The 45,196-nt window shown below is 64.9% G+C and carries 47 protein-coding genes and 2 pseudogenes; 22 read left to right on the top strand and 27 right to left on the bottom strand.

Features of this window, described 5'->3' with window-relative positions; translation table 11 throughout:
* A pseudogene (locus VFH65_RS02330) lies at positions 1-385 on the bottom strand (alpha/beta hydrolase); the annotation flags it as partial.
* Between the two features lie 85 nt (positions 386-470).
* Between VFH65_RS02330 and VFH65_RS02325 the strand changes: the two are divergent.
* Entirely contained in the window at positions 471-974 is a 504-nt protein-coding gene (locus tag VFH65_RS02325) for a nuclear transport factor 2 family protein (protein WP_353319516.1), read from the top strand.
* Here VFH65_RS02325 and VFH65_RS02320 read toward each other — a convergent pair.
* A complete protein-coding gene (locus tag VFH65_RS02320) occupies positions 971-2,887 on the bottom strand; it encodes a flavin-containing monooxygenase (RefSeq protein ID WP_353319515.1) in 1,917 nt (638 codons plus the stop codon). The genes VFH65_RS02325 and VFH65_RS02320 overlap by 4 nt on opposite strands.
* 134 nt (positions 2,888-3,021) lie before the next feature.
* Here VFH65_RS02320 and VFH65_RS02315 point away from each other — a divergent pair, with 134 nt between their 5' ends.
* On the top strand, positions 3,022-4,305 hold the full coding sequence (locus VFH65_RS02315; RefSeq protein ID WP_353319514.1) for a cytochrome P450: 1,284 nt from the start codon (positions 3,022-3,024) through the stop codon (positions 4,303-4,305).
* Here the strand turns inward: VFH65_RS02315 and VFH65_RS02310 are convergent.
* The gene (locus tag VFH65_RS02310) at positions 4,268-5,587 is read right to left on the bottom strand and encodes an FAD-dependent oxidoreductase (RefSeq protein WP_353319513.1); all 1,320 of its coding nucleotides are present in this window, start codon (positions 5,585-5,587) and stop codon (positions 4,268-4,270) included. The genes VFH65_RS02315 and VFH65_RS02310 overlap by 38 nt on opposite strands.
* 57 nt (positions 5,588-5,644) lie before the next feature.
* On the opposite strand from VFH65_RS02310, the gene VFH65_RS02305 reads away from it, so the two are divergent.
* Both VFH65_RS02305 and VFH65_RS02300 read left to right on the top strand, forming a co-directional pair.
* Entirely contained in the window at positions 5,645-6,289 is a 645-nt protein-coding gene (locus VFH65_RS02305; protein ID WP_353319512.1) for a TetR/AcrR family transcriptional regulator, read from the top strand.
* 49 nt (positions 6,290-6,338) lie between these two features.
* Positions 6,339-6,908, top strand: a pseudogene (locus VFH65_RS02300) (hypothetical protein); the annotation flags it as partial.
* Here the strand turns inward: VFH65_RS02300 and VFH65_RS02295 are convergent.
* Positions 6,909-7,604 (bottom strand): HAD family hydrolase, encoded by a 696-nt coding sequence (locus VFH65_RS02295; RefSeq protein WP_353319511.1) that lies wholly within the window; start codon positions 7,602-7,604, stop codon positions 6,909-6,911.
* Complete coding sequence (locus VFH65_RS02290) at positions 7,601-8,038, bottom strand: hypothetical protein (protein WP_353319510.1); 438 nt, start codon at positions 8,036-8,038, stop codon at positions 7,601-7,603. Before VFH65_RS02290 ends, VFH65_RS02295 begins: the two co-directional genes overlap by 4 nt.
* Before the next feature lie 141 nt (positions 8,039-8,179).
* Between VFH65_RS02290 and VFH65_RS02285 the strand changes: the two genes are divergently transcribed.
* On the top strand, positions 8,180-8,536 hold the full coding sequence (locus tag VFH65_RS02285; protein WP_353319509.1) for a ClpX C4-type zinc finger protein: 357 nt from the start codon (positions 8,180-8,182) through the stop codon (positions 8,534-8,536).
* Here the strand turns inward: VFH65_RS02285 and VFH65_RS02280 are convergent.
* The 4 genes from VFH65_RS02280 to VFH65_RS02265 all read right to left on the bottom strand — a co-directional run bounded on the left by VFH65_RS02280 (position 8,529) and on the right by VFH65_RS02265 (position 11,325).
* On the bottom strand, positions 8,529-8,951 hold the full coding sequence (locus tag VFH65_RS02280) for a cupredoxin domain-containing protein (RefSeq protein ID WP_353319508.1): 423 nt from the start codon (positions 8,949-8,951) through the stop codon (positions 8,529-8,531). The genes VFH65_RS02285 and VFH65_RS02280 overlap by 8 nt on opposite strands.
* A gap of 143 nt (positions 8,952-9,094) precedes the next feature.
* Positions 9,095-9,490, bottom strand: coding sequence for a hypothetical protein (locus VFH65_RS02275; protein WP_353319507.1), 396 nt, complete (start codon positions 9,488-9,490; stop codon positions 9,095-9,097).
* A 14-nt stretch (positions 9,491-9,504) separates the two neighbouring features.
* The gene (locus VFH65_RS02270) at positions 9,505-10,194 is read right to left on the bottom strand and encodes a YoaK family protein (RefSeq protein ID WP_353319506.1); all 690 of its coding nucleotides are present in this window, start codon (positions 10,192-10,194) and stop codon (positions 9,505-9,507) included.
* A gap of 24 nt (positions 10,195-10,218) precedes the next feature.
* Positions 10,219-11,325, bottom strand: a complete 1,107-nt coding sequence (locus VFH65_RS02265) for a glycosyltransferase (RefSeq protein WP_353319505.1) — start codon at positions 11,323-11,325, stop codon at positions 10,219-10,221.
* Between the two features lie 91 nt (positions 11,326-11,416).
* Here VFH65_RS02265 and VFH65_RS02260 point away from each other — a divergent pair, with 91 nt between their 5' ends.
* Complete coding sequence (locus VFH65_RS02260) at positions 11,417-12,136, top strand: VOC family protein (protein WP_353319504.1); 720 nt, start codon at positions 11,417-11,419, stop codon at positions 12,134-12,136.
* On the opposite strand, the gene VFH65_RS02255 is transcribed toward VFH65_RS02260, so the two are convergent.
* Positions 12,117-13,028, bottom strand: a complete 912-nt coding sequence (locus VFH65_RS02255; RefSeq protein ID WP_353319503.1) for a dienelactone hydrolase family protein — start codon at positions 13,026-13,028, stop codon at positions 12,117-12,119. The genes VFH65_RS02260 and VFH65_RS02255 overlap by 20 nt on opposite strands.
* A 68-nt stretch (positions 13,029-13,096) precedes the next feature.
* Between VFH65_RS02255 and VFH65_RS02250 the strand changes: the two genes are divergently transcribed.
* From VFH65_RS02250 to VFH65_RS02240, 3 genes are all read left to right on the top strand, one after another.
* On the top strand, positions 13,097-14,014 hold the full coding sequence (locus VFH65_RS02250) for an SDR family oxidoreductase (RefSeq protein ID WP_353319502.1): 918 nt from the start codon (positions 13,097-13,099) through the stop codon (positions 14,012-14,014).
* A gap of 94 nt (positions 14,015-14,108) precedes the next feature.
* Complete coding sequence (locus tag VFH65_RS02245; RefSeq protein WP_353319501.1) at positions 14,109-15,899, top strand: N-acyl-D-amino-acid deacylase family protein; 1,791 nt, start codon at positions 14,109-14,111, stop codon at positions 15,897-15,899.
* Between the two features lie 16 nt (positions 15,900-15,915).
* Positions 15,916-16,332 carry a nuclear transport factor 2 family protein gene (locus tag VFH65_RS02240; protein ID WP_353319519.1) on the top strand — a complete coding sequence of 139 codons (417 nt, stop codon included), beginning with the start codon at positions 15,916-15,918 and terminating at the stop codon, positions 16,330-16,332.
* Here VFH65_RS02240 and VFH65_RS02235 read toward each other — a convergent pair.
* The 5 genes from VFH65_RS02235 to bfr all read right to left on the bottom strand — a co-directional run bounded on the left by VFH65_RS02235 (position 16,329) and on the right by bfr (position 22,169).
* Positions 16,329-17,258: an esterase family protein gene (locus tag VFH65_RS02235; protein ID WP_353319518.1), complete on the bottom strand. Its 930-nt coding sequence runs from the start codon at positions 17,256-17,258 to the stop codon at positions 16,329-16,331. The two genes, VFH65_RS02240 and VFH65_RS02235, sit on opposite strands and share 4 nt — an antisense overlap.
* A 311-nt stretch (positions 17,259-17,569) precedes the next feature.
* Positions 17,570-18,940: a glutamine synthetase family protein gene (locus VFH65_RS02230; protein ID WP_353319500.1), complete on the bottom strand. Its 1,371-nt coding sequence runs from the start codon at positions 18,938-18,940 to the stop codon at positions 17,570-17,572.
* A gap of 21 nt (positions 18,941-18,961) precedes the next feature.
* A complete protein-coding gene (locus tag VFH65_RS02225) occupies positions 18,962-19,444 on the bottom strand; it encodes a carboxymuconolactone decarboxylase family protein (RefSeq protein WP_353319499.1) in 483 nt (160 codons plus the stop codon).
* Positions 19,445-19,510: 66 nt separating this feature from the next.
* Positions 19,511-21,568: an MDR family MFS transporter gene (locus tag VFH65_RS02220; protein ID WP_353319498.1), complete on the bottom strand. Its 2,058-nt coding sequence runs from the start codon at positions 21,566-21,568 to the stop codon at positions 19,511-19,513.
* 115 nt (positions 21,569-21,683) lie between these two features.
* Positions 21,684-22,169, bottom strand: coding sequence for a bacterioferritin (gene bfr, locus VFH65_RS02215; RefSeq protein WP_353319497.1), 486 nt, complete (start codon positions 22,167-22,169; stop codon positions 21,684-21,686).
* 241 nt (positions 22,170-22,410) lie between these two features.
* Between bfr and VFH65_RS02210 the strand changes: the two genes are divergently transcribed.
* Together VFH65_RS02210 and VFH65_RS02205 are read left to right on the top strand one after the other, a co-directional pair.
* Positions 22,411-23,043, top strand: coding sequence for a fatty-acid--CoA ligase (locus VFH65_RS02210; protein ID WP_353319496.1), 633 nt, complete (start codon positions 22,411-22,413; stop codon positions 23,041-23,043).
* Positions 23,044-23,053: 10 nt separating this feature from the next.
* Positions 23,054-23,251, top strand: coding sequence for a (2Fe-2S)-binding protein (locus VFH65_RS02205; protein WP_353319495.1), 198 nt, complete (start codon positions 23,054-23,056; stop codon positions 23,249-23,251).
* On the opposite strand, the gene VFH65_RS02200 is transcribed toward VFH65_RS02205, so the two are convergent.
* The 7 genes from VFH65_RS02200 to VFH65_RS02170 form a co-directional block, all read right to left on the bottom strand.
* Positions 23,248-24,297, bottom strand: coding sequence for a phosphotransferase family protein (locus VFH65_RS02200; RefSeq protein WP_353319494.1), 1,050 nt, complete (start codon positions 24,295-24,297; stop codon positions 23,248-23,250). The two genes, VFH65_RS02205 and VFH65_RS02200, sit on opposite strands and share 4 nt — an antisense overlap.
* A gap of 71 nt (positions 24,298-24,368) precedes the next feature.
* Complete coding sequence (locus tag VFH65_RS02195) at positions 24,369-25,376, bottom strand: acyltransferase family protein (protein ID WP_353319493.1); 1,008 nt, start codon at positions 25,374-25,376, stop codon at positions 24,369-24,371.
* A 36-nt stretch (positions 25,377-25,412) separates the two neighbouring features.
* Positions 25,413-26,177 carry an enoyl-CoA hydratase/isomerase family protein gene (locus VFH65_RS02190; RefSeq protein ID WP_353319517.1) on the bottom strand — a complete coding sequence of 255 codons (765 nt, stop codon included), beginning with the start codon at positions 26,175-26,177 and terminating at the stop codon, positions 25,413-25,415.
* A gap of 10 nt (positions 26,178-26,187) precedes the next feature.
* A complete protein-coding gene (locus VFH65_RS02185; protein WP_353319492.1) occupies positions 26,188-26,892 on the bottom strand; it encodes a hypothetical protein in 705 nt (234 codons plus the stop codon).
* A 23-nt stretch (positions 26,893-26,915) separates the two neighbouring features.
* On the bottom strand, positions 26,916-27,257 hold the full coding sequence (locus tag VFH65_RS02180; RefSeq protein ID WP_353319491.1) for a thiocyanate hydrolase: 342 nt from the start codon (positions 27,255-27,257) through the stop codon (positions 26,916-26,918).
* Complete coding sequence (gene scnC, locus VFH65_RS02175) at positions 27,254-27,961, bottom strand: thiocyanate hydrolase subunit gamma (RefSeq protein WP_353319489.1); 708 nt, start codon at positions 27,959-27,961, stop codon at positions 27,254-27,256. The genes VFH65_RS02180 and scnC overlap by 4 nt, the downstream gene beginning before the upstream one ends.
* A 21-nt stretch (positions 27,962-27,982) precedes the next feature.
* On the bottom strand, positions 27,983-28,819 hold the full coding sequence (locus VFH65_RS02170; protein ID WP_353319487.1) for an SH3-like domain-containing protein: 837 nt from the start codon (positions 28,817-28,819) through the stop codon (positions 27,983-27,985).
* Between the two features lie 514 nt (positions 28,820-29,333).
* On the opposite strand from VFH65_RS02170, the gene VFH65_RS02165 reads away from it, so the two are divergent.
* Positions 29,334-31,316: an FUSC family protein gene (locus VFH65_RS02165; RefSeq protein ID WP_353319486.1), complete on the top strand. Its 1,983-nt coding sequence runs from the start codon at positions 29,334-29,336 to the stop codon at positions 31,314-31,316.
* Here the strand turns inward: VFH65_RS02165 and VFH65_RS02160 are convergent.
* Together VFH65_RS02160 and VFH65_RS02155 are read right to left on the bottom strand one after the other, a co-directional pair.
* Positions 31,288-31,914: a PaaI family thioesterase gene (locus VFH65_RS02160; protein ID WP_353319485.1), complete on the bottom strand. Its 627-nt coding sequence runs from the start codon at positions 31,912-31,914 to the stop codon at positions 31,288-31,290. The genes VFH65_RS02165 and VFH65_RS02160 overlap by 29 nt on opposite strands.
* 37 nt (positions 31,915-31,951) lie before the next feature.
* A complete protein-coding gene (locus VFH65_RS02155; protein ID WP_353319484.1) occupies positions 31,952-32,506 on the bottom strand; it encodes a TetR/AcrR family transcriptional regulator in 555 nt (184 codons plus the stop codon).
* A gap of 49 nt (positions 32,507-32,555) precedes the next feature.
* Between VFH65_RS02155 and VFH65_RS02150 the strand changes: the two genes are divergently transcribed.
* Together VFH65_RS02150 and VFH65_RS02145 are read left to right on the top strand one after the other, a co-directional pair.
* Positions 32,556-33,374 (top strand): alpha/beta fold hydrolase, encoded by an 819-nt coding sequence (locus VFH65_RS02150; protein ID WP_353319483.1) that lies wholly within the window; start codon positions 32,556-32,558, stop codon positions 33,372-33,374.
* Between the two features lie 100 nt (positions 33,375-33,474).
* Positions 33,475-34,737 (top strand): cytochrome P450, encoded by a 1,263-nt coding sequence (locus VFH65_RS02145; RefSeq protein ID WP_353319482.1) that lies wholly within the window; start codon positions 33,475-33,477, stop codon positions 34,735-34,737.
* On the opposite strand, the gene VFH65_RS02140 is transcribed toward VFH65_RS02145, so the two are convergent.
* The gene (locus VFH65_RS02140; protein ID WP_353319481.1) at positions 34,721-35,359 is read right to left on the bottom strand and encodes a DUF5701 family protein; all 639 of its coding nucleotides are present in this window, start codon (positions 35,357-35,359) and stop codon (positions 34,721-34,723) included. The two genes, VFH65_RS02145 and VFH65_RS02140, sit on opposite strands and share 17 nt — an antisense overlap.
* 49 nt (positions 35,360-35,408) lie before the next feature.
* On the opposite strand from VFH65_RS02140, the gene VFH65_RS02135 reads away from it, so the two are divergent.
* Genes VFH65_RS02135 through VFH65_RS02120 form a run of 4 tightly spaced genes read left to right on the top strand, consistent with a single transcriptional unit; the run spans position 35,409 to position 39,841 of the window.
* Positions 35,409-36,080: a GntR family transcriptional regulator gene (locus VFH65_RS02135; RefSeq protein WP_353319480.1), complete on the top strand. Its 672-nt coding sequence runs from the start codon at positions 35,409-35,411 to the stop codon at positions 36,078-36,080.
* 56 nt (positions 36,081-36,136) lie between these two features.
* Positions 36,137-37,540, top strand: a complete 1,404-nt coding sequence (locus tag VFH65_RS02130; protein ID WP_353319479.1) for an allophanate hydrolase — start codon at positions 36,137-36,139, stop codon at positions 37,538-37,540.
* Complete coding sequence (locus tag VFH65_RS02125) at positions 37,537-38,229, top strand: cysteine hydrolase family protein (protein WP_353319478.1); 693 nt, start codon at positions 37,537-37,539, stop codon at positions 38,227-38,229. The genes VFH65_RS02130 and VFH65_RS02125 overlap by 4 nt, the downstream gene beginning before the upstream one ends.
* A 13-nt stretch (positions 38,230-38,242) precedes the next feature.
* Positions 38,243-39,841 carry a regulator gene (locus tag VFH65_RS02120; protein WP_353319477.1) on the top strand — a complete coding sequence of 533 codons (1,599 nt, stop codon included), beginning with the start codon at positions 38,243-38,245 and terminating at the stop codon, positions 39,839-39,841.
* A gap of 288 nt (positions 39,842-40,129) precedes the next feature.
* Here VFH65_RS02120 and VFH65_RS02115 read toward each other — a convergent pair whose 3' ends face one another.
* Both VFH65_RS02115 and VFH65_RS02110 read right to left on the bottom strand, forming a co-directional pair.
* A complete protein-coding gene (locus VFH65_RS02115) occupies positions 40,130-41,203 on the bottom strand; it encodes a MerR family transcriptional regulator (protein ID WP_353319476.1) in 1,074 nt (357 codons plus the stop codon).
* Positions 41,204-41,328: 125 nt separating this feature from the next.
* Positions 41,329-41,949, bottom strand: coding sequence for a trimeric intracellular cation channel family protein (locus VFH65_RS02110; protein WP_353319475.1), 621 nt, complete (start codon positions 41,947-41,949; stop codon positions 41,329-41,331).
* 67 nt (positions 41,950-42,016) lie between these two features.
* On the opposite strand from VFH65_RS02110, the gene VFH65_RS02105 reads away from it, so the two are divergent.
* From VFH65_RS02105 to VFH65_RS02090, 4 genes are all read left to right on the top strand, one after another.
* Positions 42,017-42,364, top strand: coding sequence for a DoxX family protein (locus VFH65_RS02105; protein WP_353319474.1), 348 nt, complete (start codon positions 42,017-42,019; stop codon positions 42,362-42,364).
* A gap of 90 nt (positions 42,365-42,454) precedes the next feature.
* A complete protein-coding gene (locus tag VFH65_RS02100; RefSeq protein WP_353319473.1) occupies positions 42,455-43,045 on the top strand; it encodes a TetR/AcrR family transcriptional regulator in 591 nt (196 codons plus the stop codon).
* A complete protein-coding gene (locus tag VFH65_RS02095) occupies positions 43,038-44,111 on the top strand; it encodes a hypothetical protein (RefSeq protein WP_353319472.1) in 1,074 nt (357 codons plus the stop codon). Before VFH65_RS02100 ends, VFH65_RS02095 begins: the two co-directional genes overlap by 8 nt.
* Positions 44,035-45,196, top strand: a 1,162-nt coding sequence (locus tag VFH65_RS02090; protein WP_353319471.1) for a tetratricopeptide repeat protein, incomplete at its 3' end; no start/stop codon positions are given. The genes VFH65_RS02095 and VFH65_RS02090, both read left to right, overlap by 77 nt.

Genomic DNA, 45,196 nt, shown 5'->3' with positions numbered 1-45,196 from the left:
CCACCCGGTAGTCGACGACCAGCATCGGCACGCCAGTGGCGGCGACGTACTCGCGCACGGCCACGTCGTACATCTCACCGATGTGCTCGAGCGCGAAGATCATGCCGCCGCCGTGCAAATACAGCACCGCGCTGCCCGGCTGATTAGTCTCCTGCCGGTAATACCAACCGGCGTTGAGCATTGTGCCGTCGCCGGCCGGCACCCGATATCGCTCCACCTCGACACCCGGCGCCGGCGTCCGCTGGGCTGCCACATGGTCGAACAGGCGGTGGCCGTTGAGGCGGCGGGTCTCGACGTCGCCGATCGGTGGTGCCTCGACTTCGCCGACGGCCGCAAACAGTGGGGCCAGCTCCGCCATCACTTCAGGGTCAGGGACGAGCGCCATGAGCCGACAGTAATGCCTTCACTGTGCCGCGTTGCCTGGTAGAACAAGTTCTAGTTCTGCCGGGCGAGCCGAAGGAGTACTTCCGATGGGTAAGTGGTCACGCGAAGAACTCGAGGATGCGTTCCGGGCTTACCAGCAGGACGTGATCGACGTCGGGAAGACGTGGGACTGGTCGAGCTACGCCGATCATTTCACCGAGGATGCGAAGTATGTCGAGCACGCCTTGGGGAACATGGAAGGCCGGGAAAACATCCGCGAGTGGATCGTCTCGACGATGAACATGTTCCCCGGCAGTGAGATGCCCGTGTACCCCGTGGAGTGGTACTCGATCGACGTCGACAAGGGCTGGGTCATCTTCAAGAACATCAACACGATGAAGAATCCGGGCGACGGAAGTGTGCACGGGGCAGCGGTGATCACCGTGCTCGAGTACGCGGGCGATGGCAAGTGGAGCTACGAAGAGGATGCCTACAACCCGATGAACTTCCTGGTGATGGTGCAGGGTTACGTGCAGCGCTGCCACGAGTTGGGCACGCTTTCCGACGACGGCCGCACGTTCGCCAAGAACATGAATTGGCAACTGGCCTAACGGAATACGAAGTCATCCGGATTCGGCTCGCGCGTCCACGTCCAGTAGTCGACAAGCCGCCACGGGGACAGGCCGTATACCTCACCGAACTTGTTCTTGTAGAACGAGTGCTTGATCGAAGGTTGTGACCACACCATCTTGCGCATCTCGGCCTGGGTGCGGTCGAGCCAGTCCGCGGTTGTCTCCTCCGTCGGCTCCATCGACTTGTGCTCGCCTGCGATGAGGAGCTCCAAACACTGTGTGATGTAACGCATTTGGCACTCCGAATGGAAGATTAAACTACCCCCGCTTGCCAAGTTCGTGCCAGGGCCGTACATGCAGAAGAAGTTCGGGTAGCCAGGCACGGTGATGCCCAGGTACGCCGACGGCCGCTCTCCCCAACGCTCGGACAGTATTTCGTTGTCACGGCCGCGAATCGTCATCGGCCACAGCATCTTGGTGGCCTGAAAGCCGGTGGCGTACACGATGATGTCGGCAGGGTAGCGTTCACCGTCCTCGGTGACCACCGCATCGGATTCGATGTGGTCGATACCGGTGCGCACCAACTCGACGTTGTCGCGGGTCAGCGTCCGCAGCCAGCTGCCGTTGTCTTGCAGGGTGCGCTTGCCCGTCGCGGGATAGTCAGGCACCACCTTGGCCAGCAGCTCGGCGTCGTCGCCGACGTGGCTGCTGATCCACTCGGTGAACATGATCCGCGTGATCTCGTTGATCTCGCTTACGGCCTTCTGCTGGTCCGGATAGTCCGGGTCGACGTAAGCGGCGGCAAGGCCCTTGTCGCAGCCGGGCCAAAACAGCAGGAAGCGGTACCACCGGCCGTAGAACGGCAGATGCCGCAGCGCCCATTGCACACCGGGCCCGACCTTTTCGTGATAGTTGGGGTTCGGGAACATCCACTGGGCGGTCCGCTGAAAGACGGTGAGGCGCTCGACGTCCGGTGCGATTGTCGGCGCGATCTGAAAGCCGCTGGCACCCGCGCCGATCATCGCAACCCGCTTACCGCGCAGGTCAACCGAGTGGTCCCACTCGGCGGAGTGAAATGCCGGTCCAGTGAAGGTTTCCCGTCCCTCGATCGTCGGCAGATTGGGCCGGTTGAGTTGTCCGACGGCGCTGATCACCGCCCGCGCGGTCAGATTCGTCAGCTCGCCGTCGCGGTCACGAGCCCGAATGGTCCAGGTGGCACTGGCGTCATCCCAGACGGCCTCGGTGACTTCGGTTTCCCACAGCACATGCCTGCCGATGTCGTGGCGGTCCAGCACACCTTGGAAGTAGGACTGCAGCTCGGGTTGCTCGGCGAAATAGTGCGTCCACTGATCGGTCGGCTCAAAGCTGTAGCAGTAGAAGTGATTGCCCACGTCGACCCGCGCCCCGGGATAGGTGTTCTGCCACCACGTCCCGCCCACGCCGGCGTTCTTCTCGACGATCGTGAACGGTATGCCTGCTTCCTTCAGTCGGATGCCGGCCAGTAGTCCCGACTCCCCGCAGCCGATGACCACCACCGGGAGTTCGTCGGCCGGGGTGCCGCGCACTGCCCTGGCATCTCGGCCGTCGAGTTCCATCTCCTCGAGAAGCATCGGCACGTATTCGGGCGGGACCGGCTCGCAGACCAGCCACTGCATCATCTCCTGCAACAGCTCCGCCCCGATCGGCTCCGGCTCAGGACAGCCACGGTCGCGGTAGTCCGCGATCACCTCGAGGGCGATCTTGCGGACCGCCGCCTTGTCCTCTTCGGACATGTAGCCCTGCACCTCGTTGAGGAACAGGCCGGCGGGCTTGAGGTCACCGCGGATGAGGCTTGGATCCCCCGACATGTGGACCAGCGACAACATCAACGTCGGGATGCTGACGTCGAGCAATGCCTGCGCGATCTCGTCGTCCGACGTTGTAAACGGTTGTCCGGCATGTGGGTTACGCACCTTAAGGTGCTACCACGCTTGCCCGGCCAGCTGGGCCCACATCGCCAGATTGGGGAACGCAAAAGCACCTGAAATGCCGGGCTTTTGGGGACTTTTGCGTCTGCTCGGCACGCTGGCGGCCTACCCTCGGCAGCGTGGGTATCGCGACGCGAGTCAATGGAGCTACTCCCCCGGACGTGCCGCTGTCCGACGTCGACCTGGGTTCTTGGAAATTCTGGAACCTCGACGACGACCTGCGCGACGGGGCCTTCGCCGCGCTGCGCCGCGAGGCACCGATCTCGTTTCACCCTGCGCTGGAATCGCCAGCCACCGACGACCACGTCGGCCATTGGGCGCTGACCCGCCATGATGACGTCTTCTATGCCAGCCGCCATCCACACCTGTTCAGTTCGAGTCCCAGCATTGTCATCAACGACTCCAACCCGGAGCTGTCGGAGTACTTCGGGTCGATGATCGTGATGGATGATCCGCGACACCTGCGGTTGCGCAACATCGTCAGCAGGGCGTTCACGCCCAAGGTGGTGGCGCGCGCGGAGGCATCCGTGCGAGAGCGCGCCCGCCGCAACGTCGAAGAGATGATCGCCAAGCATCCGGACGGCAAGGGCGAGGCGGTCACCGAGCTGGCAGGCCTGCTACCGCTACAGGTGATCTGCGACATGATGGGCATCCCGGAGGACGACCATCAGCGCATTTTTCACTGGACCAACGTGATCCTCGGCTTCGGCGACCAGGACATCGCCACCGACTACGAAGAATTCGTGAAGATAGCGATGGACATCGGTGCGTACGCGACGGCGCTGGCCGAGGACCGTCGGATCAACCCGAGCGACGACCTGACCACCGCGCTGGTCCAGGCCGAGGTCGACGGTGAACGGCTCACATCGGCCGAAATCGCGTCGTTCTTCATCCTGTTGGTGGTCGCAGGCAACGAGACCACCCGCAACGCGATCAGCCACGGGCTGCTGGCACTCACGCGGTATCCCGACGAACGCGCAAAGTGGTGGGCCAACTACGACGAGTTGGCGCCTACCGCGGTGGAAGAGATCGTGCGGTGGGCGTCACCCGTGATCTACATGCGGCGCCGGGTCACCGAGGACCTCGAGCTGAGCGGAACGAAGATGGCCGCCGGCGACAAGGCGACGCTGTGGTACGTCTCGGCCAACCGCGACGAGGACAAATTTCCCAACCCGTGGATGTTCGACGTCGGCCGCGCACCTAACCCGCATGTGGGTTTCGGGGGCGGCGGCGCGCATTTCTGCCTCGGCGCCAACCTGGCCCGCCGCGAGATCAGCGTCGCCTTCGAGGAACTGCACCGACAGATACCTGACATCGAGGCCACCGAAGAGCCGTCGCGACTGCTTTCGGCTTTCATCCACGGCATCAAGCGGCTGCCCGTGTCCTGGACACCACCGCGCTGAGTTCGTCGCGCGTTGGCCCGTCCGGAACCGGAGGCCGCCAGCCCTCGGCGAACAATGCGCGAGCACGGGTTTCGGCTGGAGCCAGGGTGGCGGGCAGTGCGTCCATCGTCGCGTACGGACCGACAATATTCTTCAGCGCCGGGTCGGCCTCGGCCGCGGCGACGATGAGGTCAGAGGGCAGCCGGCGGCTCAGGTCGACGTCCCCACCGGACCACCGGCGCATCCGATCGGCGTCGGTGTAGCGGTGGTCTTCGAACCACGGCCGAATGTTGGCTTCGCACCACGCGTCGAATTGCGTTGTCGCTGAATCGATATCGCTCGAATTCTGATCGAGCAGGCGGACGAGCTCGCGGGCCTGCATCAACCCCAGCGCCACACCGCGCCCGGCCAGCGGCGTGGTGGTGCACACCGCGTCACCAACCGCGACCAAACCGGGCATCGCAGGCCCGCCGTCCGGACTTCGGTAGGAGTTGTACAGCCTGCCGCCCGGCAGCGCCGCCGAAATCGGTTGCGACCGTGACGGTTCGATCCATTCGACCAGCCGCGGAATTGCGCGAACAGCATCGTCGAACACATCGTGATGCCGGAGCAGGCGAAGCCGCTTGTCGCTGCCGTCGTGCGTGAATGTGATCGAGAAGGCGCCGCCGTCATGGATGAACGCAATGGCGAAGTAGCCGGCGAATCCTAAAGACAGCCCGATCGGCGAATTGACCGGCCCCACTGTCGCGCCGTCGTGCAGCCGGTATTGCCGCGTGACATAGACGGCGCCACAGTCACCGCCTTCCGCCGGCGGGCGATCGTCACCAGTGAATCTGCTGGCCCGGCCTGATGCGTCGATGACGACGTCGCCAACGACCGTGTGGCCACCGACCGTGACGCCGGCCGTCCGGCCCCGGTCCTGCACGAACCCGTCGACGTGACCGGTGACGAGCGTGACACCGTGCTGCGCCTTCGCCGTATCGCGAAGCGCGCGCTCGACGACCTCCCGTCGGCACAACAACGCGACGGGCCCATTCTCGGGCGTCGATGCGACGACCGCTCCCCCGGTGGTCAGATCGTCCAGCACATCGGGCATTTCGGCTCTCAGCGCATCGACGACCTGCCTGCGGAATGTGTGGGCATGGTGAAACTGCATGACGCCCCTTCGCTGCCACGCCGCGCCGGCGCTCGCTGAAGGCGGTCCCGCATCCCGGTCGACCACGAATACGTGGTGGCCGCGCCGCGCCAATGCAACCGCGGTGAACAGACCGGTCGGGCCGGCTCCGACGATGACGGTTCGCACGATTGCTCCAAATTAAGGTAGTATTAAGTGTAATGAATACACTCAGAGTTACCTAGAATGCCGGCCTCTGTCAAGCGCGACTACCGCTCGGAGCTACGAACCGCACAGGCTCAGGCGACCCGGCGCTCCATCGTGGCCGCCGCATCTCGGCTTTTCGTCGCGGACGGCTACGGGGCCACCACGATCGATGCGGTCGCCGAAGCCGCGGGCGTCAGCCGCAAGACGGTGTTCACGGCGGTCGGCGGCAAAGTCGACCTGCTCAAGCTGGCGCTGGATTGGGCGGTCGCCGGCGACGATCGGCCGGTGCCGGTCGCGGATCGTCACGGAATGCGAGATGCCTTGGCACAGGACGACCCCGTCGCGCTGCTGCGGGGATGTGCACACGAAATGGTCGCCATCACCGAGCGGTCCGCCGGTCTGGCCCAAACGCTCGAGGTCGCCGCCGGCATGGACCCCGCAGCCCGTGACCTCGCGGAGCAGGGCCAGCGCCACCGCCTCGACGATGCCCGCACGATCGTCGACCGCCTGCGTGATCTCAATGCCTTGAGGGGCGACCTCGCTCTTGACGAGGCGGTCGATGTGGTGTGGCTGGCCATCGACCCCTGCCTGTTTCACCGGCTCGTGAGCGTGCGGGGCTGGTCCACCCGCCGATTCGAGGACTGGCTGGCGCGCCACTTGCTCGTGCAATTGATCGGCGCATAGGGCGGTTTGTCGTTGCCGCGGGCGGGCACCCCATTGGGAGCCGCAAATCGAGCACCTGATCCGGCCAACCAGTCCTGTCGTGCGGGTATCGCCGTTGCCCTACATCGTCCCGCTCGTCGAGCACGGCGTCGACCACCCTGCCTATGTTGTCGTGGTCGTCGATCACGCCGGCGGCGACATCACGCTTCACCGCGACGGCACACTGGTCGCCGATACCGTCGAAGGCGAGGGATATCCGGTGCACAAGGCATCCGGTGCGGAGACGCCCGGCTATGGCGACCCGCAGCGGTCCGCCGAAGGAGCCCGGCAGAAGAACATCGAGCGGTGACCGACCGAAGGTCTCGCGGGCGTGACCGCCGCGTTGCGCGCCGGCGCGGTCGAAACGTTGATCATCGGCGAGATCGGCGATGCCACCGTGGTCGCCGGTGATGACCTCGCCACCGTCGCTCCAAATCCAAACGTGCTGTCCGAGTTGGGAACTGCGGCGACGCAGACGCTGCGCGCCGACGAGGCGCTGCCGATGGTGGCGATATCGACCGGAGCAACCTTGGTCCGCACCGACGAACGCATCGCGCCGGCCGACGGTGTCGGAGCGATACTGCGGTATCCGTTGCGCTGACTACCGAGACTGCATGGCGTTGGCCAGAGCCGCGATGGGGCTTTCATCGATGTGCTCGTACAGGTCTTGCGCGTTCGCGAAAACCGCTTTCGCGCCCGCCTTTTCGAGTTCATCGCGCGAGACGCCACCACTGAGGACGCCGATTGTGGGGACGCCGGCCCGCTCGCACGCCTCGACGTCCCACACCGCGTCACCGACGAACACGGCATGGGCGGCGTCCACGCCCGCACGATCCAGTGCGACCTGGATGATGTCCGGCTGCGGTTTGGCGGTGTCCACATCCTTTGACGAGGTCGCGGCCGACACCAGGTCATCGCTCGCGAGCACGTCGCGCAGGATCGACAGCTCGTCCTCCGGTGCCGATGTCGCCAGAACGACTTGCAAGCCAAGACCTTCCACCCGCTCCAACAGCTCCCGGGCACCGGGCAATGGGCGCAGCAGGGACGCCGTCTCTTTGTAGTAGCGCGAATGTAGATCCTTGGCGCGCGTTCGGGTGTCGTCATCGGCGCTTTCAGCCAGCGACGCGACGAGCGTGGAACCGTCCATCCCGATCGACCGGTGAATACGCCACGCCTCGATGCTCAGCCCGACGTCGGTGAATGCGCGGTACCAGGCGTGGACGTGCAGATAGTTCGAATCGACGAGAGTGCCGTCGACGTCGAACAGCACCACCGGCGCGTTGCCGTCATAGGTCACGAACGGCGTTGCTCGTGCCGCGCGCGTTCCTGTGCGGTTGTGCCGGGCTGCATCTGCGGGGTCTCGGCATCCTTTGGGCCCTGGACGTCGCTGCGCTTTGGGTCCAAAGTGTCGGCGTGCTCGCGCCGGGCGTCGAGTTCTTCGCGTGAGGTGGTCGCCGCGTCGCGATGGGTGGCGGCGGTCTGCTCCAGCCGGGCCGCCTCGGCGGCCTTCGCCTCGGCCTCGGCCTTGGCGGCGCGCGCCTTGGCCTGGGTCTCCTCGACGAACGCCTCTCGCCTCTCGACCCGCGGAGTCTCCTGACCGACCTCTTCGCGAATGCGCTCAGCCTGCACGTGGCGGCGCCGGTTGCGGGCGTTCCGCGCGACTAGTGCCACAACGGCGATGACGACAATCGCCACAACGGCGACGATGATCCAGGTCATGGTGTTGTCCATGTCGGCTCCTTCGGGCGTTCGGTCAACGGCGGTTGACGAATCCGCTAATTAGGCGGGATGCCCCTGGCGCCTGATGTCTAAACCGGAACCCGCTCGTTTGGCGGGCGTGTCAGGCGTATCCTGACAACTCAGGAGGGCCGGATGGCAACCACAATCGCGGAATTGCGATGCACGTTCTGCGGCCGACGGCACACCGAGGTCGCCAAGCTGATCGCGGGGCCAGGCATTTACATCTGCAACGGATGTGTCGGCCTGTGCCAGGAGATCCTCGACCGCGAGACCGAAGCCAAGCCGCCCTCGCTTCCTGAATGGGCATCGCTAACGGATGACGAACTGCTGCAACGCATCCCGTTCATAGCCGCGTCGGCGGCCAACATCGAGGCGGGACTCCGCGATCGCGTCCACGAACTGCGGGACCGCGGCATCTCGTGGGCGCGCATTGGCGCGGCACTGGGCATGACGCGCCAATCGGCGTGGGAACGGTTCTCCGTTACTTGACGATCAGCGTGCCCTTCATCGACGGGTGATAGATGCAGTAAAAGGCGTACTCGCCCGGTTCGGTCGGCGCGGTCAAGGTGCCCTGCTGATTGCCGTCGACGTGAACGTCGAACTGGCCGGCGGTCTCCGACGTCACCGAGTGCTCGGCGGAATCGTCGTTCTTGATGGTGATCTGCGCGCCGGGCGCCACCGTGACGGGTTCGCCGAAGCTCATATTCGCCATGGTGATCGTCGCGGCGCCGGCCTCCGCGGGTGCGCTGGTGGCTTCTGTGGTGCCGGTCGCCGCCGCCGTCGTGGTCGGGCTACCGGTCAACGTGGCCGTCGCGGTACCACGTTCCTCTGGAGTATCGCTGCCACACGCGGCGACCGCCATGACAAGGCACAACGTCGCCAAGAGCACATGGATTCTCTTCATCTTGTTCCCCTCACAAATACGCCGCCCCGAGGAACACGATTATCGATCTGCATCGGTTCAAGCATCTGCTGTTTCGCAGTATGCGCGCAATCTGCGGGACTCAGAAGGAGCCGTAGGCGGGCGGCCACACGCCGGCCTGAGTACTACAGCGTCGCGGTGACGGGTCCGGTCGTGTCACAACTCGGCTGCGGCGGATTGCCTTTCACGGCGCACCCTCTGCCGGTCGCCACGTAGGTCGCACCAGGCCGGTACGGCTGGTAGTAGACCTGAGCGGGGATGATCCCTTGCCCTTGGTCGCATTGCTCGGCACCATCGCTGCCCTGCAACTGCACGCATACCGCCGAGAGGTAGACGGTGGACTCATCACAACTGGCCGGAGACAACGTCGCCGTGACCACGTCGGTCCCCGAGATTTGCACAATGTGTGGCGGTGACAGCGTGTAGGAGCACGTCTTCGGCGGGCTGGGCTCGGCCTGGGCCACACCAGTGGTTGCGGCGAACGTCAACGCTACGGCGAGAACCGCCAGCGACCGGGCCATTCCTGGATAGTAGATCACCGCAGGTGGCGCTCATCGATGATGAACAGAACCAGCGTGACAGCGAGAAATCCAGCGGGCAGCCAGATCGCGTGCACTCCCCAGGCCAGACTGGCCACTGCGCCGATGAAGGCGCCGGACGCGAATGCGAGAGTCAACGAGCCGTACACCGCGAACGCCCCTCGGGCATCGGCCTTTCTCGCGAAGAAGCCGTCATAACCCGCTTCGACGAATCGCATGAGGTTGCCGGTGGTGGCGACTGGCAGATAGACGAGTTCGCCGATATTGCGAAACAGGCCGATCTGCATGGCCGCCAGAAAACTGATCGGCACCGTGACGTAGCTATGAGGTACCGATGCGGGCACGAATCCGATGATTCCGAGCGCAATGGCCTGGATGGCCATCGTCCAGCGCAACGGATGCATCACGAAGCGTTCGATACCGCCGGACTTGATATGTGACGCCAGCGCAACTCCGCCAATGAAGGCAAGCAACGGCCAGAGGTGAGCCAGCGCCGCCGCCCATTTGCCCTCCGAACCGTCGATGGCGAAGAAGATCACGTTGGCGGTCTGGACATTGGCGAAGACACCGCCGCGCGTCAGATAGGTGTGGGCGTCCAGGAATCCATTGGCGAGGGTCAGAAGGATGGCGAACCACAGGCTTCTCGCGCGCTCGGTGTCGGCTGGGCCGGACATGGTGCCACCCATCCGGACAACGTAGCCCGTCGCGGTCTAGCTTGCGCCAAGCGCGTCGAGCATGCCCGTGGCCGCACGCGGCCAGGTGAATTGTTCGGCGCGTAGGCGCGCGCTATTGCGGCGCAGCACTTCCGGCTTGCTGATGATGGCTGTCACGGCGCGGGCGATCGCGTCGGCGTCGTTGTCGGCCGCGGCTCCGCTGTCATTGGTGAGGATTTCGGCGAGCGCCGACGTGCGCGACACCACTGCCGGTGTGCCGCAGGCCAATGCTTCGAGTGCCGCCAGCCCGAATGTTTCATGCGGACCTGGCGCGAGGGCGACATCGGCGGTCGCCAGGATGGTGGCTACGGTGTCGCGGCAGCCGATGTAGCCCGTGAAGTCGACAGGCAGACGGGCCGCCTGGCGTTCCAGCCGGGCCCGCAGTGGACCCTCCCCGACAACGACGAGCCGGGCATCGATTCCGGAATCCTGCAGCGCGGCAACAGTATCGATGCTGCGGTGCGCGTGCTTCTCCACGGACAGTCGGCCGCAGTGCACCAGCAGGGTCTGGTCAGGCCGTGCCCATTGCTGCCGCGCCAGTGGCGAATGGCGGCGCGGATGGAACTGGTCCAAATCGACCCCCAGCGGCACCGTGACCACGTTGGGGGCGTGTATCCGGTCGAACTCCTCACGAGCGAACGCGGTGGTGCAGACCACGGCGTCGTAGCTGGCCGCTGTCCGACGGTTGGCCACGTTGGCGACGGACCGTGCCGCGCGAGCGGGAAGTACCTGGCCGACAAGGCGATCGAGTCGTTCGTGAGAGATCATCACGGTGGAAACACCGTGCCGCCTGCCCCAGCCGCCAAGAGAGCGCAGCGTCAACCGGTCCGACACCTCGAGCGCGTCCGGTGCGAGTTGCTCGAGCAACGAGGTCACCGGTCCCGGCAACACCGCGCGATAACCACCGGTGAACGGAATCAGCCTGGCGGGCAAAGAGATACGCACAACTCCCGTCGGTAGCTGGTGCCACTCGGAGAACCGGCCAGGAACGACGAGGAAGACTTCGTGTCCTCGGGCACAGTATTCCGCGCCAAGGCGATCTATCGCAGTACGCAGGCCCCCCGAACGCGGGCCGTAGAAGTTAGCGACTTGAACAACCCGCATGGGCTGAATGTGGACGGGACGCGTGTGCGGTCAACAACGCGCCGTGAACCGGTGTCTGAACAGACCGTGAATACGGCGCTAGTGTCGATCGATGGCACTTGAGCTGCGCGGCGTGGTGATGGATTCAGCCGATCCTGTCGCGCTGGGCCGGTTCTGGTCGGAGCTGCTTGGGCGCTCCAGCACGGAGCAGAACCGCGGTGTCGCGGTATCCCTTGGTGAGCAGGTGGACTTGGTGCTCGTTGACGCTGTCGACCCCAACCCCGGCAAGAACCGCCTGCACTTCGATCTGTCGTCGACGTCGCCGGACCACCAGGCCGAGCTGGTTCATCGTGCCAGGGCGCTTGGTGCTGCGCCGGTGGACATCGGCCAGGGTGCGGTGCCGTGGGTGGTGCTCGCCGATCCGGAGGGCAACGAATTCTGTGTGCTCGAACCCCGTGAGGAGTACATGGCGTGCGGTTCGGTTGCCGCGTTGGTGGTTGACGCTCTGGACCCGCCGGCTCTCGCGGCGTTCTGGTCGCACGCGACCGGGCTGCCGATGACCCGCGAGCATCCGGAGTACGCGACCGTCCGCCGGGAATCAGGCTTCTGGCTCGAGTTCGTCCGGGTATCGGAACCCAAGGCGTTACCGAACCGGGTGCGCCTTGATCTTTCGCCGGTCGCCGACGGCAACGTCGGAGCAGAACTAGCCCGCCTCGAGACGTACGGCGCCGCGGTGAATCAGCGTGACGATGGATCGGCTGTGCTGACGGATCCGGAGAAGAACGAGTTCAGCGTGACAGCCTGGCGAGGGATTAGCCGACGTATCGGGTGAACCAGTCCTGCACACGGCGCCAGGCGTCGTCCGCTGCTGTGGCGTTGTAGCGCTCCGCGTTGGTGTCGTTGAAGAACGCGTGGTTGGCGTCGGGCTCGGTGACGAGTTCGTGGACCAGTCCTGCCTTTTCGAGCGCCGCCCGCGCCACCGGCTCAGTCGCGTTGACGCGTTGGTCGAGCGACCCATAAAAGCCAAGTACCGCAACATCTTTCGATCCGGCGAAGTCAGGGTTGTCCGGCGTTGGCCCGTAGAACGGCACCGCGGCGGCCAGCTCAGGGCTGCCTGCCGCGAGCAGTTGCCAGACGAAGCCGCCGCCCATGCAGAACCCGACGGCCGCGACCTTCTTCCCCGGCACACGTCGCTGCAACTCGGCGATGCCCGATTTGAGGTTGGCCACGGATTCCTCGGGCGGGATCTTGCCCAACGCCGCGGTGGCTTCGGCGGGGTCGGCGAACTTTGCCGTCCCGCCCTGGCCCGACAGCAGGTCGATGGCCAGCGCCGAGTATCCGATGCCTGCGAATCGGCCCGCCACCGACCGGGTCCAGTCGTTGAGACCCTTGTTCTCGTGGATGACCAGCACCCCGCCGCGCGCATCGGGCGCCTCGGCCCATGCCGCCTGCAGCTCTCCTCGCGGGCCGGCCCAAGTGATCGGCGACGTGGGCAGTGCGCTCTGCGAGCCTGGCGGCGGAGCACTGACGGTGGCCGGCTCACTGGACGTCACGGGTGCTTCTGCGGTGGGTTTGTCGTCGGCGCATGCGGCGATCAGAGCGGTGGCCGCCGCCGTGCCAATGCCGAGCAGTGCCAGCCGGCGCAGGGCTTCGCGTCTGGACAGCAGGCCGTCGACGTGATCGGTTGCGATTTCTTCGGCGATGTAGCGCTGTAACGGTGTCACCCTCGCGAGTATGCGCCCGCGTGGAAGATTCGGCGTTGGGATTCGCGCTGGCACGCAATACTCCCCCAATGGAATGGACACCGGACCCAGACACCTTGCGCGGCCGCGTCGCTGTGGTGGCTGGTGCCACCCGTGGCGCCGGACGGGGCATTGCAACCGCCCTCGGCGAGGCTGGTGCGACGGTGATCTGTACCGGCCGCAGCAGCGTCTCGGGTAACGCGCAGTCCGACTACGACCGTCCGGAGACCATCGAGGAGACAGCCGAACTGGTCACCCAACTCGGAGGGACTGGCATCCCCATTCAGGTGGACCATCTCGACATCTCGCAAGTGCAGAAGTTGGCCGACCGCATCCGAAAAGAGCACGGCGCCATCGACATCCTCGTCAACGACATTTGGGGAGCCGAGGTCCTCAAGGGCCACCCGCCGACGTGGAACAGGCCGATCTGGGAGCACAACCTCGAGGACGGCCTGCGAATTCTGCGACTCGGGATCGACACCCATCTGATCACTTCGCACTGTCTGCTGCCACTGCTCGTCACGCGCCCCGGCGGTCTTCTCGTCGAAGTGACAGACGGGACAAAGGAATACAACGACTCCACGTACCGCATTTCGGTGTTCTACGACCTGTCCAAGGTCGCAGTGAACAGGCTCGCCTACAGCCATGGGCACGAGCTCGAGGCATTCGGTGCCACTGCCGTCGCGGTGACACCGGGGTGGCTGCGCTCGGAGATGATGCTCGACAACTGGGGCGTCACGGAGGACAACTGGCAGACCGCGATGGACCCCGGCCGGTCAGACGGTCCCACCGCGCCGCCGGCGTTCGCCGATTCCGAGACGCCGCGATACGTCGGCCGCGGAGTCGCCGCGATCGCCGCCGACGCGAGCCGTTCGCGGTGGAATCAGCGTTCGGTGACCTCCGCGGAACTGGCGCGCGAATACGGCTTCACCGACCTCGACGGCCGCCAACCCGACGGCTGGGTGTGAACCTAGCCCCAGGTCAGACTTGTGAGTAGACATTTTTTCAAATCTGTTCACCGATTTCGTTGACACCCGCGACAGCGGACTGTTCTATGACTTGGTGAGCTACGACACGATCATCCGCAACGGCCGCTGGTTCGACGGCACCGGCGCCCCGTCGGCAGTACGCAACCTCGGCATCCGCGACGGCCACGTCGTCGCGATCACGCCGCACGACCTCGACGACACCGACTGCCCACAGGTGGTCGACGCGACGGGCAAGTGGGTGTTACCGGGCATGATCGACATCCACACGCACTACGACGTCGAGGTGCTGGGCGGGCCGTCGCTGTCGGAATCGCTGCGCCACGGCGTCACCACCGTCATGCTCGGATCCTGCTCGCTGTCGACCATCCACATCGGCGGCGTGGATGCAGGCGACATCTTCGGCCGCGTCGAGGCCATCCCGCGCGAGCATGTCATCGGCGCCGTCGACGAGCACAAGACGTGGACCAACTGCGAGGAGTACATCCAGGCGCTCGAGGCCCGTCCGCTCGGGCCCAACGTCGCGGCGTTCATCGGCCATTCGGATATGCGCGCCGCAACCATGGGCTTGGACCGCGCAACCCAGAAGCGCCAACGTCCGACCAGAACCGAGCAAGCCCAGATGGAGAAGTGGCTTGACGAGGCGCTGAAGGCGGGCTTCGTCGGAATGTCCTCGCAGCAATTGCTTTTCGACAAGCTCGACGGTGAGGTCTGCCGATCGCGAACCCTGCCGTCCACCTATGCGAAGCCCCGCGAACTGCGGCGCCTGAAGTCCAAGCTTCGACGCGCGGGCAGGATCCTGCAGTCCGGGCCCGATATCGGCAACCCGTTCAACCTCGGTTCCCAGGTCGTGCAATCGCTGGGGGTCTTCCGCAATCCGCTGAAGACCAGCCTGCTGTCGGCCGCGGACGTCAAATCGAATCCATACGCCATCACGATGATGGGACCGGTTGCGCGCTTCATCAACCGCCTTGGTGGCAACTTCCGGTGGCAGCACCTTCCGGTTCCGTTTGAGGTCTACGCCGACGGCATCGACCTGGTCATCTTCGAGGAGTTCGGCGCCGGCGCCGCTGCGCTACATCTACGTGACGAGATGGAACGCGACGAGATGCTGCGCGACGAGGCGTACCGCCGTCAGTTCCGCAAGCAGTACGAGAGCAAGTTCGGAGTGCGGGTCTGGCATCGCGACTTCTTCGACGCAGACATCGTCGACTGTCCCGACGCGTCGGTGATCGGCAAGTCATTCGGTGAGGTCGGCAGGGACCGCGGTGGTTTACATCCCGTCGATGCCTTCCTGGATCTGGTTCTCGAACACGGCAAGGCATTGCGCTGGCGCACAACCATTTCCAATCACCGTCCCGAAGTGCTCAAGAAGCTGGCGCGCGAGCCCGGCGTCCAGATGGGCTTCTCGGATGCGGGCGCGCACCTTCGCAACATGGCGTTCTACAACATGGGGCTGCGCCTGCTGCGGCACGTCCACGACGCCGAGAAGGCGGGCAAGCCGTTCATGAGCGTCGAACACGCCGTGCACCGGCTCACCGGTGAACTGGCCGACTGGTACCGAATCGACGCCGGGCACTTGCGCATCGGCGACCGCGCCGACATCGTCGTCGTCGACCCCACGCGGCTCGACTCCTCCTTGGACGCCTACGCCGAGGATCCCGTCGACCAGTACGGCGGGTTGTCCCGCATGGTCAACCGCAACGACGAGACCGTGACCGCGGTGTTCGTCGGAGGCCGAGCGGTATTCCTGGACGGTGAGGCGACCGACGTCATCGGCACACAGCGCACAGGACGGTTCCTGCGCGCCGCCCACAAGGCCCCGGCTCTTTCCGCTCCTGAAGCCGAGTTGGCAAGTGTCAGCTGAGGAAACGGTCCTGGCCATGTGGAAGGCGTTGTCCGACCGCGACTGGGACTCGTTGAAGACCTACCTGTCCGAGGACTGCATCTACCTCGACATGCCGGTCGGTCCCACGGCGGCGGCACGCGGTCCGGAAGACATCGTCAAGCGGCTCAAGATCGGACTCGAGCCGTTGGCGTCCTACGAGAACTTCACCGGACTGATGCTCACCAACGGTGCCGACGTCATGTATGAGCATCACGAGGAATGGCATTGGGCCACAGGCGAATCTGCCACCTTGCAGTTCGTCACCGTGCACCGCGTGCAGGACGGCAAGATCACGTTGTGGAAGGACTACTGGGACATGGGTGCTCTTGCGAATAACGCCCCGCCCACCTGGATGGAGGACTTCGCGAACGCCGACATGTCGTGGGTCTTCGACGCGACGGGTCTGGTCTAGGCGGGGGGCGTCGCCCCAAGCACGCGTTGGAGGTCGGGCTTCATCGCCTGTAGCTGCGAACCCCAGTACGCCCAGCTGTGGGTGCCGTTGGCTGGGAAGTTGAATACCGCGTTGCGCCCGCCAGCGGCGAGATACTTCTGCTGGAACTCCTTGTTGGTGCTGATCGTGATGTTCTCGAGGAACTGTGAGCTGTACAAGGCGCCGAAGTCGCCAGGCGTGTCCAAGTCCGACGATCTGCCGTTGCCGCAGTAGACCCAGACGGCGGTGTTGTTGGCCACCAGTGTGGGAATGTTGACCATCGGGTCGTTGCGCCGCCATGCCGGATCGCTCGTCGGCCCCCACATTTGAGTCGCGTTGTAGCCGCCGGCGTCCTTCATGGAAAGGCCGATCAGCGTAGGCCACAACCCGTGTGACGGGTTCAGGTAACCCGACAGCGAGCCCGCGAAGATGAACTGAGTCGGATGCCAGGTCGCCAGCGTCAGGGCGGCGCCGCCGGACATCGACAACCCGACAACCGCGTTGCCCGTCGGTGCGATGCCCTTGTTCGCGGCCAGCCAGGCCGGCAGCTCCTGGGTCAGGAACGTCTCCCACTTGTATGTGGTGGTGCCTGCGCTACCGGCCGCCGGCTGATACCAATCGGTGTAAAAGCTGGACTGTCCGCCAACCGGCATCACCAGTGACAAGCCGGACTGATAGAACCACTCGAACGCCGCGGTGTTGATGTCCCAGCCGCTGGCGTCTTCCTGGGCCCGCAGGCCGTCGAGGAGGTACACCGCATGCGGGCCACCGCCCTGGAACTGGACGCGAATGTTGCGGCCCATCGACGGTGAGGGCACGTCCAATTGCTCGACCGGCAAGCCCTCCCGCGAGTACGCCGCTGCCGTGGCGGTCAGTCCCGAGATGCCCATCAGGCCGGGCAGCAGCATCGCCGCCACGGCGGCCACCACCCATCGCCGCCATTCGCGAGATAACACCGGTCATGCCTTCCTGGTAGGTCGTCACCGGCAAGCTAGCAGCGGGTCGAGCACCAGCAGGCTTGGCCACGCCCGCCGTGATCACCTTGATATCTATGTCCTGAGTCGTTAATTCGTTGGCAGGTTTGATAGGCCGGGTGGTGGGCAAAGCCGACGGCGGTGGATCGTCGAAACCTACGTTTTGTCGCGCTCTTCTCGCACTTCCTCTGCAAAACGTACGTTTCGCGAGTCAAGCGCCCGCCGTGACCACCTTGATATCTAGCTCATACGCTCCAGGCCAGCCGGAACTTCTCGGCCAGCTCATCGGGCGGCAAGTCCCCGTAGTTCTCGTGCTCGTAGCGTCGAACCGCCACCACGGCGTCGACCGCCTCGTCCCCGAGAATGCCGCGCATCAACGGGGATTCATCAAGCGCACTGATCGCTTCGGACTGGCTCGACGACAACAGCGCCATGCGGGCCTGCCTGCGCTGTTCGTCGGTCAACGTGGCCGGGTCGACGGTTGTTTCGGGAGGCAGCGGCAGTTTGCGGTCTATTCCGTAGAGGGCAAGCCCGAGAATCGCGGCGGAGGCGAGATATGGATTGGCCGACGGGTCGATGACTTTCACCTCGACATTGGCTCCGTGTGGGTTGCTCGGTCCACCGATGAGGTATCGCACTGCGGCTTCGCGGTTCTCGGTGCCCCAGCAGACATATGCACCTGACCACAATCCTGGATGCATGCGCAGTCCCGACACCACCGAGCCGCACAGGATGCCCTGCGCTTGCGGCAGGCCCGCGAGAAGACCGGCAACCGCAGACTCCCCTTCCGGAGTCATTCCGGCGACACCGGTTCCGTCGGAGAACAGCGGTGTGTCCCCTCGTGACATTGAAAAGTGTTGATGGGAACCGGATCCGACGCTTCCAGCAAACGGCACCGGAGAGAGACTCACGCGCAGACCGTACTGCCGTGCTACCCGGCCGATGATGATGCGCATCAACACCAGCTGGTCTGCGGCTGCGACGGGTGGCTGTGGCGACAGCGAGATCTCGAACTGGTTGATGCCGTACTCCGGATGGAACTGCTCGATGGCGACGCCGGAACCGGTGGCGGCGTTGGTGACATCTCGTACGAAGCCCTCGAACTCCAAGACCCCGGCCAATCCGTACTGGGCCCACATGTGCGAAGGGAGCCGGCTGCCGTCGGGCCCGACGAGGACGAACTCCATCTCATGGCCCACGACCGTGTCGATGCCGGCATCGGACAGCCGCTCCTCCATACGGCGCAGCACGCCGCGCGTGCAGTATGGGTCCGGTGAACCGTCCTGATTAAAGAAAGCGCCTGGCGCCCAAGCCAATCCGTCGCCGAGGATGCGCAACGCAGTCAGGTCGATGCGGATGCGCTGATCCCCAACGACGCCGATCGCGTCGCCGAAGACGGTGCCAACCTGGTCGACTGCGAAGACGTGCCAGACCGAGCTGGCTCCGAGGCCGGGATCCGCGAAAGCTCCCATCCGGCGCAGCGGGACGGTTTTGGCGTGCGTGAGGCCGGCCGGGTTGACGACCGTGCCGATCAGGGTGGCGACTCCGTCGGCCTCCAGTTGGGCGATGGCCGCGGCGGCGAGCGGTTTGGCTGCCCGTGAAGTCACGGGAGCCATTCTCCGCTCAATTGGGGCGAATTAGAGCGTGATCTTGCAGGTTTGGCCGATGTCGAGCGTGCGCAGCATCCGGCCCATGCCCAGCCACATGGCGCAGGACAGCGCCAGGTCCGTCAGCAGTTCGTCGTCGAACTGCTCCTTGCAGCGCGCCCAGAAATCCTCGTCGTCGCGCAGGCCGGTGTGGTCGCTGGCGAACCGCTCGGCGAACTCCGCAGCGACGCGTTCCTGCTCGCTGTAGCCGGGCCAGGTTCGCCATTCCGCGGCGTGGTCGTAGAGATCTTCGTCGACGCCTGCCGCGATGCCGTCGGAGTCGCGGGTGTTCTGGCAGACCACACATTCGTTGTCGAGTGCGATCACCATGCGGGCCAACTCGCGCACGCGAAGCGGCAACCGGCCCTTCGTGTAAACCGCGTTCGTGAAGCCCGCCATCGCGGTCCCGATCTCCGGTGACTTCAGCACCCAGCCTGCCGCGTCATCGTCGGCGAAGGCTCCAATTCGGCTCATGGCGGAATCGTACGCCGCGTCCGACAAAAGTGGAACGCGTTCTAGAAACGTGTAAGAAACTGCAGCTCACCGGCCCGCCGCAGCGAGTTCGGCTGGCTCCTCGTCCCAATCACGCTGCACCAGCACCCGGTGCGCGATGCGCTCCAGCGCCGCTTCCACCTGTAGGCGGTCCGGGCGGCCGTCGAAGGTCGGTGAGGCGGCCAGCTTGTCCACGATGCGATTGATCAGCGCCGCGGACACGACGTCGACCTGCCGGGCGCCGGCCTGCGTGAGCCAGAACAGGTCGTCGGTCCGCAGTGCGTAGCCGGATTCGACGAGGCGGTCGAAGGTCGGTTCGATCACTTCGCACGGGACCCGCAGCCTGTCGGCGATTTCGGTCAGTCGCGCGGAGCCGAACACCTGGTTGTGCCGGTAGATCTGAATCAGTGCCCACAGTCGTGCGATGTCGAGGTTGCAGTCGGGCTTTTCGCAGATGTTGCGCAGCCGGATCTCGGGCGACTGGCGCAGCATCCGGCCGATGGCGATCTCCAGCATTTTCTCCGGCGATTCCGTGCTCGGCATCGCAAACCCGTCACCGAGATCGACAGCGACGGTTTCCATCTCGCGCAGCGGAATCTCCTTGAGGGTCCATGCCACCACGAATCCGACGAACGCCACAGGTGCCGCACACAGGAACACCAGTCCGAGCGAGTCGGCGTAGGCGTTGACGATCGGGATGGCGACGTCGGCCGGTAGCTGATGCAACGCCTGTGGGGACTGCGCGGCTTCTGGCGGCGCGCCGCTGGCAGCCAGGGCGGGTCCGATGCGGTCGCCGAGGAAGTTCGCGAACAGCGAGCCGAATATCGCTGCGCCGAAAGAGCTTCCGATGGTACGGAAGAATGTCACGCCAGATGTCGCGACGCCCAGATCGTCAAAGTTCGATGTGTTCTGCACGATCAAGATGAGCACCTGCATGCACATGCCGATGCCGGTGCCAAGGATGAACAGGTACAACGACTGCAGCAGCACAGGTGTCTCGGCGCTCATCCGCGACAGCAACAAGAATCCGACGGTCATCACCGCGGTGCCGACGAGCGGGAAGATCTTGTACCGTCCGGTGCGGCTCACGATGACACCGCTGCCCATCGATGTCAGCAGTAGGCCGGCCACCATCGGCAGGGTCCGCAGGCCGGATACGGTCGCCGACACCCCGTCCACAAATTGCATGAATGTGGGCAGGAACGTCAGTGCGCCGAGCATAGCGAACCCGACGATGAAGGAGAGCACGCAGCACACCGTGAACACGGGGCTGCGGAACAACCGGATAGGCAGAATCGGTTCCGCGGCACGGCTTTCCACCCACACGAAGGCCGCGAGCGCTAGCGCCGATCCTACGAAGAGTCCGATGATGACCGGCGAGCTCCACGGATAGGTGCTGCCACCCCAGCTGGTGGCCAGCGTGAGGCCGGAGGCGCCCAGCGCGATGAACACGATGCCGGTGTAGTCGATGACGGGGCGGGTGGTGGACTTGCCGAGGGCCGGAATCGCGGCTGCCGCGACGAAGAACACGACCACCGCCACCGGCACGTTGATCCAGAACGCCCACCGCCAACTCAGGTGATCGGTGAAGAAACCACCCAGCAGCGGCCCGACCACCGTCGTGACACCGAACACCGCGCCCAACGCGCCTTGATAGCGGCCACGGTCACGCAGCGGGATGACTTCACCGATCAGCGCCGTGGCCGTCACCATGATCGCACCGCCCCCGATGCCCTGCAGCGCGCGCGACGCCACCAGCATGGTCATCGAGCCCGACAACCCGCACAGCACCGAGCCGACCAAGAAGGACAGCACAGCCGCCCCGAAGATCAGCTTGCGGCCGAACAGGTCACCGAGCTTGCCGACGATCGCGGTGGCGATCGTCGAGGCCAGTAGATAGCTCGTCACCACCCAGGATTGGTGCCCGGCGCCGCCGAGATCGGCGACCACCGTCGGCAGCGCGGTCGCAACGATGGTCTGGTCCAACGCGGCCAACAGCATGCCGAGCAGCACCGCAACGAAGATGAAGTTGCGGCGCTGCGGACTGATCAGCGCACTGCTGGACTCTGGATCCGCGGCAGTGGCCGTGGCTGCTGGGCTCGTCATACCAACCTTTCCATCGGATGCCGAAAACTCTCTAGCCATATCGTTAGACAAGCTATGAAAGTTACAGCGCCACGGAAGGGTTGCCGCTATGGCGAGCGGGAAACGGCTGCGGCGACTACAGGGAGGTCGGAGGGCGGGAGACGCACTGCGCGGAGTAGAGCTCTTCGCCGAGCTTGTCCATCAACTGCAGCTGGGTCTCCAGATAGTCGATGTGGTCCTCTTCGTCGGCCAGGATCTTCTCGAACAGGTTGGCGCTCGTCGCGTCTTCCTTCTTGCGGCACATGATGATTCCGGGCTTCAGCCGCGCCACGACTTCGTATTCGATCGCGAGGTCGGCCTCGAACTGTTCGCGCAGCGTTTGGCCGACCCTCAGTGAAAACAGCCGCTGATAATTTGGCAGGCCATCCAGAATCAGGATGCGATCGGTGATCGATTCCGCATGCTGCATTTCTTCGAACGATTCTTTGCGGGTGTATTCCGCTAATTCCGTGAAGCCCCAATTGGCCTGCATCTTCGAGTGCAGGAAATACTGATTGATGGCCGTGAGTTCGCTCGTCAACTGCTCGTTGAGCAATTTCAGAACGTCCGGATCGCCTTGCATGATCGCTCCTAAGCAACTTGAGGGCTGGTCAAGCGTCGCTGTTTGCCGCGCACTTCCAATCTAGTACCCCGGACGCGCGAAAGCGCACCTTATCGGTTGAGCGAGGCGTGTTTTCGTCTCTTCTGTCGATTCGTGGCGACCGGAGGCGCGCAGATCAGGTGGGTAGTCTGGACTGCCTACGCTAAGTAAGGTTAGACTGCGCTAACAGTTGGCGGACCGCAGCAGACAGGCAGGAATAGCAATGAGTGAGTACGATTTGCACTCACTTATTCTTGCGTGTGATTTCCGCGTCGACGATGTGAACCGGATGTGGAAGTGGCTCAAGAAACACCGCGACGGTCTGGCCGCTATTGGTGCGCATCACGTCGTTCTGTACACGTCTATTTGGGAACCTCGGCGGGTATTGGTGACCATTGGAATCCGGCAGGCCGGATCGGTTCGCGACGTTTTGCGGTCGCCGGCGATATTCGAATGGTTCGACATATCGGGAGCCGACGACATACCGCCCATATTCGGCGGTGAAGTTGTCGAGAAGATCGATCTGTACGAGCCGTCGCCCGAGGAACACGTGGGCCGGGTGGTCGTCGGGGGGATGGCCGCAGTGGACGACGTGTCGGCGCTGATGGTCAAGGTGCACGACGGTCTCGAACGCTTCAAGCGCGGCGGTGTCCGGAAGATCTGGGTGTACCGGGCGCTCGACGACGGACGGGAAGTGATGATCCTGCAGGAGATAGAGGACGAGGTCGCCGCCCGACAGTGGATCGAGCATCCCGACGCAGCCGCGGAGTGGATGTCCAAGGCAGGTCTCGGCGCGTATCCCACCCAGTTCGTCGGCAAGTTCGCCCACCTGATGACCGTCGACGAGCAGAGCTGACGGGGCCGCGATGTTTGTCTGCCTGTGTACCGGTGTCACCAGCCACGACGTCAACGAGGTCGTGGCCAACGGTGCGACCACCTCCAAGCAGATCGCGGAGGCGTGTGGCGCCGGTGGCGACTGTGGTCGATGCCGCCGCACATTGCGGGCGATCATCGCCGCCCATCATGAGGTCAACGGCTGCCCGTCGCGCAGTCTGAGTTCCTAGCCGAGCAGCTGGCCGATCCGGTCCACGCAGAAGCCGATCAGATCGAAGTCCTCGGTGAGCAGGCCATCGTCGCGGAACCTGGCCGCCAGCCGCGAGACCGGAAGGGCCATCTCTACGGCAGCGAGCACTTCGTTGTAGCGCAGGTTCGTCACTGGCTTGCCCGACAACCGCTCGTAGCGCGCGATGGTTTCCTCGCGGCTCGGTGTGCCGTCGAGGCGAGGGTGCCCCTGGTATTCCGAGCATGCCCAGTCGCTGAAGAGCAGCCAGGCGAGGTCGGCTTCATGGTCGCCGATGTAGGCGAGCTCCCAGTCGAGCACCGCGACGACCTCGAACTCATCCCCGTACAGAATGTTGGACAGCCTGCTGTCGCCCCAGCACAGGACCAGGTGCTCGGGAGCATAAAGGTTGTCTCGCAACCACTTTGTGGCCGCGGATAGCTCGGGACGAGGGTTGCCAGACGAAACCCACAGCAGCATGTCGGAGTAGTAATTGACAACTTGTTCAAGCGGATGCGCGCCGCGCTCCGGCATCAGCAGCCGATCCAGGCCAAGGCGTCGCCAGTCAAGTGCGTGGACGTCGGCGATCGCCTGCACGCAGCCCCACCACATGGTGGCCCGCTGCTCGGGGGTGGCGTCGAAGTACATGCCCTGACAGTGGTACGACGGGAAGTCGCCCGGGCTGCCCACCGTCTGCAGCTGTTCCATGACGAAGTACGGGGTGCCCAACTGCTGGTCACCGCGGTCCAGCCAGCACACGGTCGGAACTGTGATAGGCGAATTCTGCAGCCGGTTCATCACCAGGACCTGTCGCAGCAGGTCGTAGTCCGGAAACAGGCTGACGGCCGGCGGCCGGCGAAACACCAACTCTTTCAGCGTTGTCGGGCTCCCCTTTTCGCCGGACAGCAGATCGAACAGGTACGTTTCCGTCGACAGGCCACCGTCGGCCGAACGCCAGTTTGCGATTCGCGCCTCGGCTGCGCCAGGAATTCTCTGCCGCACGATCGGCTCGAGCAGACCGGCTATCTCATCTGCCTCGGGACGTTGCATGATGACCCTCGCGATCTCTGTGAAACGCGGCCCCCGCCAATATCCGAAAAGCGTAACCTGCGTCGGTGGCGTCAGGGATTCACGGCATCGACGGTGGGCGGCTGGCGCCGAGTCCGCGTCGCATTGCCGTCGCCGGGCCACGGCGCGGTGAAGAGGCCAGGGATGATCCGGCCGATGCGCCACAAGCCGATGGAGGCGACCACAGCGAATATCCACGTGCACAACACGACTCCGGCTCCGACCAGCGTTGAGGCCGGCAGCGACCGGATGCCGGGAATCGAATAGACGGCGGCGATCAGCGGCATGTGCAACAGATATATCGGCAGCGTTCTGGTGCCGAACCAGCTAAGAATCCTGGCACGGTGCAGGTAGGCGGCGAGGGTGACGCCAAGCGCGATGCCGGCCGCACACAGCGGAATGAACATCGGCCAGCCGCCGATGGCTGCGGCCGCCGTACCGACCGCCCAGATTCCGGCTGCGGCCGCAACGCTCACCGCCGTCGTTCGGTCAGCAAGCGCCATCAGTATGCGTTGCCCGTGCATGCCGGCAAAGAAGGCGAGGCCGTACATGGTGATGTACTCCCACGCCCAGCCCATCGAGATGAGCCGGGTGGCCACGGGGACCGCCAGGGCAGCCACGATCGTCAGCTGAACCCAGACCGGCAGAGGTGAAAGTACCTTTGCTGCAAGGAAGTACATCGCCAGCGCCAAGATGTACCACGGGCCCACGCCCGGATCGGTGAACAGCGCAGGCACGTGACGCAGCCCGAAGTTGATCCCCTCGACGGGTGTCAGTTCGAAAGCGGCGTTCCATAAGGCGGTCCAAATCCCATAGAGATAGAGGAACGGCAGCACCCGGTTGACCAGCAGCCATCGCCAGGACCGGGACGCAGCGTGCCGAAAGAACAGGCCCGACATCGCGAAGAAGAGAGGCATCCGGAACGTCTGCAGCATCCAGTTCACGGAAATGGCCGTCTCACTTGCCCACTGTTCGTAGGCGGAGAACTGGATGGCGTGATGGAGCACAACCAACAGAATGGCAATGCCCTTGGCCCTGTCGACCCAAGCGATTCGCGTCACGTTGGCGGGGCGGGATCCGACGTCAAAACGGGTCGGCTACCCGTCGGCGCCGCGCCGGCCGGTGAACTCGGCAAGGGCATCGGCGTTGGCCGCAGCGCCGAGCAATACGGTGAAGTGTTCGATTTCTCTGGCCGTCGCCGCGGCGATCTCGGCGCGGGTCGGCTCCACAATGGTCTGCTTCACCGCCATCAGGCTCGGAATTGGCCGGGAGGCAAGGATTTCGGCGTGCCGACGGGCCTCGGTCATGAGGTCGTCGGGTTCACACACCTTCCATGCCAGACCCATGCGGTGAGCTTCGGCCGCGTCGACCCACTCCGATGACAACAACAGCCATGCCGCGTTCTGCCTACCCATCAATCGCGGCAGCAGGTACGACGACGCCGCCTCGGGCGCGACGCCCAGGCTGGTGAACGGTGTCTTCAACCGCGCCGTGGATGACATGAACACCAGGTCTGCGTAGCCGAGAAGCGTCGCGCCGATTCCGACCCCGACGCCGTTCACGGCGCAGATCAGTGGTTTCGGAAGGTCGGCGAGGGCCTCGATCATGTCGGAGAAGTGACTGCCCTGCTCATTGAACGCGGGATCGGTAATGCGCCTTTGCATCTCGACGAGGTCGTTGCCCGCGCTGAATGCCCGGCCTGCGCCGGTCAACAGCACCACGGCCACCTCCGTATCGGTGGCCGCGTCTCGAAGCGCCACCGCCGTCGCGTTGTAGAGCTCCTCGTTGAACGCGTTGAGGACATCGGGCCGATTGAGCGTGAGGGTGCGCACCCGGTTGTCGTCGCTGGTCTGCAGAGTCACGGTCATCGGATCACCGTACGGTGAAGGGTGTTCGGAATACGTACCGGCTCGTCGGCACGGTGTCGACATCGCGATTCGCGCCGAACGCGGCGGTGCTGGCGATCATGCGTTCCATGCGGTCGCGCAGGTCGTCGTCGTCGGCGGCACCGAAGAACGCGTGCAGGTCGGATATCGCCTCTTCGGGAAACAGCTCCTCGACGATCGCGGCAATGACAGGCGCGTCTGGCGTCAATGCGCGCACCACGGCGTTCTGGATGTACCCGAAAGTCGACTGGGTTGCGATGGCCACCGGTGTGTGGTCGATGTGCCAGCGCGTCCGCCACGTCGCCTCGTCCAGGTCGTCGGGCCTGCGCAGCAGCGCTACGTTGGCCAATCCAGGGGTGCGGTCCCCCGACGCTGTGTCCGGCGGTGGTAGCGGCACGGACTCGGTGACCAGGTACGCGGCCACGTCGGCGCACTCCTTACCCAGCAGCCCTATTGCCGCGCGAACCTGATCGCCGTACGACTGCTGGGTCCACACGCTGACCACGGCAACCACCGGCGGGTCCAGCGTGGTCAATGTCATCAGAGAGTCGCGCACGATGTCGTCACGGACGTTGACTGCGAGACCCGGCAGCTCCAGATCGAGTAGGCCGGCAGCGACGTCGTCGCGGATCCGGGTGCACCACGATTCATCCGAATCGGGTGCCCGAAGCGTGATGATGACTTTTTCCACGAGCCGAACTTAGCCGACTCGCCTCAGGCCTCCAGCCGCGCTCGGATGCTGGTGAGCCGCTGCCTCAGTTCGTTCTCGTCGATGATGCCGCGAGCGACCAGCGAGTGGGCCAGCGAGACCAGCTGGTTCTCCGGATAGGGCAGGTTCGAGTAGACGGTTGCCGACAACACGTCTTCCTCGTCGCGCCGCTCTTTGAAGTTCGGGACGCTGGCATCGCAACTCGCGTGATCGAGCGCGTCGCACAGGCCGTCCAGACTCGTCTTCCATGGCGGCACAGGATTCTCGACACCGTACTTGGCGGCCATCACCGGCCAGACCTGGTTTCGCTCGGCAATCTCGTGTAGGGCGTCGATGCGGTCGCTCATCCTGCGGTCCCTGGGTGAACGGCCGGGCGGGTATCGGTGATGACATTGTTGGTCACGCCGGCTTTCGGCAACGCGACACCGATCAGGCAATCGCGCGTGATGATTTCCACGAGCTGGTCTTCTGTCCAGTCTTCTGTGCCCTCGGGCTGCATTGGCATCACCATGAAGCGATGCTTTTGATTGGAATCCTGTACGTGGATGGAGATTTCGTCAGGTAGGTAGAGGCCGAACTCTGCGAGCACCTGGCGTGGCCAGCGGACCATGCGCCGGCGATAGTTGGGCGTGCGATACCACTCGGGCGAGTTGCCGAGGATCGGTCGCGGATAGCACGAGCACAACGCACAGACGATCACGTTGTGGACGGTGGGCGTGTTGGCGAGAATCTGGAACGCGGTGAAGTCGCTGGGCGTCCCGAATCCCGTCGGCTCCATCCAGTCGACACCGACCTCCTTGCTGGCCGTCATCGGTTCGGCAAGAGCAAGTTTCTTGAACTCCGGATCCAGCCACGCCCTGGCCACCAGGCGTGCCGCGGGCGTTGGGCCGATCTGCTCGGCGAATTCGGTGAATCGCCGGTGCTCCTCGGCGGTGAAGATGCCCTTCTCGATGCACAACTCACGCAGCGCGATCTCGAGGACTTCGAAGTCGGTGATCTCGTCGACCATCGGCTTGACGGTGCGATCGTGATCGTGATCGTGACCAGCCATGCAAATTCCTTTCGGGGCAGCTTATTTGGCGGCTTCCAGCCAGTGTTCGGGAATCTCGGTTTGGACGACGTCGTCGGTTGTTCCGGTGTACCCGTGCCACAGTTGGGACATGTTGAACCGAACGACGTAGAACCACTCCGGTGTTGCGGGACGATCCCAGGTCTCGTCCTCCGCAGCCGGGCTTTCATATGCGACCGCTGCGATTTCTCCACTTGCGCCGCGGACGTATTCGGGGGTGCGGGTATAGAAGATCACCGGAAGCTCGCGCACCACCACCGCGTCGCCGACCTTGAACTTCGGCGTGCCAGCCTGGCCGGCGTATACCTGCGGATCGCCCTTGCCCACTGCCCGCTTGTGGTGTTCATTGCGCTTGACCTGAGACCCGTCGCCTTCTGACTTAGGGTTGGCCTCCAACTTCTTGCCGTCGAGTCCGCCTTCGTAGCGCGCCTTGACCTCGGCCATCCGTTCACTCAACTCCGTGAGCCCGATGTGGTGTTTCTCGACGAGGACACGGGCGACGGCCAGCAGCCAGCGGCCGTAGTAGGGCAGCCCCAGGTACTCGGCCCGACCGACGTCGACGTTGCCGATCCTTCGGCGTTCTTCCGACAACCAGATTCCGCGCCAGGCGAGGACCTCGCAGATCACGTAGGTCATGTGTTCCCAGAGTTCGTACTGCTTGTTCTCGTACTTCATCGGCGCATCGGGCTCACCGCCGACGTCATGGACGGGCTTCAAGTACGCGGTGATGCGCTCGTGGTCCAGCAGATCGGGGGTTGGCGCATCCGGCAGCTCGGGATAGGCCGACTTCAGTCGGGCCACGAGATCCAGTTGAGCCGCACGCTCGGCTGCTGTGCTCATGAAAGGTCCCTTCGTCGTCGGACGTGTTGCGCAGGTGGGGCTTTGTCCTCGTGGGCGACGCCTGGCAAAACCCATCGGGAGAAGTCATCAGGCAAATTCATCGAGTTCCGGAACTGCATGGGAGTTCCAGCAACGCCGTCGACCACGACAGCTTTGCTGGCCATCGGCACCTCCGTAGCTGCGGGACCGGTTCCGGTTGCTGACTCTATCGCCGAAGCCCATTCGATACAGCAAAATCGCGCACCGGTTGCCTCGAAAAATGTTCAGCGGCCGGCGGCGATTCAGATATGTGTTGCGCGACAAAGGATTTGACCACCCCAACGCGCTCCAGCGCGCGAATTCGACGAATGACCTCGCAAGCGCGTATCGCGTTCACCGAATCAATGGATTCGCTGAGCGGCCTCTGTTCGGTAGCCGGCTAATTCCGTCATCGACTCATGCGGATTCTGACCGCTGTGCAATTCGACGCGTGTACTCCACCGTTCAGTGACCTTGGTGGAGTGAGAATAGGCAGGTGATTGCGGGCAGCCGGGCAGTCGATGCCCTGAAACCTGCCACGCCGGATGCCGGCGCGGTGACGCGCAGCCTGCTCGGGGTCTTGGCAATGGCGGCCGTCGCGCTTTATTGGGACTCCCCCACCGCCGCGGTGTGGGCGGCCGGCGCCGCGGCGATCGCGGGTGCCATCGCATTGCAGGACAGTCCCGGTGGGCGTGTGCCGCTGGTCGTCATGGTGTCCCTGCAAATGGGCGCCGCCGTATTCCTTGGCGCGTTGACCGCATCGAACGATGCCGTGTTCGTCGGCGTGGTGGCGCTGTGGTGTTTCGCCGCGGGCATGCAGTGGGCGCTCGGTGCAAACGCTGGACTGGTCGCCACCGCCGCCAGTGCGCTGCTTGTGATCGCGCCCGTCGAGGAGCCAACACTATGGGGTGTACTGGCGCCCACTGCGCTGACCATCGCGGCGGGTTGCGTTCAAGCGGCCATGGTGGCGCTGTGGCCGCCGCAGCGCTGGCGCGTCCAGCGCGATGCGTTGACTACGGCGTACCGGGCGTTGGCGACGGACGCCCGAAGTGTCGCCGCCGACCGTGATGCGCCGGTGGACGTGGCCCCACTGGTTTCGCTGAGGGAGGCGTTCGTCGACAGCCAGGCCTCACGGCGGCCGAAGGCGTACCACGGCGGCTATCGGCTGCCAGAGCGGATCACCGCGACGTTGAGTGCATTGCGGGGTGGTCCTGGAGGCGAGAGCGGTTCGCAGCTGCTGACGGCTGCCGCCGCGTTCCTCGACGCGGTCGCCGACCACAGTCATACGGCGCGGCGGGACGCCGAACAGGCGCTGGATCGCGTCGACACCACCGTCGCCGCGATCAGCGGCCCGGAAGCGGCGGTCGCGCAACGGTTCTCGCAACAACTGCATGAGGCCGCCACGGTGAGGTTCGGCGAACTGCGCCACCCCGATCTGGTCGGCTCGCTTCGAGCAGCGGCGATCCAGGTGCGTGGTCACCTGACCTGGACATCACCAGTCCTGCGACACGCCGTGCGGCTGTCGTCGACCACCACGCTGGGAATTGCCGCCGCGCGGTTCGGCGACGTGTCGCACGGCTATTGGATCGCGCTCACCGTGTTGATTGTGCTGCGACCGGAAACGGCACACACCTACACCCGCTGCATTGGACGCATCGCGGGCATCGGTACGGGTATCGCTTTCGCGTCGGCGCTGACGATGCTGTGGCAGCCGACCGGTTCGGCGGCGGCACTCGTTGCGGCGATGTTCGTCGCAGTCACCTATGCGGTCGTCAGATTCGGCTATCTCGCCGTCAGTGCGGCGCTGGCGGCGTCCGTCGTGTTCCTGCTCGACATCGATGCGGTCGCGGCAGGGGCGACCATGGAGGACCGCCTGTTCGCGGTCGTCATCGGCGCCGGGTTGGCGCTGATCGCCCACGTGGTGTTGCCCGATCACTCGCTGATCCGGTTGCGGCAGCGCGCCGGTGAGTTGTTGAAGACCGAAATCGATTATGCGGCAACGGTAGTCAAAGCCTTCGTGCATGAGCTGGACCACCCCGCCGACGCGCTCTCGGCGGCCTGGCAACGGGCATACCGGGCCCGCGCCGCGTTCGAAGCGGCTTCGGGTGCGACCCGGCTGGATTCCCGCGAGCTCCGTCGATGGCTGCGGTCCTATCGTGCGGCACTGAACTCCGTCACCAGCGCATGCACGTCACTGGAAGGCAGCCTTCCGGCGCAGCCGTCGACGGCGTTGAACCCCGAATTCGTTGCGGCGATTGACGATTACGTCGATGCGCTGCGTGGTGCGCCGGCCAGCCCTGCGACTCCGTGGACCGTCGACATCGTCGAGCTGACGGCGGCGAATGAGCAAGTGCGCGAGCACGGCGCGCGCCTGGCTGCCGACAACGGTGCCGCCCGCGTGCTTGTCGCGGAACTGGCGACGATCACCCGCAGCCTGGCCGGGATCGCCGCTACCCGCGAGCCCACTTCGGCTGGATGAAAACGCCTTCGGCTTCGACGGTGATGCCCTCCTCGTCGGCGAGGTGGCCGACGGCGAATGTCTTCACGCCCTCGGTCCGGTCGATGTGGGCCTGCGCGTGCAGATGGCCGAGTCGGGTGGTGCGCAGGTAGCGCAGTGTGATCGTGCCCGTGAAACGCGGGTTCTCCGCGTTGCTCGCGGCTTCTCCGAGGACGTGATCGAGCACCAGCGCGGCAACTCCCCCGTGCACGTGACCCGGCGGGCCTTCATACGCGGCGCCGAGGTCGAAGTCGGTGAACACCCGCCCTGAGGAGTCCCGCTCGATCACCAGCGGCGGTGCGATTGGATTGCGGATTCCGATAACCGGATTGCCCCATGGCATGCGATCGCCACCGGAGGTGTAACGCACGCCGAAAGCGCCGTCGATCTGCTGTGATCGCAGCCGCGCCGTCGCCGCGTCGATATCCGCCTTCACCGCGGCCACGGTCTCGGCGTCGACTTCGGTGCGGATCGTCGCGTCGACCAACTCCCGAACCGACTCGGCGAGCGGCTGGTACAGAGCGCGCATCCGTTCCACATCAGCGGAGGTGACGTTCTCGATATGGGTGAAGTCCAGCACACTTGCACTAGAACACGTTCTAGCGCCGGTTGTCGAGCTACCCGACCAACTCGCTGAGTGCGGCGCGGGCCTCGGGGTCACGGCGGCCGAATTCGAGTTCCATCAATGCGCATTCCGCCGTCGCCGCAATCCATAGCCGCGCAGCGGCACGGGGATGACGTGAGCCGATAGCCTCGAAGTCGGCAACGATGACCTCCACGGTCATCCTGTTGCGGCGCATCACTTCCTCGGCGATCGGCAGGTGTCCCCGCGCCTCGAGCAACAGTGCCTTGACGCCGCGGTCGCGCAGGCATCCGTCGAGATAGGTGGTGGCCGCCTCGGCCAGCCGGTCCTTGCCCGGCGTCACATCGCCGATCACCGACATCACCTCATCGAGCAACGCATCGTGAAAACGTCGATGCAGTGCCACCAGATAGGACACCCGATCCGGGAAGTGATGGAAGAACGTCCCTTTGGAAACCCCGGCCGCCGCCACCACAGCATTGGCGGAAAGGCCCTCCAGACCCAACCGTTCGGCCAGGACCAGGCCGGTCTCGATCAGATTGGCCCTGGTCTGCTGTGCGGCGGCCAGCCGCTTGTTCACCACTTGCACATCCGCTAGTGTAATTGACCGACCGGCCGGTCAATGAAAGGGCGCTCCGATGCCGACGACGCACACCTCATTCGGGACCGTTGACTACACCGACGAGGGTTCCGGCCTGCCGATCCTGCTACTGCACGCCACCCTGCACGATCGGACCGATTTCGCACCCGTGTACGACGCGCTGGCCGACGGTCACCGTGTGCTGGCCCTGGACTGGCCAGGCCATGGCGCCTCTCCCCTGTCCGCCGATCCACTGGGCGCAGTTCAATTCGGTGACCTATTGGTGGAGTTCGCGGACATGCTGAACCTGCGCGAGCTTGTTGTCGTCGGCAATTCGGTGGGCGGCTACGCGGCCTGCCGGTTGGCAATCGAGAGCCAGGAGCGGGTCGCGGGACTGGTGCTCGTCAACACCGGGGGCTTCACGCGGCACAGCGCCGTCACTCGGCTGGTGTGCGCTGTCATGGGAAAGCCCGCGGTGCTGAAGGCCGTTTTCCCGGTGTTTGTCCGCGCGTATATGCGGGCGAAGAGCCCCGCAGACAGAGCCGTCGTCGCTCGGGTGACGGCCAGGAGCAAGACGGCTGATGGAGCACGTACCGCCGCGGCGCTGTGGAAGAGCTTCACCGGGGCCGGCCATGATCTGAGGTCGCGGGCGGCCCAGATCACCGCACCAGTGCTGATCACCTGGGGCGCAAGGGATCTCACCGCACCACTGCGATGGGGCAAGGCAGTCCAGTCCGCCATTCCAGGCTCGCGATTCGAGGCGCTGCCGACCGGTCACGTCGTCTTCTCATCCGAGCCGTCGGACTGGCTGGACATGGTCCTGCCGTTCGTCGACGCCGCGCATGGTGTCCGGCACCGTGCCGAGCGCCACAGCTGATCGCTTAGGGTAGCGAAAGTCACTGCTCGCCTGCAGAACTGAACCAGACCGCGATGCGTGTCCCGATGTGTGGCCTCAGTGCGCAACAGCGTTTCGTTCCGTGTGGGCGGGACTCGATCCTGATGGGTTCTTCCGTGGCCGTGCCGGAGCCCGGAAACCGTTCACCGTCGTCTTTCCCGGCCTCGGTCCTGTGCATTTCTTCGCGACAGCGGACGCGGCCCGCGATCTCTTCGCTGTAGGCAGCGCAATGCTGGAGGCGCCGACGCCAAACCCGATCGAGCCGATGGTCGGCAAGGGTTCGGTCATCCTGGTTTCCGGTGACGAACATCGGAACAAGCGGCGGCTGCTGATGCCGGCGCTGCACGGTCAACGGATGCGCTCCCGTGCGCAGGTGATGGCCCGCGCCACCAGGGACGAGACGGAGAGTTGGCGACCGGGCGAGCGCATCGCGCTGGCGGCGGCGGCACGTTCCATCGCACTGCGGATCATCGTGCTGGCCATGTTCGGGGTCGAAAAAGCCGAGCAGTACCAGGAATTCGTCGATGTGACCACCGCGCTGATGCACGCCAACACGGCGCCGCTGATGCTGCTGCCGTGGTTGCGCAAGGACTTCGCGGGAATGGGGCCATGGGCGCGGCTGACCCGGTTACGTGAGCGCTTCGATGCTCTGCTTACGGAGCAGGTCGAAGGGCGGTGCGCCGACACCGATCACAGCGTGCTGGGTGTCTTGCTGGCCGGAATGGATGCCACGACAACAGATCCCGATGATCTGCACCAGCAGCTTCGCACTCTGGTGGTGGCCGGGCATGACACCACAGCTGGCACGCTGATGTGGGCGCTCTACCACATTCACCGCGATCCACGAATACGCGAGCGCGTGAATGTCGAGGTCGCCGGCATGTCCGCCCCCGAGGGGTTGCCCGAGCTGCCCTACCTATCCGCGGTGGTGTCCGAGGCGTTGCGCATGCACCCGGCCGTGCCGATCGTCATGCGCCGCGTCCTGGCACCACTCACTGTGGGCGGCATCCAGTGGTCACCTGGCGACATCGTCGGTATCGCTGTGCCCGCAGTGCATTTCGACTCTTCGATCTGGCCCGATCCCTACCGGTTCGACCCCGGCCGGTTCCTCGGCAAGTCCCCGACGCCGTTCGAATACCTGCCCTTCGGCGGTGGTTTCCGGCGCTGTCCCGGCGCGTCATTCGCGGCATATGAGTTGGCGGTTTCGATCGGCACGCTGATGAATTCGGTTGAGCTGCAAATGCCGTCCAGGGAACGTCGCCGCCAGGTGCCCCGATCGGCCCCACGCGGGATCGCAGTGGTGCCGAGGCGCGAGGTGCGGCTGAACGTCATTCGCCGACGGTGAATCGACCACCGGCGGAAGCGAACCCGAGCCAGGTGTGCCGGTTACCCGCCCAGCACCAGCCGACCTTCGGCGCGTTGCGGTTGGCCGGGCCGTCGCGGCCGGTGCCATTGCTGATCCACACCCCGGGCGTCCTGGTGTCCAGCGAGCCATCGGGCTTGTGGCGACGGGATGCGATCGTCATGAAGCACCGGCCCCGTTGCAGCGTCTCGGGTCGTTGCAACAGCCAGTGCAGCCCCTCGGTGAGCGTCAGCGGTGTGCGGCCCGCGTCGGTGATCGCCGGCAGGGCCTCGTCGGGGCTCCAGTTGGCCATCGCGTCGCCGCGATCGGGGTCGTTGACGACGTAGAGCGGTGAGTCGGACACAGTGGCCGACGAGATCGGGACGAACTCATCGACGTCGGTCATGTCCGTCACCACGAATCCCGGTTTGTCGTTCAGCCGCAGCAGCGGCGCCAACGCGGATGCCGGTGCCAGGGTGGGGTGGATGACCAGCAGTGACCCCGCATGCCCCTGAACCTTCCTCAACCGCCCGGCCGACAGTCCGGCCAGGTCGTGGACACCGAGTTCGATGAGTCGCTCGGCTTGTTCGAAGAGGCTCGGCAACGCCGTCACAGCAGTGGGCACGCGGGCTCAACGAAGCGAGCGGCGTCGATAGTTCCTACCATTGGCGGCCATGGCTGCGCCCACCCAAGATGGTTCCCGGGACGGATTGCCCGCGACACTGGTCGAAGTCGCCGCGCACCGCATGCGCGCCGCGATCCTGAGCGGCGAGCTGAAGCCGGGCGAGAAGATCGTCGAGGAACTGCTGTGCGCGGACTTCGGCATCAGCCGGGCGCCGCTGCGGGAGGCGCTGCGACTGCTGGCGCAACAGGGACTTGTCGAACATCTGCCCCGTCGGGGCTCACGCGTGGCCGACTGGTCGCCGTCGGACATCATGCAGCTCTTCGCATTGCGACACGTGCTGGAGCGCCACGCGATCGAGACCGCACTGCCGCTGGATGATCCGGAGGTAGCCCTGCAGCCGATGTGTATCGCATTGGATCGAATGCGCACTGCTACAGACGATCTCGATCGCGACGACGCCCACCGGTTGTTTCATGCGGCCGTGGTGGGGCTCGCAGGCAATCGCCAGCTCGACATCGCGCTCGATCCGATACTGCTGAAACTGCAATTGCCGATGGCGATGAACATGCGTGAAGAGGCCCGCCACCACCGGGCGCGCGACGGCCTCGAGAGACACCAGGCGATCCTGTCGGCATTGCAGACCAACGATCCCGTGGTTGTCATCGCCGCCCTGCAGGACCACGGCCACCTTCACTATCTCGGCATCGAACTGCAGCGCTAACACAAACGACACACGGCCGACCCGAGATCGCCATCATTCTGTCGACAATCGACAGAATGGCTGATGACCTGTGTGGACCGTCGATCGGGCCGTCGGTGGCCGAGATCTTGGCGTCGCACGCCGGCGGGACCGGCTCGCCGACCAAGACGGCCGCGCGCGTCGCCGACGCCATCGCGGCACGCGGCGACGACGGCACCTGGTTGTCCACCGTCCCCCGAGATCAGCTCCTTGCCGCCGCCGCGGAGATCGAGAACCGCGCAGGCGCGCGGACCTTGCCGCTCTACGGCGTGCCGTTCGGGGTCAAGGACAGCATCGACGTCGAAGGCGTGCCGACCACGCTGTCGTGCCCCGATTACGCCTACGTCGCGTCGACGACCGCACCCGTGGTGCGGCGGTTGCTCGAGGCGGGCGCCCTGTATGTCGGCAAGACGAATCTGGATCAGTTCGCCACCGGGCTGAACGGAACCCGCACGCCATACCCCATTCCGCGCAGCGTCTTCGGTGGCGAGTTGATCTCGGGTGGCTCCAGTTCGGGCTCGGCACTGGCCGTGGCGCTGGGACAGGTGCCGTTCGCGGTGGCCACGGACACCGCCGGTTCGGGGCGGGTGCCCGCCGCGCTCAACGGTGTCATCGGGTTCAAACCTTCGCGCGGGCTGATCAGCACGGTCGGCCTGGTGCCCGCATGCAAGTCGCTGGATTGCATCAGCGTGATGGCAGGCTGCGTCGACGACGTCGACCGCGTCTTCGACGTGATGGCCGCCCGGGATGACAAAGACGCCTGGTCGCGCGACCGCGGACCGCGCTATGACGGCTCCGCGATCCGCGTAGGACTGCCCGCCGCCGACGAACTGGAGTTCTTCGGCGACGACGAGATGCGCCGTGCCCACTTGGCTTTCCGCGACCAGCTGGCCCGCAAGGCCACCATCGTCGATGTCTCGCTGGAACCATTTCTAGCCGCAGGGTCGCTGCTGTACCAAGGGCCCTGGGTGGCGGAGCGGCTGGTCGAGTTCGGTGATTTCCTTGCCGCTCAACCGGATTCGATCCATCCAGTGGTGCGGGCGATCCTTCTCGGCGGCCAGCGGTACACCGCCGTCGATGCGTTCGCCGCACTGCAACGACTGCAGGAGCTCAAGGCGCTGGTGGGCCGGCTGTGGGAGCAGATGGATGTGCTGGTGGTCCCGACGATCGGCACCACGTTCACCGTCGATGAGGTGCTCGCCGCGCCGGTCGACTGCAACACCGTGCTCGGCCACTACACGCATTTCGGGAACCTGCTCGACCTGCTTGGCGTAGCGGTGCCGCTCGGCATCACCACGGACGGTCGGCCATACAGCGCGATGCTGCTGGGGCAGGCGTTGACCGATGACACCGTGCTGCATCTCGCCGCGCAAATTCTCGACGAGCCACGCTCGGCGCCTGTGCCGCAGTCCACCGTCGTATCCGAGGAGCATGCGTCATGAGTCAGCCCATCGAAGTGCCCGCCGAACCATCACCGTTTCGGATCCTGGCAGGCAAGACCGCGCTGATCGTCATCGACATGCAACGAGACTTTCTGTTGCCCGGTGGATTCGGTGAAAGCCTCGGCAACGACGTGGACCAACTTCTCAAGGTGGTGCCACCGCTGGCCGCCCTTATCGCCGCGGCCCGTTCGGCGGGGATATTGGTGATCCACACCCGTGAGGGACATGAACCAGATCTGTCGGACTGCCCACCGGCCAAGCTCAGCCGGGGCGCCCCCTCGAAACGCATTGGCGACGAGGGAAAGTACGGCCGCATCCTCATCCGTGGCGAGTACGGGCACGACATCGTCGACGAACTGGCTCCCATCGACGGCGAGGTCGTCATCGACAAACCCGGCAAGGGCGCGTTTTACGCCACGTCGCTGCAGGACGTGCTGGCCGACGCTGGAATCACCCAGTTGCTGATCACCGGGGTGACCACTGAGGTCTGCGTCCACACCACGACCAGAGAAGCCAACGACCGCGGCTACGAGTGCCTGGTCGTATCCGACTGCGTGGGTTCGTATTTCCCGGAGTTCCAACGGATCGGCCTGGAAATGATTAAGGCCCAGGGCGGCATCTTCGGGTGGGTCGCCGATACCGCGGCCGTCATTCCGGCGCTACATGCACTGACCACTACCGCTGCCTGAGAGGACCAACCCGATGACCACCGACGTCAAACCTGCCGATCCCCCGGTCGAACCGCCTGCCGCCGAGGCGTTCTCGATTCCGTGGTGGACCCGCGGCGACACCAATGCGTTCTTCGGGCTGGGCTTCAACATCCTGGTCAATGTCCTTACGTTGACGGGTCTGATGATCGGGGTGATCGCGGTCCCGGCCGGCGATGTACTGGGCACCGTGTTGCCCGCCCTCGGGGTGGCGCTCATCCTCGGCAATCTCTACTACACTTTCCTGGCGCGCCGTCTTGCCCGGCGGGAGAGCCGAACCGACGTCACGGCGCTGCCGTACGGCCCGAGTGTGCCGCACATGTTCATCGTCATCTTCGTGGTCATGCTGCCGGTTTACCTCAACACCGATGACCCGATTCAGGCCTGGCAGGCCGGTCTGGCCTGGGCCTTCCTCATCGGCGTGATCGTGATGATCGGGGCGTTCGTCGGTCCCTACATTCGCAAGCTCACCCCGCGGGCGGCGATGCTCGGCACGCTGGCCGGCATCTCCATCACCTTCATCTCCATGCGGCCCGCAGCGCAGATGTGGGAGGTGGCCTGGATCGGCCTTCCGGTGATGGCGATCATCTTGATCGGGTTCTTCACCAACGTGAAGCTGCCATTCAACATTCCGGTGGGGCTGGCCGCGCTGTTGGTCGGCACCGCGATCGGATGGATCGGCGGCTACATGTCAGCACCCGATGTCGGACAGGCGGTTTCGGATATCGCTATCGGCATTCCGGACCTGCGCCTCGACCTCCTGTGGAATGGCCTTACGGACCTCGCACCGCTGCTTGGCACCGCAATCCCGTTGGGCGTCTACAACTTCACCGAGGCGATGAGCAACGTGGAAAGCGCCGCCGCGGCTGGCGACAACTTCAACCTGCGCAGTGTGCTGCTCGCCGATGGCGCTGGAGCGGTGATCGGTTCGGCCTTTGGTTCGCCGTTCCCGCCCGCGGTCTATATCGGCCATCCCGGTTGGAAAGACGCCGGTGGGCGCGCGGGCTACTCGTTGGCCAGCGGCGCGGTCATCGGAATCCTGTGTTTCCTCGGTCTTTTCGGCGTGCTCGACTCGCTGCTGCCGGTGCCGGCCATCGTGCCGATCCTGCTCTACATCGGGCTGCTCATCGGCGCCCAAGCCTTCCAGGCGGTGCCGCGGCTGCACGCGGTCGCGGTCGTCGCCGCGATCCTGCCAAACCTTGCGCAGTGGGCCAGTGGGCTGATCGACAACGCATTGAATGCGGCAGGCACGTCGGCGTCGGCGGTCGGCGTCGAGGCGCTGAACGGCGCGGGTGTCGTTTACGAGGGCCTGCAGACGCTGGGCGAGGGCGCGGTGCTGGTCGGGCTGATTCTCGGCACCATGGTGACATTCATCCTCGACAAGAAGTTCCTGTACGCGGCGATCGCGTCGGCAGTCGGGGCGGTGTTGTCGTTCATCGGGCTGATCCACGCACCCGAAGTCGCCTGGGCGGCAAACCCGTCCGTAGCGCTGGGCTATGTGTTCTTCGGAATCGTCTGCGTCGCATACTCATTCCTGCCGGGCGCCAAGGATCCGGTGGAGATCGACGAATCCGACGTCGTGGCGGGGCACTGACTAGTCGTCTGAGGCCACGACGTTGGTGACGGCGGTGCTGAGTCGCGATGCTGGTGGTTGGCCGCCGGCGGCAGATTTTGCGGGCTTGGCTGCGTTGGGTCGCTGAGGTCCAGGTTGAGAGTCGGCGGCGCCCTTCGACAGATAATGGTGCGTTGCGGTGAACCATCTATCGCCATCTCTTTCGACAGGAATTCAGAAATACCCGGCACGGTGGCTGTAGCCAGCAGTGGTGCAGTCGGCTGACCGGTGAGGATCTCAGCTGCACTCGGCGGCTGAAGAAGCGAATGGTCAATCGGTGTCGATGACGACCGCCGTCGCATTGTCCTCAGCCCCATGCTGGGTGGCGCCGCTGATAAGACTGTCGGCTGCCGCTTGCGGCTCCGGTTCGGCCAAGGCCGCTTTGATGGAATCGGACGGCAACGCCTTGAATAGGCCGTCAGTGCACAGGAGGAACCTGTCGTTGACCCGCAATGACACTCCGGCATAGTCGATATCGACTTCTGGACCGATTCCGATCGCCCGGGTAAGGACGCCCCGATAACGGTGCGTTCCGGCGTCTTCTTCGCTCAGATCGCCGGCAATCACCATCTCGGCGGACACGGTGTGGTCGCGGGTTAATTGCGCCATCCGACCGTCGCGTAGGCGATACAGACGCGAGTCGCCCACGTGGACAACGACCGCACCGACATCGGAGGTGACGGCAAGGGCCGTCAGCGTGGTTCCCGTTGTCGCGGCTGTCAGACCCGTTGTTGGCTGCGACACCGCCTGATTGGCCTCCCGGCACGCGTGTAGCAACCCTGGAAGGGTTGCGTTCTCAGCGAAGCTCGACGCGAGTGTCTCTATTGCCGTTCGGCTGGCGACCTCGCCGTTGTCCAGACCGCCGATGCCGTCGGCGACGACGTACAGTCGGTCGCTGATCAGCACGCCATCTTCGTTAGATACCCGTTGTCCGATATGGGTCGCCGTTGCAGCAGCCAAGTTAGGTGTCACCTCGGTTCCTTCCTGTTTATTGAGTGCCCGACTACGCGGTGATGAATCGTCAAGAGCCAGTGCATCTCTCGCCTCCGCTAATGCTCGGTGACGCGACGTGGACGTCGATCGAATCTCACGTTCCCACTGGTCGATCCGGGCAGGGTCCGGATACTCAAGGAATTGTTTGATCTCGTCGACTCGTATCCCAGCCCGACGAAACATGCCGATCACCCTCGCCTGGTGGAGCTGGCTCGCCGAGTAGTAGCGATAGCCCGACGCAGCATCTACGGCCGCAGGTGGCAGCAACCCTGCCTGGGCGTAGGACCGAAGCATCTTGATCGATAAGTCACAGCGCGACGAGAACTCGCCGATACTCAACAGATCATCCACACCAAAGAGAATGGGGTCTGCCCAGTGGGCAGAGTCAAGCGCGCCGCTCCGGAGTCGTATCCCATAGGTTTAGCGGATGCGAACCCATCAGAGGTGCGCGCCTACAACGTCATGACCCGCAACAACTAGTCGTAGGGCTGGATCAGTGCGCGAGGCCCTGTCGGCAGCCGCCAGTGGAATGCCAGTGCGGCGAGCCGAAACAGCGTCGCCACGGCAGAGCCGACAGCGACGGCTATCCACTGCGGGCCGAAGTAGTCGATCGTCACGTACGTTGCCGCGCCCAACATGGCCGGGATCGCGTACAAGTCGTCCGGACCCATGACCAAGGGCACCTCTCGGGCGACGACGTCACGCAGCATGCCGCCGGCGATGGCCGTGAGCATGCCGACGAGCGCGGCCGTGAACCAGCTGGCGCCTTCGTCGACGGCGATCGCCGCGCCGGAGGTGGCGAAAAATCCCATCCCGATCGCGTCGAGGACCAATACCGCCGTGTTCATCCGGATCACGATGTGGGCGAACGGGGTGGCGATGGCCACGGCGACCAGCGCGACCGTGATGTTGGGCCAGTGCTGGATTGAGTACGGAGCCCTGTCGAGCAAGAGATCGCGCAACACCCCTCCGCCGACACCGGTGAGCACCCCTAGCGTCGCGATCCCGAACAGGTCGAAGCCTTTACGAACACCGACGGTCGCACCCGAAGCGGCGAAGACCGCAATGCCTGCGTAGTTGAGAATTATCTGCAGCACGCCTGCACGTTAAGCGCATCGGATCATTTCCGACTCCGTATCGCGCGCGAGCTCTACGCTGCTCGTGATGGACACCGCCACCGTAGTAGTGACGATTCTGCTTGCGGCGCTGTTCACGTTCGCCGCCAGCATCAAACTGATCGGCGTCTCCCAATCCTTGGCAATCCGGGACCACCTCGGGGTCAAGCCGCTTCAGTGGCGGCTCATCGGCGCATGCGAGCTCGCCGGAGTCGCCGGGGTGCTCGTCGGACTGGTGTGGGCGCCGATCGGAATCGCCGCGGCGATCGGCCTGGCGCTGCTGTCCATCGGGGCAATCGCGTTCCATCTGCGTGCGTCCGACGGTGCCAAGGACATGGCGGCCGCGGTGATCGGGCTCGCACTCGCCGTCGTCACCGCGGTACTGCACACGCTCTGAGGTAGCGGCAGTCACACCTGCTCAAACACATGTCTTAGATTACCTAATCTTTCGTGGTCACTTGTCTACGAAGTGTCCTACGCTGCCTGTATGGCAGCACGCACGCACAGCGTCGACCCCCGCGCCGAGCGGGTGCGTACCCGCCTGCGTGAGGCGTCGTTCGCGCTGGCCCACGAGCGTCCAGTCGACCAGATGACGGTCGGCGACATCGTCTCCCGCGCAGAGGTCAGCCGCCAGGTCTTCTATCAACACTTCCGCGACCGCGATGACGCTGTCGCCACGGCGTTCGCAGTCGAGTTCGCCGCCGCGACCGCTGACATCGGCGGCGATGCGCGTGCCCGAATCCTTCGGTTGTTCGACTTCGCGGCCGAGCACCGCTCGATGTACCGCAACGTGGTGCCGAGCGCAGTGACACAGCGCGTCGTAACGGCCTTCCGTGCCGAATTGCTGCCTGCCTGCGAAGAGATCGCCGCACAGGCCATGCCGGTGGTGAGCACCATCGCCAGTCTCACACCGGAGTCCGTCACCCGATTCCTGGTCGGCGGGTTCATGGAGGTGCTGCGGTCCTGGATGGAGGATCCCGAATCGGCCGACCTGCGCGGCCGGGTCACCGCCGCACTCGACACCGTCAACGCCTTATTGGGCCTGCCCGCACATTCGAAAGGTTGTCACCATGGGTAAGCACCGCAATACCGATCTGCCCCCTGCGCACGACGGCTCAGCCGTTCGCAACGTGGTGTTGGCGATGATCGGCCTGACGATCGTCGTCGTCGGCATGATCGCGAGCTATTCGGGGGCCTTCGCGAAACCGACGCTGCATCACATGGCCGTCGCGGTCGCCGCACCACAGCAGGTGCTCGACGGGATCCGCGGTCAGGATGCGTTGGCGGTCACCGAGGTTGGCGATGCCGCCGCGGCCCGTCAGCAGGTCTATGAACGCCACACCGATGCGGCGTTCGCCGTCGCACCGAACGGTGAAATGAAGATCTACGTGGCCGGCGGAGGCGGACGCAGCGTCGCCACCGCCGCCGAGACCGTCGGACGCGGCATTGCGGCCAAGGCGGGGCTGACAGCTTCTGTTGAGGACGTCGCACCGGCGTCGGCCGGCGATCCGTCCGGAACGGTCGAGTTCTACGCCATCATCTTCATTTCGATCGGCGCGACCGTCGGCGCAACCGTGGTCGGCCGGATCATGGGCACTGTGCGCAAGCCCGCGACACTGGCACAGCGCACCATGACGCTGGCCGGTTACTCGGCGCTTCTCGCCGCGGGCGTGACCCTTTACGTCGACGTGATTCTGGGTGCGCTGACCGCGCATACCTGGCAGCTGTTCGGCGTCCTCTGGCTGTACGCCATGGCAGTCGGCGGAGCAGTCACCGGAGTCGCCGCGGCATTCGGCACGGTCGCGTCGCTGGCGCTCACCCTGTTCCTGGTCGTCATCGGCAACGCCGCTGCCGCCGGTCCGGTGGGCCGGCCGCTGCTGTCGGGCTTCTACTCCACCTTTACCGCGATCGTCCCGCAGGGCTCCGGGGTCTCGCTGGTGCGCAGCGTCGAGTACTTCGGCGGCAACGGTGCGCAGACGCCTCTTGCCACGCTGGCGATCTGGGGTGCGGCGGGGTGTTTGCTCGCGGTGCTCGCCACTGCCGCGCGGGTGAATTATCGTGCCCTCTATGAGCGTTACCTCCCCGGTTTTGCCGGGCGAGACCGAGCCGTACTACGACCTCGGTTCCTATCACCGACCGATTGAGACGCCGTCGCCGCAGGCGCAGGTGTGGTTCGACCGCGGCATGGTCTGGGCGTACGCGTTCAATCACGAAGAGGCCGTCCGATGCTTCGACCGGGCACTAGAACTCGACCCCGACCTCGCGATCGCGCGCTGGGGTATCGCCTATTCGATTGGACCCAACTACAACAAGGGCTGGGAGGCATTCGATCCGGTCGACCTGGCGGCGTCGTTGGCCCGGGCGCGCATGGAGCTCGGCCTTGCCGTCAATGGCCGCGCGTCGGCCGTCGAACGCGGGCTGGTCGAGGCGCTGCAGCAGCGTTTCCCGGATGACCCGGACGACGCCGAGCAGCTTCAGGCCGGGCACGCCGCATATGCCGATGCGATGGCGGCGCTGGCCGAGGTCTATCCCGACGACGTCGACGTGCAGGCCCTTGCCGCGGACGCGCTCGTCAACCTCACGGCCTGGGCGCTGTGGGACATCAGGACAGGTGAGCCGGCGCCTGGTTCGCGGGTGGTGGAGGCCAAGCGGATCCTCGATGACGCGCTGGCCACCGCCGCCGGGCGCGCCCATCCGGGTGTGCTGCACCTGTATCTGCACACCATGGAGATGTCGGCAACGCCGCAGGACGCGCTGCCTGCGGCGGATCTGTTGCGCAGTCTGGTGCCCGACGCCGGCCATCTGCGGCACATGCCGAGCCACATCGACGTGTTGTGCGGCAACTACCGCGACTCGGTGGTGTCGAATCTGTCTGCCGTGCAAGTTGATCGGCGGTTCGTCGAACGCGAAGGCCCGCTGAACTTCTACTCGCTGTACCGCGCACACAATCTGCACTTCGTCGTGTACTCCGCGATGTTCGAAGGTAGTTCGCAGATTGCGCTCGAAGCCGCGGCAGAGCTGACCGGCCAGCTCACCCCTGAGCTGCTGGCCATTGAATCGCCGCCGATGGCCGACTGGCTGGAAGCCTTCGTGCCGTTGCGAATTCACGTGCTCGTCCGGTTCGGGCGCTGGGACGAATTGATCTCCGAGCCGCTGCCCGACGATCTCGAGCTGTATTGCAGCACCGCGGCGACTGTGCACTATGGGCGCGGTATCGCGCACGCCGCCA

This window comes from Mycobacterium sp. (assembly GCF_035697385.1).
Taxonomy (GTDB): Bacteria; Actinomycetota; Actinomycetes; order Mycobacteriales; family Mycobacteriaceae; genus Mycobacterium.
The sequence above is the reverse complement of the archived record's forward strand: the minus strand, read 5'-3'. Positions and strand labels throughout refer to the sequence as shown.

Excerpts from the sequence above, each read along its gene's own strand:
- VFH65_RS02095 (WP_353319472.1), top strand. The coding sequence starts at position 43,038 with ATGGGTAAGCACCGCAATACCGATCTGCCCCCTGCGCACGACGGCTCA.
- VFH65_RS02275 (WP_353319507.1), bottom strand. The coding sequence starts at position 9,490 with ATGGCCCGGTCGCTGGCGGTTCTCGCCGTAGCGTTGACGTTCGCCGCA.
- VFH65_RS02325 (WP_353319516.1), top strand. The coding sequence starts at position 471 with ATGGGTAAGTGGTCACGCGAAGAACTCGAGGATGCGTTCCGGGCTTAC.
- VFH65_RS02280 (WP_353319508.1), bottom strand. The coding sequence starts at position 8,951 with ATGAAGAGAATCCATGTGCTCTTGGCGACGTTGTGCCTTGTCATGGCG.
- VFH65_RS02285 (WP_353319509.1), top strand. The coding sequence starts at position 8,180 with ATGGCAACCACAATCGCGGAATTGCGATGCACGTTCTGCGGCCGACGG.
- VFH65_RS02290 (WP_353319510.1), bottom strand. The coding sequence starts at position 8,038 with ATGGACAACACCATGACCTGGATCATCGTCGCCGTTGTGGCGATTGTC.
- VFH65_RS02305 (WP_353319512.1), top strand. The coding sequence starts at position 5,645 with ATGCCGGCCTCTGTCAAGCGCGACTACCGCTCGGAGCTACGAACCGCA.
- VFH65_RS02120 (WP_353319477.1), top strand. The coding sequence starts at position 38,243 with ATGACCACCGACGTCAAACCTGCCGATCCCCCGGTCGAACCGCCTGCC.
- VFH65_RS02270 (WP_353319506.1), bottom strand. The coding sequence starts at position 10,194 with ATGGGTGGCACCATGTCCGGCCCAGCCGACACCGAGCGCGCGAGAAGC.
- VFH65_RS02250 (WP_353319502.1), top strand. The coding sequence starts at position 13,097 with ATGGAATGGACACCGGACCCAGACACCTTGCGCGGCCGCGTCGCTGTG.
- VFH65_RS02235 (WP_353319518.1), bottom strand. The coding sequence starts at position 17,258 with ATGCTGCTGCCCGGCCTGATGGGCATCTCGGGACTGACCGCCACGGCA.
- VFH65_RS02240 (WP_353319519.1), top strand. The coding sequence starts at position 15,916 with ATGTGGAAGGCGTTGTCCGACCGCGACTGGGACTCGTTGAAGACCTAC.
- VFH65_RS02210 (WP_353319496.1), top strand. The coding sequence starts at position 22,411 with ATGAGTGAGTACGATTTGCACTCACTTATTCTTGCGTGTGATTTCCGC.
- VFH65_RS02260 (WP_353319504.1), top strand. The coding sequence starts at position 11,417 with ATGGCACTTGAGCTGCGCGGCGTGGTGATGGATTCAGCCGATCCTGTC.
- VFH65_RS02170 (WP_353319487.1), bottom strand. The coding sequence starts at position 28,819 with ATGAGCACAGCAGCCGAGCGTGCGGCTCAACTGGATCTCGTGGCCCGA.
- VFH65_RS02130 (WP_353319479.1), top strand. The coding sequence starts at position 36,137 with ATGGCTGATGACCTGTGTGGACCGTCGATCGGGCCGTCGGTGGCCGAG.
- VFH65_RS02205 (WP_353319495.1), top strand. The coding sequence starts at position 23,054 with ATGTTTGTCTGCCTGTGTACCGGTGTCACCAGCCACGACGTCAACGAG.
- VFH65_RS02100 (WP_353319473.1), top strand. The coding sequence starts at position 42,455 with ATGGCAGCACGCACGCACAGCGTCGACCCCCGCGCCGAGCGGGTGCGT.
- VFH65_RS02125 (WP_353319478.1), top strand. The coding sequence starts at position 37,537 with ATGAGTCAGCCCATCGAAGTGCCCGCCGAACCATCACCGTTTCGGATC.
- VFH65_RS02105 (WP_353319474.1), top strand. The coding sequence starts at position 42,017 with ATGGACACCGCCACCGTAGTAGTGACGATTCTGCTTGCGGCGCTGTTC.
- VFH65_RS02150 (WP_353319483.1), top strand. The coding sequence starts at position 32,556 with ATGCCGACGACGCACACCTCATTCGGGACCGTTGACTACACCGACGAG.
- VFH65_RS02135 (WP_353319480.1), top strand. The coding sequence starts at position 35,409 with ATGGCTGCGCCCACCCAAGATGGTTCCCGGGACGGATTGCCCGCGACA.
- bfr (WP_353319497.1), bottom strand. The coding sequence starts at position 22,169 with ATGCAAGGCGATCCGGACGTTCTGAAATTGCTCAACGAGCAGTTGACG.
- VFH65_RS02200 (WP_353319494.1), bottom strand. The coding sequence starts at position 24,297 with ATGCAACGTCCCGAGGCAGATGAGATAGCCGGTCTGCTCGAGCCGATC.
- VFH65_RS02265 (WP_353319505.1), bottom strand. The coding sequence starts at position 11,325 with ATGCGGGTTGTTCAAGTCGCTAACTTCTACGGCCCGCGTTCGGGGGGC.
- scnC (WP_353319489.1), bottom strand. The coding sequence starts at position 27,961 with ATGGCTGGTCACGATCACGATCACGATCGCACCGTCAAGCCGATGGTC.
- VFH65_RS02220 (WP_353319498.1), bottom strand. The coding sequence starts at position 21,568 with ATGACGAGCCCAGCAGCCACGGCCACTGCCGCGGATCCAGAGTCCAGC.
- VFH65_RS02180 (WP_353319491.1), bottom strand. The coding sequence starts at position 27,257 with ATGAGCGACCGCATCGACGCCCTACACGAGATTGCCGAGCGAAACCAG.
- VFH65_RS02230 (WP_353319500.1), bottom strand. The coding sequence starts at position 18,940 with ATGGCTCCCGTGACTTCACGGGCAGCCAAACCGCTCGCCGCCGCGGCC.
- VFH65_RS02225 (WP_353319499.1), bottom strand. The coding sequence starts at position 19,444 with ATGAGCCGAATTGGAGCCTTCGCCGACGATGACGCGGCAGGCTGGGTG.